Below are 56,379 nucleotides of genomic sequence, written 5' to 3'. Positions count from 1 at the left end.
CCCTCGCGCTTCGGCCCGCTCTACACCGAGCAGGATCGCCGCGTATTGCAGGGCGGCGGCCCACTCAGCGACCAGCTGGAGTTGCACCTGTACCCCGGCCGCCAGCCGGGCTGGTGCCTGACCCATAAGCTGGCGCTGCGCGACCCGCAGGGTACGATCATCGGCATGGCCGGCATCTCCTACGACCTGCAGGCCCCGCAAGCCAGCCACCCGGCCTACCAACAACTGGCCGCGGTGGACGCGCATATCCGCGAGCACTACGCCCAGCCCATCAGCCTCAAAGACCTCACCGCCATCGCCGGGCTGTCCGTCGCCCAGCTGGAACGCCATTGCAAGCGCATCTTCCAGCTCACCCCGCGGCAGATGATCCACAAGGCGCGCCTGGGCGCGGCCTCGCAGCTGCTGGCCGACCACCTGCCGATCACCGACATCGCCCTGCGCTGCGGCTACACCGATCACAGCGCCTTCAGCCGCCAGTTCAAGGCCCTCACCGGGCTGTCCCCCAGCCAGTATCGCCAGCGTCTGCGCGACGCTTAGCCCGCTGTTACCCCGATTCGTAGCCTAAACGCACATCCCTGGGGCGAGCTGCTCCCTTAGGTGACACCCCGCCCCAGCACGGGCTGTCTGCGAACGCGCCGGCGCCCGCATCCTGAAAAATTCGTGGCTACGCCCCCGCGCCCGCCCTCAGCGGCTCGCGCGGCCCGACAGCGCCGTTCGGCTCCCAGTAAATCTATTCCCCATCACCTCTTGGCACAGCCAGTGCATATTAAATATCGTATACGAAATCCTTGATACGAAAGACGCAGCACCCTTTAACGGCTCGACCCCACACCACCACGAGGCCCCTATGAAAAATCCAACAACTGCCGTAGCCCTCACCGTTGCTCTTAGCGCGTCCCTGATTGGCCAGGCCCAGGCCGACAAACTCGACGACATCATCGAATCGGGCAAACTGCGTTGCGCCGTGACCCTGGACTTCCCCCCCATGGGCTTTCGCGATGAAGGCAACCAGCCCGCCGGTTTCGACGTCGACTACTGCGCTGACCTGGCGAAAGTCCTTGGGGTAACCGCTGAGGTGGTCGAAACGCCGTTCCCGGATCGGATTCCCGCGCTGATCTCAGGCCGTGCCGACATCATCGTCGCCTCGACCTCCGACACCCTCGAACGCGCCAAAACCGTGGCGATGACCGTGCCCTACTTCGCCTTCCAGATGGTGGTGCTGACCCGCGAAGACAGTGGCATCGAAAAATACGCAGACCTCAAGGGTCGTCCGGTGGGTAACACCAGCGGCACCTTCGAGGCTATCGCCCTGGAAAAAGACGTGAAAAGCTGGGGCAATGCCGCCAGCTTCCGCGCTTACCAGAGCCAGAACGACACCATCCTCGCCGTTACCCAGGGTCACATCGACGCCTCTGTGGTGACCAACACAGTGGCGGCCTCGACCCTCAAGTCGGGCAAATACAAAGGCCTCAAAGTGGCCGGCAATGCGCCCTACACCATCGACTACGTGTCCCTGGCGGCCAAGCGCAACGAGTACGGCCTGATCAACTACCTCAACCTCTTCGTCAACCAGCAGGTTCGTTCGGGTCGCTATGCCGAGCTGTACCAGAAGTGGGTCGGCGGCACTCCGGTGGAGCTGACGGTTCCAGGCGTTTACTACTAAGCACGCGCGCCAACACTCCTATCCACTGGTTAACGCACGGTCGCCAACCCGGCCGTGCGGGAGTTAAACATGCCTGAATTCGCAGTAACGGCACGCAGGCTGGTTGCAGGCCATGCACAGGGCGAACTGCTCTATGCCGACGTCGGCCTGAGCTTCTGGGGCGGCGTCGATCCCTTTAGCGGCGAGGTGATCGATCGCCACCATCCCCTCAGCGGCCAGGTCATTGCCGGACGCGTGCTGGCCATCCCCAGTGGCCGCGGCTCCTGCACCGGCAGCAGCGTACTCCTGGAACTGATTCTCAACGGCCATGCCCCTGCCGCACTGGTCGTGGCACATCCCGAAGAAATTCTCAGCCTCGGCGTGCTGATCGCCCAGAGTTTGTTTGACTGCGGCTTGCCCGTCGTCTGCATCGGCCCTGAAGCCTTTTCCCGGCTGCATGACTGCGCCTTTGTCCGCGTTGACGATGATCGGGTTAGCGCCTTCAGCCAGATTCCCGCGGATAATTGGCAAGCGACCACGCCAGCTACCCGCGCCACACCGTGGGCCACGGATCCGATTGCCTTGAACGACACGGACCGCGACTTGCTCGCGGGCAAACACGGCAAGGCCGCCCAGGTCGCCATGCAGATCGTCCTGCAAATGGCCGAGCTCCAGGGCGCCGGCGAATTGATCGATATCAGCCAGGCGCACATCGATGGCTGCATCTATACCGGCCCGGCCAGCCTGCGCTTTGCCGAACAATTGCTTGCCTGGGGGGCGGCCGTCAGAGTGCCGACCACGCTCAACTCGATCTCGGTCGACCAGCGTCTCTGGCGCCAGCAAGGCATCGACCCGGCATTCGGCGAACCCGCCAGCCAGCTCGGCGAGGCGTATATGGCCATGGGGGCGCAACTGAGTTACACCTGCGCACCCTACCTGCTCGACAGCGCGCCGCAGGCCAATGAACAAGTGGTCTGGGCTGAATCCAACGCCGTGGTCTATGCCAACAGCGTACTCGGCGCCCGGACGCAGAAATACCCGGACTATCTGGATATCTGCATCGCCCTGACCGGGCGCGCGCCACTCACCGGCTGTCATCTGGATACCGGCCGCTTGGCCACTCTGCAGATTGACGTAGCGCCGCTCGGCCCGCTCGATGATGCGTTCTATCCACTGCTCGGCTATCACGTCGGCGCGTTGTCCGGCAGCCAGATCCCCGTGCTCAATGGTTTGCAGAACGCGGCGCCGACGCGGGACGATTTAAAGGCCTTTGGCGCCGCATTCGCGACCACCTCCGGCGCCCCGATGTTCCACATCGCCGGGGTGACCCCGGAAGCCGCCAGCCTAGAGCAGGCGCTGGGCGGCCGCCCAGCCCGGCAGATTGAAACAGTCAGCGCCGCCGGCTTGCTCGCTAGTTGGCACGAGCTCAACAGTGCGCCGTCTGCGCAGTTGGGCCTGGTAGCGCTAGGCAATCCGCACTTCTCTTTGAGCGAGTTCGCCGCCTTGGCCGCCTTGTGTGAGGGCCGCCGCAAACACCCCGACGTCGCCCTGGTGATCACCTGCGGACGGCACGTGCAGCAACAAGCCAGTGCGGCTGGCTACCTGGCGACGCTCGATGTATTTGGCGCACAGCTGGTGACCGATACCTGCTGGTGCATGCTCGGCGAGCCGGTGCTCCCGGTCGGCACCAGCAGCCTGATGACCAACTCAGGCAAGTACGCCCACTACGCCCCAGGCCTGGTCGGACGCACGGTGCATTTCGGCAGCCTGGCGGCCTGCGTCGAAGCGGCCTGCCGAGGATTGGTCAGCGGCGAGCTTCCCGCCTGGTTGAGCCAGGCCCATCAGCCAAGGGAACAATTGAGCGATGTTTGACTATAACTTTCACTGGCGCTCGGCTCTAAAGGCACTCCCGGACATGCTCGACGGTGCCTGGGTTACCTTTGAGACGGCCGCGCTATCGATGGTCTTTGGCGTGCTCATCGCGCTGCTGTTGACCGTCATGCGGCAGAGCCAGAACCCGCTGGCGCGGGGCGTTTCCGGGGCCTGGGTCTCGGTGGCGCGGAACACCCCATCGCTGTTTCAGATCTACCTGCTGTACTTCGGCCTCGGCTCGTTCGGCCTGCACATCAGCTCATGGGCCGCACTGCTGGCCGGAATCACGTTCAACAACGCCGGCTACCTGGCAGAGAACTTTCGTGGCGGGCTCAAGGCCGTGCCCGAGACCCAGATGCGCGCGGCCCGTTCACTGGGCATGAGCGCATTCAAGGCCTACCGCTTGATCATAGTCCCGCAGCTGCTGCGCATCGTGTTCTACCCCCTGACCAATCAGATGGTCTGGGCCGTGCTGATGACCTCGCTGGGGGTGATCGTCGGCCTCAACAACGACCTCACCGGGGTGACCCAGGACTACAACGTAAAGACCTTCCGCACCTTCGAGTATTTCGCGCTCGCGGCAGTGCTTTATTACCTGATCGCCAAAGCCATCGTCATGGTCGCCCGCCTACTCGGCTGGCGCCTGTTCCGCTACTAAGAGGGCAATGGCCATGTTGACTACCAGCCTCACCTCAACCGATCTGCTGTTCATGCTCCAGGGTGCCTGGACCACTATTCTGCTAACCCTCTGGTCGATGCTGCTCGGCACATTCGGCGGGGTTATCTGTGGCCTGCTGCGCGCCACCTTGCCGCGAGCCACCCTGCCGCTGGCCTGGGTGCTGGATATCTTCCGCAGTGTGCCGCTGCTGATCCAGTTCGTGCTGTTCAACTCGCTGAAAAGCATCGTCGGCCTCGACTGGAGCGCCTTCACCGTTGCCTGCGTAGTGCTCGGCGTATACGCCACGGCCTATTGCACGGAAGTGGTGCGCAGCGGTGTCCTCGCGGTCTCGCCCAATGTCCGCCGCGCCAGCCGCTCGCTGGGATTGAGCTACTGGCAAGACCTGCGCTACATCGTCATGCCGATGGCCACCCGCGTGGCATTTCCGGGCTGGCTGAACCTGACCCTGTCGGTGATGAAAGACACCGCCCTGGTCATGTGGATCGGCATCATCGAACTGCTGCGCTCCTCACAAACCATAGTCACACGCATCCAAGAACCGCTGCTGGTCCTGTGCATCGCAGGGCTTATCTACTACTTCATCAGCCTGGTTGTGGCCCGTTTGGGTCATCAACTGGAGAAAAGGTGGCAGGAAAATGATTGAGATCGAAAGCGTACACAAATCCTTCGGCGAGCTGGATGTGATCAAGGGCGTCAGCCTGACCGTGGAAAAAGGCGAAGTGGTGTCGATCATCGGCGGCTCGGGCTCGGGTAAGTCGACCCTGCTGATGTGCATCAATGGCCTTGAATCGATTCACCGGGGCAGCATTCGGGTCGACGGCGTCGAGGTGCATGACAAAGCCACCGACCTCAACCAGCTACGGCAGAAGATCGGCATCGTGTTCCAGCAGTGGAACGCCTTCCCGCACCTCACGGTGCTGGAAAACGTCATGCTGGCGCCGCGCAAGGTGCGGGGCCAAAGCCGCGCCGAGGCCGAGGAAATGGCCATCAAGCAACTCACCCACGTCGGCCTCGGCGATAAGTTCAATGTGTTCCCCGGCAAGCTTTCCGGCGGCCAGCAACAGCGCATGGCCATCGCCCGCGCCCTGGCCATGTCGCCGGATTACATGCTGTTCGACGAAGCCACCTCGGCGCTCGACCCGCAGCTGGTCGGCGAGGTGCTGGACACCATGCGCCTGCTCGCCGAAGAGGGCATGACCATGGTGCTGGTGACCCACGAGATCAGCTTCGCCCGCGAGGTGTCCGACCGCGTGGCGTTCTTCCGCGACGGCCTGGTTCATGAGATCGGTACACCCGAACAGGTGCTGGTCAACCCGCAGCGTGCGGAAACCGCCGATTTCCTCAAGTCCGTGCTCTAGGAGAACCCCATGCGCTCTTCCAAGATCATTCATGTGGTCAGCTGCCACGCCGAGGGCGAGGTCGGCGATGTGATAGTCGGCGGCGTGGCCCCGCCGCCCGGCGCCACGATCTGGGCGCAATCGCGCTGGATCGCCGAAGACCAGACCTTGCGCAACTTCATGCTCAACGAGCCGCGCGGCGGCGTGTTCCGCCACGTCAATCTGCTGGTGCCGGCCAAGGACCCACGGGCGCAGATGGCCTGGATCATCATGGAGCCAGCCGACACCCCGCCGATGTCGGGCTCCAACTCGCTGTGCGTGGCCACCGTGCTATTGGAAACCGGCATCCTGCCGATGAGCGAGCCAGAAACCCGCCTGCTGCTGGAAGCCCCCGGCGGCCTGATCGAAGCCGTCGCACAATGCCGCGATGGCAAGGTCGAGCGCGTCGAGGTGCGTAACCTGCCCTCCTTCGCCGACCGCCTGGACGCCTGGATCGAGGTGGAAGGCATCGGCTCGCTGCAGGTGGACACCGCCTATGGCGGCGACAGCTTCGTGATCGCCGACGCCCACGCCCTGGGCTTTGCCCTCAGCGCCGACGAAGCCGCCGACCTGGCCGCCACCGGGCTGAAGATCACCCGGGCGGCCAATCAGCAGCTGGGTTTCGTCCACCCGCTGAACCCGGACTGGGCGCATATCTCCTTCTGCCAGCTGGCGGCGCCGGTGAGCCGCGAGCACGGTATCGTCAGCGCCGCCAACGCGGTGGTGATCCGCCCCGGCAAGGTCGACCGTTCGCCCACCGGCACCGGCTGCTCGGCGCGCATGGCGGTGCTGCACGCCAAGGGCCAGTTGCAGGTCGGCGAGCGCTTTATCGGCCGTTCGATCATCGGTTCCGAGTTCCACTGCCATATCGACAGCCTCTGCGAGGTGGCCGGACGCCCGGCGATCATCCCCTGCCTGTCCGGCCGGGCCTGGATCACCGGCACTCACCAGCATTTGCTCGACCCGAGCGATCCCTGGCCGCAAGGCTATCGATTGTCCGATACCTGGCCGGTCGAGCACTTGGCGTAACCACCGGCGCCGACAACGTAACCCGGATGCAATCCGGGAGAGGTTGCCAGGCAGCGGATTTCCCCGGATTACATCCGGGCTACAGAAGATGCCGTTCACTGCGCTTGAGTGAGCGACATTGCGGAAAGCGACGAGGGCCTTGTGCCCCGCAGCGCAGGCGCCAAGGCAGCAATCTGCCCGACACGCAGCGTATACGAAATACAATCACCACTCAGAGGTATAACCATGAGCAAGCGCGTTAACTGGAGCGGGGTCTTCCCCGCCGTCACCACTCAATTCAACCCCGACTTCTCGGTAAACCTGGAGCAGACCCACAAGGTGATCTCCAACCTGGTGCGCGACGGCGTCTCCGGCCTGGTGGTGTGCGGCAGCGTCGGCGAGAACACCTCGCTGACCATCGAGGAGAAGATGGCCGTCACCGAAGTGGCCAAGGACGCTTCCGCTGGCCGCGTGCCGGTGATCTGCGGCATCGCCGAGTTCACCAGCGCCGGCGCCGCCAAGGTGGCCAAGGCGGTCGAGCGGGTCGGCGTCGACGGCATCATGGTGATGCCCGCGCTGGTCTACTCCTCCAAGCCACACGAGACCGCCGCGCACTTTCGCAGCGTCGCCACGGGCACCGACCTGCCGGTGATGGTCTACAACAACCCGCCGATCTACAAAAACGACGTCACCCCGGAGATCCTCATCTCCCTGGCCGACATCGAGAACGTGGTGTGCTTCAAGGACAGCTCCGGCGACACCCGGCGCTTCGTCGACGTGCGCAACCAGGTGGGCGACCGCTTCATCCTGTTCGCCGGCCTCGATGACGTGGTTCTGGAAAGCATCGCCGTCGGCGCCGAGGGCTGGATCTCCGGCATGTCCAACGTGTTCCCCCAGGAAGGCGAAACCATCTTCCGCCTGTGCAAGGCCGGACGCTTCGACGAAGCCATGCCGATCTACGAATGGCTGATGCCGATCCTCCACCTCGACGCCCGCCCGGATCTGGTGCAGTGCATCAAGCTGTGCGAGGAAATCGCCGGGCGCGGCAACGCCCTGACCCGCCCGCCACGCCTGGCCCTGCAAGGCGAGGATCGCGCCCACGTCGAGACGATCATGGCCAAGGCCATGGCCAACCGCCCCGCCCTGCCGGATGTCGGCCTGTAAGCCGCTGCCCCCAGCCAACAGCGCCACGCTCGGCGACGAGCGCGGCCTTCAACGGAGAACCCCGCATGGCGGAAATTCTCGGTCACAACTACATCGGCGGCGCTCGTAGCGCTGCCGGTCAAGACACCCAGACCAGCTTCAACGCCTGCACAGGCGAAGCGCTGCCCTATCGCTTCAGCCAGGCCACGGCGGCGGAAGTAGATGCCGCCGCACAAGCGGCTGCTGCGGCGTATGGACAGTTCCGCAGCCTGCCGGCCAGCCGCCGCGCCGAGTTTCTCGAGGCCATCGCCGACGAAATAGATGCCCTGGGCGAGGACTTCGTGGCCCTGGTCTGTAGCGAAACCGCCCTGCCGGCAGGACGCATCCAGGGCGAACGGGGCCGCACCAGCGGGCAGATGCGCCTGTTCGCCAAGGTCTTGCGCCGCGGCGACTTCTACGGCGCGCGCATCGATAGTGCCCTGCCCGAGCGCCAGCCGCTGCCGCGCCCGGATGTGCGGCAGTACCACATCGGCGTCGGCCCGGTCGCCGTGTTTGGCGCCAGCAACTTTCCGCTGGCCTTCTCCACCGCTGGCGGCGACACCGCCGCAGCCCTAGCCGCCGGTTGCCCGGTGGTATTCAAGGCGCACAGCGGACACATGGCCACCGCCGAATGCGTGGCCGATGCGCTTATTCGCGCCGCGGAAAAAACCGGTATGCCCGCCGGCGTGTTCAACATGCTCTATGGCAACGGTGTGGGTGCCGACCTGGTCAAGCACCCCCTGATTCAAGCCGTCGGCTTTACCGGCTCGCTCAAGGGCGGCCGGGCACTGTGCGACATGGCCGCCGCTCGCCCGCAGCCGATCCCGGTGTTCGCCGAGATGTCCAGCATCAACCCGGTGCTGCTGTTGCCGGCCGCCCTGCAACAGCGCGGCAGCAAAATCGCCAGCGAACTGAGCGCGTCCGTGGTGCTTGGCTGCGGCCAGTTCTGCACCAATCCGGGCCTGGTGATCGGCTTGCGCTCGGCGGAGTTCAGCGACTTCCTGCAAGACTTCGCCGCCCAGATGGCCGAGCAGCCGGCGCAGACCATGCTCAATGCCGGCACCCTCGATAGTTACCGGCGCGGTGTCGACCGCCTCCTTGCGCACCCTGGCATCGAACACCTGGCAGGCGCCCGGCAAACCGCGGGCAAAGCCCAGCCGCAGCTGTTCCAAGCGGATGTGAGCTTATTGCTGAATGGCGACGAACTGCTCCAGGAAGAAGTTTTCGGCCCGACCACCATTGTGGTCGAAGTGACGGACAAGACCGAACTGCTGGCCGCGCTGCAAGGTTTACACGGACAGCTGAGCGCCACCCTGATCGCCGAAGGTGAAGACCTCGCGCCCTTCGCCGATGTGCTGGCGCTGCTTGAGCAGAAGGTCGGCCGGGTGTTGTTCAACGGCTACCCAACGGGTGTGGAGGTGTGTGACGCGATGGTGCATGGCGGCCCTTACCCTGCCACCTCGGACTCACGCGGCAGCTCGGTGGGCAGCCTTGCCATCAACCGCTTCCTGCGGCCGCTGTGCTACCAGAACTGTCCCGATCAATTGCTCCCGCAAGCCCTGCAAAACGCCAACCCACTGGGCATTGCCCGCTTGGTCGACGGCCTGATGCAGCGCCCATCCATGCCCTGAAAGATGGCGGCTGGGAAGAACGTAGATCGATGCTTTGCCCCGGCTCAATGAGTCGGGGCTTTTTTATACTGCACCTAATCGACCATCAGCGCCTTGAGGTCGTCGTACAAGGCCTGCGGTATCTGCACGCCCTGCTCGGCGCTGCGCGCTCGGGCCTGGTAGCGGCGCTGCGACGGCAGGCGCGCACCCTGGCCCTGGATACTCTCGAACAGCGCCTCGGCCCGCGCCAGATGCTCATCGGCGGCCTCCCCGAGAAAGCGCCGTGGATCAAGCACCACGAGCAGCTCACCGTGATAGGGCGATGACTTGCTGCCCGCGTCATAAGCCAGTGATTCGGCACTGGTCAGATCGCCAATCAGCGGGCCGGCAATCAGCTCCACCATCGCCGCCAGTGCCGAGCCTTTGTGCCCGCCAAAGGTCAGCATGGCGCCGTTCATGACCGCCTCGGCATCCGTGCTCGGCTGACCATGCGGGTCAATCCCCCAGCCCAGCGGGATGGGCTTGCCCGCACGCCGATGCAGCTCGATCTCGCCACGGGCAATCGCACTGGTGGCGAAATCAAAAATAAACGGGTTGTGCCCGACACGTGGCCAACCGAAGGCAATCGGGTTGGTGCCGAACACCGGCTTGCTGCCGCCTGCCGGTGCCACCCAGGCATGGCTTGGGGTAAAGGCGAATGCCACCAGACCGGCCTCGGTCAGCGCCTCGATCTCCACCCACAATGCCGAGAAGTGCACACAGCGATTAATCGCCAGCGCGGCGATCCCGCAATGCCTGGCCTTTTCCACCAGTACCGGCAAGCCGGCCTGAAACGCCAGCTGGGAAAAGCCACCTTTGGCATCCACCCGAACCAGCGCCGGAGCCTGATCGATGATCTGCGGTGCGGCGTCCGCCACGACCTTGCCCGCCTTCAGCGAGCTGACGCAGCCGAGCAGCCGATACAGGCCATGGGAGGCGCAGCCATCGCGCTCGCCGGCCAACACCGTAGCGCTCACCGCCTGTACATGGGGCTCGCTGAAGCCGTTGCTGCGCAAGATGTCCTGCGCCAGTTCGCGCGCTTGTTCCAGGGTCAATCGAATCACGGCCAGCCTCCTCTAATAACCAGGGGTTAGAGTGGCGATTCAGGCTCGACCCGGCTTGACCCCTTTACCCGGACAGGATGACGAATTCGGCACAACTGTGCTCAGGCGAACTGCCCACGCCTCCAGGCCAGTTCGGCAAACAGGGCCTGATCGAGATCGCGCGGCACGCTCATGGCGTTACATGTCCTTGACCGCGTAGATCCCCGGCGCATTGCGCCAGTAGCCCTTGTAATCCATGCCATAGCCGAAGATATAGCGGTCGATACAGGGCAGACCGACGTAATCGGCCTTGAGATCCGGACGCGCCTTGCGCTGGTGATCCTTGTCGATCAGCACCGCGGTGTGCACCGCGCTGGCGCCGGCATGGCGGCAGAAATCGATGATCGCGCCCAGGGTGTGGCCCTCGTCGAGGATGTCGTCGATGATCAGCACGTCGCGGTCGATAAAGGAGATTTCCGGCTTGGCCTTCCAAAACAGCTCGCCGCCGCTGGTTTCGTTGCGGTAACGGGTGGCGTGCAGGTAGGACAACTCCAAGGGAAAGTTGAGCTTGGGCAGCAATTTACCGGAGAAGATCAGGCCGCCGTTCATCACGCAGAACACCACCGGGTTGCGCTCGGCCAACTCGCTATTGATCGCCGCGGCAACCTGGTCGATGGCCGCTTCCACTTCGGTTTCGGGGTACAGGCAATCGGCTTCCAGCATGACTTGGCGGATGTGCGCAAGATCGACGGGCATGGTCTTTCCTCTATGAGTGAACGAACATTGAACAAGCGCGGAACCTGATCGATGCGTCAAAATAAAAGTCGGCAAAGGTACCCATCTGCCTGAGGCGGAGCAAGCCCTTGTGGACAAACCGCCAGAAATACGCGCAATCGGCGACATTGCGCACTAAATTCCCGCACGCCGCGTGCGTCTGCGCGCCAGCGGCGCAACGCCAATGCTAATCTAGCGCAATTTTTTTGCCAGCCCGCCGGAGAACCCGCCATGCCCATCCTCGAGATCCGCCACCCGCTGATTCGCCACAAGCTCGGCCTGATGCGTCGCGCCGACATCAGCACGAAAAATTTCCGCGAACTGGCCCAGGAAGTCGGCGCCCTGCTGACCTATGAGGCGACCAAGGATCTGCCCCTGGAAAACTGCGAAATTCAGGGTTGGTGCGGCACCGTTCAGGTGGAAAAAATCTCCGGCAAGAAGATCACCGTGGTGCCGATTCTGCGCGCCGGTATCGGCATGCTCGACGGCGTGCTCAGCCTGATCCCGGGGGCCAAGGTCAGTGCCGTGGGCGTGGCGCGCAACGAAAAAACCCTGCAAGCACACACCTATCTGGAAAAACTGGTGCCGGAGATCGACGAACGCCTGGCGATGATCATCGACCCGATGCTCGCCACCGGCGGCTCCATGGTCGCCACCATCGACCTGCTGAAGAAGGCCGGCTGCAAGGAAATCCGCGCCATGGTGCTGGTTGCCGCCCCCGAAGGCATCCAGGCGGTGGCCGACGCCCACCCCGACGTGATGATCTTCACCGCCTCGATCGACGAACGCCTCAACGAACATGGCTACATCATTCCCGGCCTCGGCGATGCCGGCGACAAGATCTTCGGCACCAAGCAGAAGGACGCCTGAGCATGCCCGATCACACGCAGGACGCCACCTGGCGCCAGGTTCTGGCCGGTTCGCAGATGCTCTTCGTGGCCTTCGGCGCGCTGGTGCTGATGCCGTTGATCACCGGTATGGATCCCAACGTGGCGTTGTTCACCGCCGGCCTCGGCACCCTGATTTTCCAACTGGTGACCAAGAACCAGGTGCCGGTGTTTCTCGCCTCGAGCTTCGCCTTTATCGCGCCCATCCTCGCCGCCAAGGCCGACTTCGGCCTGCCGGCGACCCTCGGCGGCCTGGTCGCCGCCGGCTTCGCCTACATGCTCCTGGCCGGGGCGGTGAAGCTCAAGGGCACCGGATTTGTCGACCGCCTGCTGCCACCGGTGGTGATCGGCCCGGTGATCATGGCCATCGGCCTGGGCTTGGCGCCGGTGGCGGCGAACATGGCCATGGGCAAGGCCGGCGACGCCAGCGCGCAACTGGTGCCCTATGACATCGCCCTGATGATTTCCCTGCCGGCGCTGCTCACCACCCTGATCGTCGCCGTGGTCGGTCGCGGCATTTTCCGCCTGATCCCGATCCTCTGCGGCATCGCCGTGGGCTACACGCTGGCCTGGCTGTTCGGTGCGGTCGACTTCGCCCCGGTGGCCGCCGCACCCTGGCTGGCCGTACCGAACTTCATCGCCCCCGAACTGCATTGGGGGGCGATCCTGTTCATCCTGCCGGTGGCCATCGCCCCCGCCATCGAACACATCGGCGACGTGCTGGCGATCGGTACCGTGACCGGCAAGAACTACCTGAAAGAGCCCGGCCTGCACCGCACCCTGCTCGGCGACGGCCTGGCCACCTCGGCGGCCGGCCTGCTCGGCGGCCCGCCCAACACCACCTACTCGGAAGTCACCGGCGCGGTGATGCTGACCAAGAACTTCAACCCCAGGGTGATGGTCTGGGCGGCGCTGATCGCCATGCTCCTGGCCTTTATCGGCAAGTTCGGCGCGGTACTGCAGAGCATCCCGGTGCCGGTGATGGGCGGCATTCTCTGCCTGCTGTTCGGCTCCATCGCCGTGGTCGGCCTGAACACCCTGATCCGTCACCAGGTCGATCTGTCCGAGGCGCGCAACCTGGTGATAGTGGCGGTGACCCTGGTGTTCGGCATCGGCGGCATGGTCATCGGTGCCGGCGACATCAGCCTCAAGGGCATCTCGCTGTGCGGCATCATCGCCATTTTGCTCAACCTGCTGCTGCCCGGCGGCCAGGGCTGGCGCAGCAAGGCCCTGAGCGAGGAACAAGGCTAACTAACGCACAATGAAAAGCCCCGCCAAGCGCGGGGCTTTTCATGCCGGGGTTGCTCGGGTTCTTGTGCTTTACAGCATCAACGGCGCCCGCTCACTCAAGCGCTTGAGCGCTGTCACCCAACTGGGGTGATCATTGAGGCAGGGAATCAACTGCAGGGTTTCACCGCCGGCCTGCTGGAATTGCTCCAGGCCGCGATCGCCGATTTCCTCCAGGGTTTCGATGCAGTCGGCGACGAACGCCGGGCACATCACCAGCAGCTTTTTCACCCCCTGCCCGGCCAACGCCTCGAGGCGAGCCTCGGTGTAGGGTTCGATCCATTTGGCTCGCCCCAGACGCGACTGGAAGGCCACCGACCATTGCTCCGCGCGCAGCCCCATGCGCGCGGCAAAGGCTTCGGCGCTCCGCAGGCATTGCGCGCGGTAACAGGTGGCGAGCACTTCAGGCGGCGCCGCACGGCAGCAATCGGCGTCCTTCAGGCAATGCCCGCCGGGATCGAGCTTGTGCAGATGGCGCTCCGGCAACCCGTGAAAGCTCAGCAACAGGTGGTCAAAACCCTGATCGAGGTACGGTTTGGCGCTGTCGACCAGCGCATCGAGGTATTCCGGCTGATCGTAGAACGGCGGCAGGATGGAGAAACTCATATCCAGGCTGCGCGCCCGCACCACCCGCTTGACCTCCTCGATCACCGTGGTGGTGGTGCTATCGGCGAACTGCGGGTAAAGCGGCGCCAAGGTCACCCGCTGGACGCCTTGCGCGGCCAGACGCTGGAGCACCGTGTCGATCGACGGCTCGCCGTAACGCATCGCCAGTTCGACCGGGCCTTGCGTCCATTGCGCCCTCATCGCGTCCTGCAGACGCTTGCTCAACACCGTCAGGGGCGAACCTTGCTCCCACCAGATCGACGCATAGGCATGCGCCGAAGCCGCCGGCCGCTTGATCAGGATCAGCGAGACCAACAAACGCCGCAACGGCCAGGGCAGATCGACCACATAGGGATCCATCAAAAATTGATTGAGATAGCGCCGTACATCAGCCACTGCGGTCGACGCTGGGGAGCCCAGATTGACCAGCAGCAAGGCGTGATTACTCATGAAAAATCCTTATCAGTCAGTGTTGGCCCAGCACATCCGCCAGGGCAGTATCCAGATCGGTGAAACGAAAACGGAAACCAGCTTCGCTCAGACGCACCGGCAATGCACGCTGGCCGCCCAGCAGCAAACCGGACAATTCGCCCAGGCCGACGCGCAACACCAGGGCCGGCACCGGCAATAACGCCGGGCGGTGCACGGCACGACCCAGCGCACGGCTAAACTCGGCATTGCGAACCGGGTTAGGGGCGCAGGCATTATAAGGACCGCTGGCCTGTTCCTGCTGCAAGAGAAAATCCATCAGGGCAATTTGATCGGCCAAATGAACCCAGGGCATCCATTGCCGACCATCGCCCAGGCGCCCGCCCAAACCGAGTTTGAATGGCAGCAACAGGCGTTTGAGAAAGCCACCGTCCCTCGCCAGCACCAGACCGGTGCGCACCAGCACCACACGAATACCCATGGCTTCGGCGCGCTGCGCGGTTTCTTCCCAGGCGCCGCATAGTTGCGCGGCGAAATCCTCACAGACCGGCGGCGAATCCTCATGCAGCTCGCGCTCACCGCCGTCGCCATACCAGCCCAGCGCCGAACCGGACAGCAACACCCGCGGCTTTTCTGCGCGCTCCTGCAACCAGCTCAGCAGTTGCTCGGTGAGGGCGATGCGACTGGCCCAGAGCAGGCTCTTGCGCTTGCTGGTCCAGGGTCGGTCGGCAATGGGGGCGCCGGCCAGATTGACCACGGCGTCCACCTTCTCATCGCCCAGATCGGCGAGCCGGCCGATGCCGCGAACCTGCGCCCCGCACAGCGCTGCGACCCGCTGCGGGCGGCGGCTCCACACCGTCAACTGGTGCCCCTGCGGCGCCCAATGATGACAAAGAGCGCGACCGATCAACCCGGTACCCCCGGTCAACACTATGTGCATGGCATTCTCCTCGCGTGACCTTAGCCGCTCTAATAACCACCAGTCTGGTTTATGTCGGGGCAACGTGCCTTTAATCCGGCTCAGGATTGTCTTTAATGAAAGAGAGGCACGATTGCAGCCGATAAATTCTGTACATAACAACAACACTGTATAGCTTTTGTCTAAAGCGTAGCCTGATGCTCTAACGCAAGGGGTAGATCATGACCGCACCCATCGCCATCATCGGCACCGGCATCGCCGGACTGTCCGCCGCCCAGACCCTGCACGCCGCCGGACACGAGGTTCAATTGTTCGACAAGAGCCGCGGCAGCGGCGGCCGCATGGCCAGCAAGCGTAGCGATGTCGGCGCCCTGGATCTGGGCGCACAGTACTTCACGGCTCGCGATCGCCGCTTCGTCGATGTGGTTCAGCAATGGCAGGCCCGCGGCTGGGTCGCCGAATGGACGCCGAGCCTTTATCACTCGCGCAACGGCCAACTCAGCGCCTCGCCGGACGAGCAGGTGCGCTGGGTCGGCAGCCCGCGCATGAGCGCCATCACCCGCGCCATGCTCGGCGCTTTGCCGGTGCATTTCTCCTGCTGGATCACCGAAGTGTTTCGCGGCCCGCAGCACTGGCATCTGCAAGATGCCGAAGGCCATAGCCACGGCCCCTTCAGTCATGTGCTGATCGCCGCTCCGGCACCGCAAGCCAGCACCCTGCTGGCGGCCGCACCAAAACTCGCCGGCGCAGCGGCCAGCGTGGTCATGGAGCCGACCTGGGCGGTCGCCCTGGCCTTCGCCAGCCCGCTGAACACCAAGGTGGACGGCTGCTTCGTGCAAGACAGCCCGCTCGACTGGCTGACCCGTAACCACAGCAAACCCGGCCGCGACAGCAGCCCGGATACCTGGGTACTGCATGCCAGCAGCAGCTGGAGCAAACAGCACCTGGACATGGACAAGGAGACGGTGATCGAACACTTGCACGGCGCCCTTGCCGAGTTGATCGACTGCGCCATGCCCGCTCTCACCTTCGGCCTGGCGCACCGCTGGCTCTATGCCCGCCCGGCCAGCGCCCACCAGTGGGGCTCGCTGGCCGATGCCGACCTCGGCCTGTATGCCTGCGGCGACTGGTGCCTGTCCGGCCGGGTCGAGGGTGCCTGGCTGAGCGGCCAGGACGCGGCGCGCAAACTGCTCGCCCACCTGCAATGAACAAGAGCGCAACCGAGGCGGCCTACGGCGCACAGATGGCGGGAGCGCGCGGCCACATCTTCACGCAGCAATCGCCGTCCTGTGGCCTGGAGCGGGTCAAGGTTTACCAGGACAACGGCCGCCCCAGCGAAGCCAAGGGCCGCGGCATCTACTCCGCGGCATTCTGTGCCCGACGCCCGGATCTGCCGGTGGAGCAAGACGGCCGGCTCAACGCCCCCATTCTGCGCGAGAACTTCATCGCCCGCGCGTACGCCTACGCGCAATGGCAGCAACTGCTGCGCGACGGCCTGACCCGCAAGACCCTGCTGGACTTCCACTCGCGCTACAAATACCTGTTGATGGCCACCCATCCGCGGCAGTACCAGGCGCTCGGGCGCCTGCTCGGCAACCTGCACCAGCATGATCTGCAGCAGTTGGCGCCGCGTTACTTCAGCGAGCTGATGGCGGCGCTGAAGAAGTGCGCGACCCGACGCAGCCACAGCAACACGCTGCAGCACCTCAGCGGCTACCTCAAGCGAGCCCTGGACAGCGCAGAACGGCAGGAAATGCAGCGCCTGATCGAGCAATACCGCAACGGCGTCGTGCCGCTGGCGGTGCCCCTGACCCTGCTCAAGCACCACTTGCGCCGCCACCCGAACAGTTACCTGGCCACGCAGGTTTATCTGCAACCCATCCAGAAATCCTCAGCCTGCGTAATGCCCTCTGAACATGGATGACCTCACTCAGCAAGACTCGCCCGCCGCTGCCGGCGACGACTGCCCGCACGCACTGGCCAAGGATTGCCTGCCGATCCGCGCGGTGGCCCGGCTTACCGGCGTGAACGCCGTGACCCTGCGGGCCTGGGAGCGCCGTTACGGTCTGATCGTGCCGCACCGCACGCCCAAGGGGCACCGTCTCTACTCGGCCGAACATGTGGCGCAAATCCAGACCATCCTCACCTGGCTCAAGCGCGGCGTCTCGGTTGGCCAGATCAAAGGCCTGCTGCGCGCCAATCAGCCAGCGGTTGTCGAAACCCCCTCGCCGTGGGACGAGAAGTGCCAGCGCCTGCAAGCAGCCATCTACAGCCTGGCCGAACGGCGCCTGGACGAGTGCTTCAATAGCGAACTGGCTCTCTACTCGCCGCATACCCTGTGCCAACAGCTGCTGCTGCCGCTGCTCGATGCCCTGCAACTGCGCTGGCGCGGCCAGTTCGGCGCCCAGGCCGAGCAGGTATTTTTCTACTCCTGGCTGCGCAGCAAGCTCGCCGCGCGGGTCTACCACAACAACCGCCAGCAGGACGGCGCGCCCCTGCTGCTGGCCAATCTTTCCGACTTGCCGATGGAACCGGGGCTGTGGCTCACCGCCTGGCTGGCCAGCAACGCCGGCGCGGCGGTCAACGTCTTCGACTGGCCGCTGCCGCCAGCGGAACTGGCCATGGCCGTGGAGCACATCCAGCCGCGCGCACTGCTGCTGTATTCCAGCCAGGCGCTGAACAGCGCGCATTGGCCGCGCTTGCAGGCGGGATACGCCTGCCCGTGCCTGGTCATCGGCCCGGCGGCGCACATCCATCGTCAGGAGTTGCAGGCCCTGGCGCGGCAGAACAGCGCGCTGGGCATGGCACATGACCCGCTTAGCGCCCTGCAAATGCTCTTCGACCGCCACCTGCTGGACAGCCAATGACCACGCCACAACTGCTATGGCTGCGCACCGACCTGCGCGTACAGGACAACAGCGCACTGGCCGCGGCCATGGCGGCCGGGCCAACGGTCGCGCTGTTCCTGCTCAGCCCCGCGCAGTGGCAAGCCCATGACGATGCGCCGAGCAAGGTCGATTTCTGGCTGCGCAACCTGAGTGAGCTGACCCGCGAACTGGCCGCGCTTAACGTACCCCTGCTGGTGCGTCAGGCCGAGGACTGGAGCGCCGCACCGCGGGTAATCGCCGAGTTGTGCCAGCAGCTGCAGATTGGCAGCGTTCAGGTCAACGAGGAATACGGCGTCCACGAAAGCCGCCGCGACCAGGCCGTGGCCCGGGTTCTGGACGCGCAGGGCATCGGCTTCCACAGCCACCTCGATCAGCTATTGTTCAGGCCCGGCAGCGTGCTGACCCAGTCCGGCGGCTACTTCCAGGTCTACAGCCAGTTCCGCAAGGCCTGCTACCAGCGCCTGCACAGCGCCCTGCCCGCGCCGATCAAGCGCCCGACCGCGCAGGCGCCGCTGAATATCGCCAGCGACCCCGTTCCCGGCGCGGTGCCCGGCTTTAGCCAACCCGACGCCAGCCTGCGCCAGCTCTGGCCGGCCGGCGAACAAGAAGCCAACAGGCGCCTGCTCGACTTTGCCGACGAGCAGATCAACCACTACCAGCACGAACGCGACTTTCCGGGCAAACCCGGCACCAGCCGCTTGTCCGCCTACCTCGCCGCCGGCGTACTGTCGCCACGCCAGTGCCTGCACACCGCCCTGCACGCCAATCGGGGCGAGTTCGACAGCGGCCACAGCGGTGTCGTCAGCTGGATCAACGAACTGCTCTGGCGCGAGTTCTATAAACACATCCTGGTCGGCTACCCGCGCGTCGCCATGCACCGCGCCTTTCGCCCGCAAACCGACGCCGTGGCCTGGCGCCAGGCGCCGGACGAACTGGCCGCCTGGCAACAAGGCCGCACCGGTTTGCCGATCATCGATGCGGCGATGCGCCAACTGCTCGCCACCGGCTGGATGCACAACCGCCTGCGCATGGTGGTGGCGATGTTCCTGAGCAAGAACCTGCTGCTCGACTGGCGCGAAGGCGAGCGCTTCTTCATGCGCCACCTGATCGACGGCGACCTGGCCGCCAATAACGGCGGCTGGCAATGGAGCTCGTCGACCGGCACCGACTCCGCCCCCTATTTCCGCATCTTCAACCCGCTCAGCCAAGCGCAGCGCTTCGACCCGGACGGCAGCTTTATCCGCCACTGGCTGCCGGAGTTGGCCGGATTGAACGACCAGGACATCCACAACCCGGCGGCCATGGGCGGCCTGTTCGGCGTGGCGGATTATCCGCGGCCAATTGTCGACCTCGCCAGCAGCCGCACCCGCGCCCTGGCAGCCTTCAGGCGCCTGCCGCACCTGGCGCAGGAGCCACCGGTTTGAGCGACTTCCTGCGCCAGCTCGGCCAGGTCTTCGCGGCCCCGAACAAGGCCAACCTCAGCGAACTGCGCTTCGACTTCTGCGGCTTCGCTCAGGTGCGACCCGGCGCAGGCTACCTGTGCTATTGCGAGGGCGGCTTCATCGAGCGCACCATCGGCACCGCACAATTGCTGCCGGCCAAGCCGGCGACGCAACCGCAACCCCTGCCAGGAAAACTCGATGCCTAAACTGATCGCCAACGCCCTCCTCTTTCAGCTCGGCTGGCTCGCCTGCGTACTCGGCGGCGACAGCCCGTGGCTGCTGATAGTCGCGGCGGCATTGGCCGTGCACCTACGGTGGTTCAGCAGTTGGGCCGCCGAGGGCAAACTGCTGCTCAGCGTCTTTCTCGCCGGCAGCGCCCTGGACAGTTTTTTGCTCAACCTCGGGGTGTTCGACTTCGGCGAACCGCGCAGCCTGATCCCGCTGTGGCTAGCCCTGCTCTGGCTGCTGCTGGCCACCACGCTCAACCATTGCCTGGCCTGGACGGCCCGAGCCTGGTGGCGCGCCAGCCTGCTCGGCGCCTGCGCCGGCCCGTTGTCCTATTATGGCGGCGCCCAGCTTGCCGGCGTCGGCATGCCTTACGGCACCTGGCAAACCCTAGTGTTGCTCGCCGCGATCTGGGCGCTGGTGCTGCCCGTGCTGCATGCTTTCGCCAGGCTCTATCGCAGCCAGTACGAACAAGGCGTGCGCGCGCGCCAATCGACCTAGGGTGGAAAACCGCGGCGCGCTTTCCACCCGCCGCCGCCAGGCAAGACCCGCCTGGCGCATCGCCGCTACACCCAAGCGCCAGCCACCCTACGTCGACAGCCGGGCAACCGGGAGGCAGACATGGCGTACACTGCAGCCATGACCGAAAACCGCCAGATCCCCCTCACCCAATTGCCCAGCGAAGCTGCCGTCAGTTGCTCCAACTGCGCCGCCTGCTGCTGCCAGCTGGAAGTGATGTTGATCACCGACACCGGGGTACCGCCACGCTTCATCGCCACCGACGACTGGGGCGGCGAAGTCATGTTGCGTCTGGATGACGGCTGGTGCGCGGCGCTGGATCGCGACAGCATGCGCTGCACCATCTATGCGGTGCGCCCGCTGATCTGCCGCGAGTTCGAGACGGCCTCCAGCGAATGCCTGGACGAGCGCCGCGGCATGCCCAGTATCTATCGCTGAACCGGGCTTATTGCAGAAATAAAAAATCGGCCGACCGGCCGATTTTTTTTGTGCCGCGCTCTAGCAGGCCGTTGAAAAATGTAGGCGAGGCAGCCGAGGCTAGGCAAAAACAGGCGCAACGTAACGCAGCGCAGTAACAGCCGCAGGCTGGCCCCGAAGGGGGGAGCGTAGCGAATCAAAAGCGCAGTTTACGGGTTGTAAATGAGCATTTTGAGCCTGTTTTTAACGACGCATCGGCAACGCAGGTAGTTTTTCAACGGCCTGCTAGAAACTCAAACGGTAATGCAGGGTATAGGCCTCGACGCCGTTGTTCGGCTCCTTCAAGCCGGCATTGGAGTAGTGCAGCGCGCGCAGGCCGACTTCCTGGTCGGCGAAGCGCAGGCCAACGCCCAGGCGATCCTCGAACTGGAAGGACGAGCCCAAGTCGTTGTCTTCCAGCTCGGTGCTGCTGAAAAATGCCAGGCCGATGCCGGCTTCGACATAGGGTCTGACCGTCTCGCCGGCGAATTCGTAGACGAATACCGGGCTGAACGACAGGCTGTGATTGCTGGCCGTCTCGTCGCCTTCCCAGTAGGTATAACCGGCATCCCAGTAGCCGGTCAGGCGACCTACATCGCTCTGCACCCAGCTGCGGTTGAAGTCGAACTGGGTGCCCAGCCGGTAGACCATGGTCGAGTCGCCGGACTGGCCAATGGCAAAAGTCACGTCAGCCGCTTGCGCAGCGCCAACCGACCCGATAGTCAAAGCCGCAAGCGCAGCCGCAGTAAACAGCTTGTTCATTGGCATATCCTTTTTTACCCGGTGGAAGGAGCTCCACCCATCGCTGCTGGGAGTATAGAAATATTTGTTCCTAATGGAAGACTGACAATAGATAAACATGCAGTCGTGGCGCAATTACAGCGCCCGCACCGACGCCGCCTCCCCCCACAACCGGGGCAACACCGCCTGCATGCGCCGCGGTTCGGCGCTCGACCAAAAACGCGCCGCCTGTGCCGGCCCGCTGGCCAACAGCTGGCGCTCGCCGAGCCTGCGTTGCAGCTGCCGCGCCACCGCCGCGCCGGTGTCGATCAGGCGCACCGACTCTGGCAGCAACTGGTGCAACAGCGGCTTGATAAAGGGGTAATGGGTACAGCCGAGAATCAGCGTGTCGCAGCCTTCGGCCAGCAGTGGCTGCACCCAGCCCTGCAGCATTGCGCGAGTCTGCGCGCCATCCAGCTCGCCGGCCTCGATCCGCTCGACCAGGCCCGGGCACGGCTGGGTGATCACCCGCACATCGCTGGCGAAGCGGTCGAGCAAGGCGGCGAACTTGGCGCTCTGCAAGGTGCCGGTGGTGGCCAGCACGCCGACCACCCCGGAACGGGTGGCGGCGGCAGCCGGCTTGACCGCCGGCTCCATGCCGACGATCGGCAACTGCGGGTACAGCTCGCGCAATTCGGCGACCCCTGCCGCAGTCGCGGTGTTGCAGGCCAGCACCAACGCCTTGGCGCCTCGTGCGAGGAGAAACGCGGCGAGGTATCGACAGCGCTGGCGGATAAACTCCGGACTCTTCTCGCCATAGGGCACATGCCCGCTGTCGGCTACATAGAGCAGCGATTCGTCGGGCAGCAACGCACGAATCTCGCCCAGCACCGACAGCCCGCCGACGCCGGAATCGAATACGCCGATTGGCGCGTCATGCCTCACGGCCAACACCGCCACAGACGCTGCAGGCCGGGTCACGCTTGACCCGCAGCTCACGAAAACGCGAGCCCAGCGCATCGATCAGAAGCAAGCGACCGACCAGAGGCTCGCCGAACTGCGCCAGCAACTTCAAGGCCTCCAAGGCCTGCAAGCTGCCAACCAGGCCCACCAACGGGCCGACCACACCGGCCTCGCTGCAGGTCAGTTCGGCTTCGCTGCCGTGACCGTACAAGCAGTGATAACAGGGGCTGTCGCCACGCCGCGGATCGAACACCGAGAGCTGACCCTCCAGGCGAATCGCCGCGCCACTGACCAGCGGCTTGCCCGCCGCCACGCAGGCGGCGTTGACCGCCACGCGGGTGGCGAAGTTGTCCGAGCAGTCCAGCACCAGATCCACCGCGCCGACTGCCGCCGCCAGCGAATCGGCATCCAGGGCACGGCGATGGGTTTGCAGACGAATCTGCGGATTGATCGCCAGCAGGCGCTGCGAGGCCGAGTCGACCTTGCTCTGGCCGATGCTGTGGGTGTCATGGGCGATCTGCCGCTGCAGGTTGGTCAGATCCACCCTGTCGAAATCCGCCAGGTGCAATTCGCCAACCCCGGCCGCGGCCAGGTACAGCGCCACCGGCGAGCCCAATCCGCCCAGGCCGACGATCAGCGCGCGGCTGTGCTTGAGGCGCAACTGGCCGTCGACATCGATCTGTTGCACCAGGATCTGCCGGCTGTAGCGCAGCAGCTCCTCGTCACTCAACATGTCCTGCTGGTTCATGGGGTCACTCATGCGGCTGTTGCTGAAGAAAACGTCCGAGACTGATGCGCTCATGGCCGCCCAGGTCACGCCGGCTCTCCACCGCGCTAAATCCGCGCGCGGCGAGCAACCCGCGTACGGCGGCGGCCTGGTCGAAACCGTGTTCCAGTAACAGCCAGCCACCCGCCTCGAGATAGTCCGGCGCTTGTTCGATGATCAGGCGTATATCGTCCAACCCATCGACCCCGGCCACCAACGCGCTGCTCGGCTCGAAGCGCAGATCGCCCTCGCGCAGATGCTGGTCATCGGCGGCGATATACGGCGGATTGCTGACGATCAGCCGATAACGCCGGCCGGCCAACGCGCTGAACCAATGGCTCTCGACAAAGACGGCATTAACCAGTCCGAGCCGCGCCCGGTTGCGCTCGGCCAGGGCCACCGCCTGCGGTATCCGATCGACACCGCTCACCTGCCAGGCCGGTCGTTCGCTGGCCAGGGCCAGGGCAATCGCGCCGGTGCCGGTGCCCAGGTCGAGCACCGCCGCGGGCGTGGCCGGAATCAGCTGCAACCCGCTTTCCACCAGCAACTCGGTGTCCGGGCGGGGAATCAGGGTGTGCGCGGCAACATCCAGCTCCAAACTCCAGAACCCTTGGCGACCGAGAATATGCGCCACCGGCTCGCCGGCCTGACGCCGCGCCAGGGCGGCGGCAAAGCGCGCGCCCTGTGCGGCGTCGACTTCACGCTCGGGCCAGGTGTGCAGGTAGCTGCGCGACTTGCCCAGGGCGTGGCCGAGCAACAGCTCGAGATCCAGCCGCGGCGTCGGCGAGTCGGGCAATTCGGCGTGGTTGAGCAGGGCTTCGATTGTGACCATGGCTGCGTTTTCGTAGGAGCCAGCTTACTGGCGATCAAAGAGCGTCAAGCATCGCGAGCAAGCCCGCTCCGTAGCCCGGATAAGCGTCAGCGCAATCCGGGAGCCGCGCGTCCCGGATTGCGCCGCGTACCGCGGCCTATCCGGGCTACGCAATAGTATGTCTTCATCAATCGCCCAACGCGGCCAACTGGTCGGCCTGGTATTCGGCGAGCAGCGGTTCGATCACCGCATCGACGCCACCGGCCATCACTTCGCCCAGCGAATACAGGGTCAGATTGATGCGGTGATCGGTGACCCGGCCCTGGGGAAAATTGTAGGTGCGGATGCGCTCGGAGCGGTCACCGGAACCCACCAGCAGCTTGCGCGTGTCGGAAATTTCCTTGTGCGCGGCGGCTTCCTGCTGATCCTTCAACTTGGCCGACAACCAGGCCATGGCCCGCGCGCGGTTCTTGTGCTGGGAACGCTCTTCCTGGCATTCGACCACGGTGCCGCTGGGAATGTGGGTGATGCGGATCGCCGAGTCGGTGGTGTTGACGTGCTGGCCACCGGCACCGGAAGAACGGTAGGTGTCGATGCGCAAATCGGCCGGGTTGATGTCGATGGCGGCCTGTTCATCCGGCTCGGGCAACACCGCCACGGTGCACGCCGAGGTGTGGATGCGGCCCTGGGATTCGGTTTCCGGCACCCGCTGTACGCGGTGGGCGCCGGACTCGAACTTGAGCTTGCCGTAGACATTGTCGCCTTCGACCCGGGCAATCACTTCCTTATAACCGCCGTGCTCGCCTTCGCTGGCCGAGAGAATCTCGACCCGCCAGCCACGCCGTTCGGCATAGCGCGAATACATGCGGAACAGGTCGCCGGAGAAGATCGCCGCCTCGTCGCCGCCGGTTCCGGCGCGCACTTCGAGAAAGACGTTGCGGCCGTCGCTGGGGTCTTTCGGCAACAGCATGCGCTGCAGGTTGTCCTCCAGCTCGATCAGCTTTGCTTTAGCCGCGCTGGCTTCTTCCTCGGCCATTTCACGCATGTCCGGGTCGCTGTCTTTGAGCAGGGCCTGGGCACCCTCGAGATCGGCCTGCACCTTGCGAAACGCCTGAAACGCGCGATTAACCGGCTCGATCTCGGCATATTCCCGCGAATAAGCCCGGAACTGGTTCTGATTGCCGATCACCTCGGCATCGCCAAGCAGCGCGGTCAGCTCTTCGAAGCGGTCTTGCAGTATGTCGAGTTTGTTGATCAGTGACGCTTTCATTGCAAGCCTTTATTTATTGACCGAGCTGGACGGCGCGCCCTCATCGAGGGCAAAGAGTTCCTGGGCCACACCGAGCGCATCGACACGGCCATCGGCAGAGAGCTTTTTCAGCTGCACACTGGGCGCATGCAACAGCTTGTTGGTCAAACCGCGGGCCAGCTGTACCAACACATCCTCGGCCGAGCTGCCGTTACTGAGCAGGCGCAGGGCCTTGGCCAATTCTTCGTCACGCAAGCGCTCGCCCTGCTGACGATAGGCCTTGAGCACATCCACCGCGGCCAGCTCGCGCAGGCGCAGCATAAAGGTCTCGGTCCCGACGGCGACCAGCTCTTCGGCCGCCTGCGCCGCACCCTGGCGGCTTTTCAGGTTCTCCGCGATCACCTCGTGCAAATCGTCGACGGTATACAGGTAAACATCGTCGAGCTCGCCGACCTCGGCCTCGATATCGCGCGGCACGGCGATGTCGACCATGAAGATCGGCTTGTGTCGGCGCAGCTTCAGCGCACTTTCCACCGCACCCTTGCCGAGAATCGGCAACTGACTGGCCGTCGAACTGATGACGATGTCGCTGTGCACCAGCTCCTGGGGGATGTCCGAGAGCAGCACCGCATGCGCACCGAACTGCTCGGCCAGGCTACTGGCGCGCTCCAGGGTGCGATTGGCCACCACGATACGCTTGACGCCCTGCTCGTGCAGGTGCCGCGCCACCAGACTGATGGTCTCGCCGGCACCGATCAGCAGCGCCTGACTGCGATGCAGATCGCTGAAGATCTGCTTGGCCAGGCTCACCGCGGCAAACGCCACCGACACCGGATTCTCGCCGATCGCGGTATCGGTGCGCACGGTCTTGGCGGTGCTGAAGGTGGCCTGGAACAAGCGCCCGAGCAGCGGGCCGACGGTGCCGGCCTCACGGGCCACGGCGTAGGCGGACTTCATCTGGCCGAGAATCTGCGGCTCGCCCAGCACCATCGAGTCCAGCCCCGAGGCCACCCGCATCATATGGCGCACCGCGGCGTCGTCCTCGAGCACATAGGCACAGGCACGCAGCTCGTCGAGACTGAGCTGGTGGTAGTCGGCCAACCAGACCAACACCCCATCGATGCTCAGCACGTCCTGTTCGAGGTACAGCTCACTGCGGTTGCAGGTCGACAGAATCGCCGCCTCGCGGCTGGCCGTGCGCTGGCAAAGCTGCTGCAAAGCCTCGACCAACTGCTCCGGAGAAAAAGCCACACGTTCGCGTACAGCCACCGAAGCGGTTTTATGGTTGATACCGAGGGCAATAAAGGCCATGCAAAGTCGCTGACAGGGAGATAAGCGCGCAATTGTCCTACTTCGACAGAGTGAGAACAACCACCACCGAATATTGTCTTATAGACACCCACCAGCTATCGGGCCTTGCCCCATGGGCTTGCCCTACGGCTTGTGTCATGATGCCCCGACCGCAGGTAAGTCGCCGTTCTCTCTATGAATAGATCATTCGCGTTGCTGGCCGCCCTCGCTTTGCTCGGCGGCTGCCAGACATTTACCGCCTCCGCGCCAGACGGCACACCGCCAGTGGAAGAGGCCTCCCCAGTAGCAGAAGCGCCGCAGCCCCAGGTCTATGGCTCGTTCAGCCAGGAAACCCTGCTCGCCCTGCTCACCGCCGAACTGGCCGGGCAGCGCAACCGCTTCGATATCGCCATCGGCAACTACGTGCAACAGGCCAAGGCGACCCAGGACGCCGGCGTGGCCGAACGCGGCTTCCGGATTGCCGAATACCTCGGCGCCGAGCAAGCGGCGCTGGATACCGCCTTGATCTGGGCGAAAAACGCCCCGGACAGCCTCGACGCCCAACGTGCCGCCGCCATTCAGTTAGCGCGCGCCGGCCGCTACGACGAATCCATGCTGCATATGGAGCGGGTACTGCAAGGCAAAGGCGACACCCACTTCGACTTTCTCGCCCTGTCCGCCATGGAAACCGACCCGGATACCCGCGCCGGCCTACTGCAAAGCTTCGATCGCCTGCTGAGCAAATACCCGGACAACGGCCAGTTGCTATTCGGTAAAGCCCTGCTCCTGCAGCAGGACGACCGCCCGCAGGAAGCCCTCGAACTGCTCGAAGCACAATCGGCCAAACAGCGCGAGGTAACTCCGCTGCTGCTCCACGCGCGCCTGCTGCAAAGCCTCAAGCGCGGCGATGAAGCCCTACCGCTGCTGCAAAAAGGCATCCGCCTGCACCCCGACGACAAACGCCTGCGCCTGACCTATGCGCGGCTGCTGGTCGAGCAAGGCCGTCTGGACGACGCCAAAGGCGAGTTCGCCTCGCTGCTGCAACAGTTCCCCCAGGACGACGACCTGCGCTTCTCCCTCGCCCTGGTCTGCCTGGAAGCCGAAGCCTGGCGCGAGGCCATCGTCTACCTGGAAGAACTGGTGGAACGCGACAGCCATGCCGATGCTGCCCACTACAATTTGGCGCGCGCCTACGAAGCCCTCGATGACAAGCAAAGCGCCCTGATCGAATACGCCCTGGTCGGCCCCGGCAATGACTTCCTCCCGGCCCAGGCGCGCCAGGCGCAACTGCTGTTCGATAGCCAGCGCGCGGCAGAAGCCTCGCAACGCCTGAGCCAGGCCCGCGAAGCGCAGCCCGACTACGCCATCCAGCTCTACCTGATCGAATCGGAAGCCCTGGCCAGCCAGCAACAACACGAGCAAGCCTGGCAACTGGTGCAGCAAGCCCTGGAGCAATTCCCCGACGACCTCAACCTGCTCTACACCCGCGCCATGCTCGCCGAAAAACGCGACGACCTGGATCTGCTGGAGCAGGATCTGCGCTTCATTCTCGAGCGCGAGCCGGACAACAGCATGGCGCTCAACGCGCTGGGCTATACCCTGGCCGACCGCACCACGCGCTACGCCGAAGCCAAGGATCTGATCGAGCAAGCCCTCCAGCTCAACCCGCAAGACCCGGCGATTCTCGACAGCCTCGGCTGGGTCAACTATCGCCTGGGCAACCTGGCCGAAGCCGAACGCCTGCTGCGCCAGGCACTGCGGCGCTTTCCCGACCATGAAGTCGCCGCCCACCTCGGCGAGGTACTCTGGGCCCAGGGCAAGCAGCGCGAGGCTCGCAAGGTCTGGGCCAACGCCCTTAAACAACAACCCGACAGCACAGTATTGCGCAGCACCCTGCTGCGCCTGACCGGATCAGAGACGTTTTGATGCTTGCTCGCCCGCTCCTCATATTCAGTTTGCTTGCCCTGCTCGCCGGCTGCGCCGGCCTGACCTCGCGCGAAGCCCTCGAGGGCGAAGGCAGTCCGGCGCTCTGGCAAAGCCATAAACAACAGATCGGCAGCCTCGACGCCTGGCAGATCAGCGGCAAGGTCGGCATTCGCGCCCCGCAGGATTCCGGCAGCGGCACCCTGTTCTGGCTGCAGCGCCAGGACTACTACGACATCCGCCTGTCCGGTCCGCTCGGCCGCGGCGCCGCACGACTGACCGGGCGCCCCGGCGACCTCCAGCTGGAAGTCGCCAACCAGGGGCGCTACCGGGCCGCCTCTCCCGAACAACTGCTGCAGCAACAACTGGGCCTCAACCTGCCGGTCTCGCACCTGCTGTGGTGGATTCGCGGCCTGCCTGCGCCCGACAGCAGAAGCCGCTTGACCCTCGACCGCGACAGCCGCCTGGCGCACCTGGATCAGGACGGCTGGCAGGTCGAATACCTGCGTTATGCCGAGCAAGATGGCTACTGGCTGCCCGAGCGCCTCAAACTGAGCGGCCACGACCTGCAAGTCACCCTGGTGATCAAGGACTGGCAACCGCGCCAGCTCGGCCAATGAGCCCGCCAGCAATTCCCGCCGCCGCCGAACTGAGGCTGCCGGCACCGGCCAAACTCAATCTGATGCTGCATATCCTCGGCCGCCGCGCCGACGGCTATCACGAGCTGCAGACCCTGTTCCAGTTTCTCGACTTCGGCGACGAACTGGGCTTCGCCCTGCGTACCGACGGCGAGATCCGCCTGCACACCCCCATCGACGGCGTCCCCCACGACAGCAACCTGATCGTGCGCGCCGCCCGTCAACTGCAACAGCAGGCCGGCTGCGCCCTGGGCGCCGATATCTGGCTGGACAAGCGCCTGCCCATGGGCGGCGGCATCGGCGGCGGCAGTTCGGATGCGGCGACCACCCTGCTCGGCCTTAACCGCCTCTGGCAACTGCACTGGGACGAAGATCGCCTGGCCAGCCTGGGCCTGAGCCTGGGCGCCGACGTACCGGTTTTCGTGCGCGGCCGCGCGGCCTTCGCCGAAGGCGTGGGCGAAAAACTCACCCCGGTGACCCTCGGCGAGCCCTGGTTTCTCGTGGCAATTCCGCAAGTGCTTGTCAGCACTGTGGAAGTTTTCTCCGACCCTGAGTTGACACGGGATACGCCGCCCATTAAAGTTCGCAGCCTTCTTGAGGGGGGCGGTCGTAATGACTGCCAGCCAGTCGTCGAGAAGCGTTACCCAGAAGTACGTAACGCGCTGATCTTATTGAATAAATTTGTATCGGCAAAACTGACTGGGACTGGAGCTTGTGTGTTTGGGAGCTTCCCAAACAGGGACGATGCTGGTAAAGTCGCCCGCCAACTTCCAGCCACTCTGCCAAGTTTTGTGGCACAAGGCCGCAACATCTCGATGTTGCACCGCGAGCTTGAAGCATTGGCAAAGAAGTGAATGCGTAGCATCGGTTACAGGGGCGTCGCCAAGCGGTAAGGCAGCAGGTTTTGATCCTGCCATGCGTTGGTTCGAATCCAGCCGCCCCTGCCATTTCTGCCCCAGGGCAGCGATACACCGATAAGCAGCATTGCGTTACACCGGATACAGGGGCGTCGCCAAGCGGTAAGGCAGCAGGTTTTGATCCTGCCATGCGTTGGTTCGAATCCAGCCGCCCCTGCCATTTTCTATACTCATCCAGGTATACCCTCAGCCGGCAGGTACTGCGCGTGTCCAAGATGATGGTCTTTACGGGGAACGCTAACCCCGATCTGGCGCGACGTATCGTACGTCAGCTGCACATCCCCCTCGGCGATGCCTCTGTCGGAAAATTCTCCGACGGCGAAATCATGATTGAAATCAACGAGAACGTTCGCGGTAAAGACGTTTTCCTGATTCAGCCGACGTGCGCGCCAACCAACGACAACCTGATGGAACTGGTGGTGATGGCCGACGCCTTCCGCCGCTCCTCAGCCACCCGAATCACCGCTGTCATCCCCTACTTCGGCTATGCCCGCCAGGATCGCCGTCCGCGTTCCGCCCGCGTGGCAATCAGCGCCAAAGTCGTGGCCGACATGCTCACCGTAGTAGGTATCGACCGGGTTCTTACCGTCGACCTGCACGCGGATCAGATTCAGGGCTTCTTCGATATCCCGGTAGATAACATCTACGGTTCGCCGGTACTGGTGGACGATATCGAAGACCAACGCTTCGACAACATGATGATCGTCTCCCCGGATATCGGCGGCGTGGTGCGTGCTCGCGCAGTCGCCAAGTCCCTGGGCGTTGACCTGGCGATCATCGACAAGCGTCGCGAGAAAGCCAACCAGTCCGAGGTGATGCACATCATCGGCGACGTCGATGGCCGTACCTGCATCCTGGTCGACGACATGGTGGATACCGCCGGCACCCTGTGCCATGCGGCCAAAGCGCTGAAAGAACACGGCGCCGCCAAGGTCTTCGCCTATTGCACTCACCCGGTACTCTCGGGCCGCGCAATCGAAAACATCGAAAAATCCGTACTCGACGAGCTGGTGGTGACCAACACCATCCCGCTGTCCGCCGCCGCGCAATCCTGTTCGCGTATTCGCCAACTGGATATCGCCCCGGTAGTCGCCGAAGCGGTTCGCCGCATCAGCAATGAAGAATCGATCAGCGCGATGTTCCGCTAACCCGGAAGTCGCCCTGAACGCGAAACGCCCCGCCGTGTTGGCGGGGCTTATTACCTAACCGTCCGGTCGCTGGTCGCAAGCGTGAAGGGCGGTTTGGTTATTTTGGAGAAGTGAAATGACTGTTGAATTTGCCCTGAATGCCGAAGTGCGTTCCGACCTGGGGAAAGGTGCGAGCCGCCGCCTGCGTCGTAACGTTGCCATGGTTCCTGCCGTCATCTACGGCGGCGAAAAAGCCCCGCAGTCGATCAGCCTGCTGGCCAAAGAACTGGCCAAACTGCTGGAAAACGAAGCCTCGTTCAGCCACGTGCTGAGCCTGAACGTCGCCGGCAGCAACGAAAGCGTCCTGATCAAAGCCCTGCAGCGCCACCCGGCCAAAGGCTACGTGCTGCACGCCGACTTTATCCGTGTCGTTGCCGGCCAGAAACTGACCGCCCACGTACCCCTGCACTTCCTCAACCAGGAAACCTCGGTTGGCGTGAAGACCCAAGGCGGCGAAGTTTCCCACACCCTGGTTGAAGTCGAAGTTTCCTGCCTGCCGAAAGACCTGCCGGAATTCATCGAAGTCGACATGGCTGCCGTTGAAGTCGGCCAGATCGTCCACCTGTCCGACCTGAAACTGGCTAGCGGCATTGAGCTGGTTGCACTGGCGCACGGCAACGACCTGGCAGTGGCCAACATCCACGCCTCGCGCGTAGCCAAAGACACAGAAGAAGGCACTGCCGAGTAATACTCGCAGCGCCGGAAAACAGCCCGGACGCAACAGCGCCCGGGCTATTTCCACGAAAGGGCTCCTGACATGACTGCCGTACAACTGATCGTCGGCCTGGGTAACCCCGGCCCCGAATACGACCAGACCCGGCATAATGCAGGGGCCCTTTTCGTTGAGCGCCTGGCCAGCAGCCAGGGCGCCACGCTCAGCGCCGAGCGCAAATATTTCGGCCTGGTTGGCAAGTTCAACCATCAGGGTCGCGACGTTCGCCTGTTGATCCCCACCACCTTCATGAACCGCAGCGGCCAGTCCGTGGCGGCCTTGGCAAATTTCTTCCGCATCGCGCCGGAAGCCATTCTGGTGGCCCACGACGAACTCGACATGCCCCCTGGCGTCGCCAAACTCAAACTGGGCGGCGGGCACGGCGGACATAACGGACTGCGCGACATCATCGCCCAGCTCGGCAAGCAGAATAATTTTTATCGCCTGCGGCTTGGCATCGGCCACCCCGGGCACAGCAGCATGGTCTCCAACTTCGTCCTCAGCCGCGCCCCGCGCAGCGAGCAGGAACTGCTGGACACCAGCATCGACTTCGCCCTCGGCGTACTGCCGGAAATGCTCGCAGGCGACTGGAGCAAAGCGATGCACAAGCTGCACAGCCAGAAAGCCTCCTCCTAACTCTTTACCGCCATTCGCGCGAGGGACACACCATGGGATTCAACTGCGGCATCGTCGGCCTGCCCAACGTCGGCAAGTCCACCCTGTTCAACGCCCTCACCAAATCCGGGATCGCGGCAGAGAACTTTCCCTTCTGCACCATCGAGCCGAACAGCGGCATCGTGCCCATGCCCGACCCGCGCCTGGAGGCCCTGGCCGAAATCGTCAAACCCGAACGCGTATTGCCGACCACCATGGAGTTCGTCGACATCGCCGGCCTGGTCGAGGGCGCCTCCAAGGGTGAAGGCCTGGGCAACAAATTTCTCGCCAACATCCGCGAGACCGACGCCATCGCCCACGTGGTGCGCTGCTTCCAGGACGACAACGTGATCCACGTCGCCAACAGCATCGACCCCAAGCGCGACATCGAGATCATCGACCTCGAACTGATCTTCGCCGACCTCGACAGCTGCGAAAAGCAACTGCAGAAAGTCACCCGCAACGCCAAGGGCGGCGACAAGGACGCGGTGGCGCAGAAAGCCCTGCTGGAGAAGCTGATCGCGCACTTCAGCGAAGGCAAGCCGGCACGCACCCTGCTCAAGACCCTGGGCGACGACGAGAAGCAACTGGTGCGCGGCTTCCACCTGCTCACCAGCAAGCCGGTGATGTATATCGCCAACGTCGCCGAGGACGGCTTCGACGACAACCCGCTGCTCGACATCGTACAGGCCATCGCCGATGCCGAAGGCGCGCCCGTAGTACCGGTGTGCAACAAGATCGAAGCGGAAATCGCCGAACTGGACGACGGCGAAGAGAAGGACATGTTCCTCGAAGCCCTGGGCCTGGAAGAGCCCGGCCTGAACCGGGTGATCCGCGCCGGCTACGAACTGCTCAACCTGCAGACCTACTTCACCGCCGGGGTCAAGGAAGTCCGCGCCTGGACCGTCAAGGTCGGCGCCACCGCCCCGCAGGCCGCCGCCGTGATCCACACCGACTTCGAGAAGGGCTTCATCCGCGCCGAAGTCATCGCCTACAACGACTTCATCCAGTACAAGGGCGAAGCCGGCGCCAAGGAAGCCGGCAAATGGCGCCTGGAAGGCAAGGAATACATCGTCAAGGACGGCGACGTCATGCACTTCCGCTTCAACGTCTAAGCGCTTGATCGCGCGCGAAAAATTTCGTTCTTCAGGGTTGACAGGAAAGCCCTGAGCGCGAATAATGCGCGCCACTCGGCTACGTAGCTCAGCTGGTTAGAGCATAGCATTCATAATGCTGGGGTCCGGGGTTCAAGTCCCTGCGTAGCCACCAAACAAAACAAGGGTTTAGCGAAAGCTAAGCCCTTTTTTGTGTGCGCCAGTGACTACGGCGTGCCACCCCTTCTTAACCATGAGCCACTAACGGTTCAATCTCGTGCTCGATCTCTTCGCCATTGGCTGCAAAGGTAGTGGCCAGTGCGTACTCGCTCTGAAGGTTCATCCAGAACTGCGCTGACGTATCGAAGTAGCGCCCCAAACGAATGGCCATATCAGCAGTGATGCCACGGCGTTCACGTACGATATCGTTGACCGTTGGAGCAGACACATGCAGGGCACGAGCTAACGCAGCCGGCGTAATATCCAGCGGCTCCAGAAACTCTTCCCGCAGAATCTCGCCCGGGTGGATGGGGCGCATTCCGTTAATTGCCATGGTGCGACCTCCTCAGTGGTAATCGACGATTTCAACGTTTGCCGGCCCGGCATCTGCCCACTCAAAGCAGATACGAAACTGACTGTTTATCCTGATGCTGTACTGACCAGCCCGGTTACCGTGCAATGCCTCAAGCCTGTTAGCCGGCGGGGATCTCAAGTCTCGAAGCTCAACAGCAGCATGCAACATGGCTAGTTTTCTAGTTGCGACAGCCAGGAAGCTTCTCCATCGTCGCGAATCGCCTGTTTCAAACAGAGCCTGCGTTTCCGCACATCTGAAATTCAGGATCACGCTTTAATCCTTAACGTTAAGCGTTATAGAAATAATATACCAAACTCATGGGCAGTCAAACGGATGCATGGCCACACTGAGCCAGCAGGGACAGCCTCAAAGCAAACTCCAAATGACCCGGCGACATAGCGCATGATCATGGCGATAGACGAGTGCCTGAGGGTTCGCTGCAGGCTGAGAATGTCCCCGCCCGCCATCCTGTAGCGACTGGCGAAGGAGGGGCGCAGGATGCGGGTTAGCGCGTAGGGCGTACTCGCGAAGCAGTCCGCCGTCTCCCGCAAACGGCGGACTGTTCGCTCCGCTCCTGAGTCCGCCCTACCCCCCTTCCCGTTCCGCCGAGACGTGGCGGCTAAGCGCCGATATCTACTGCTGCCGCTAATTAGACATGGCCTTCCGCTTCCCCGTCCCCCTGCTACGCTTAAATTCCTCCCTGTGCGGTTCCCATGGCCGCCCGGGATCTTCTTCTCGCGTTAACAGCTAGGGAGATGGTCATGACAACCGCATTTTCGATTCACCCATCGGTCGACAACGGCATCCAGGCCGGCACCAAGGATTTCGCCGGCGGCACCCTCGTCTGCCGCTGCGCCGAGGATCCCGTGCGGGTGCAGATCGACGCGCAATCGGCCTACAACCACGCCTGCGGCTGCACCAAGTGCTGGAAACCCAAGGGCGCACTGTTCTCAATGGTGGCGGTGGTGCCGCGCGACAAGCTCAGGGTCACCGAACATGCCGAGAAACTGGCGCTGGTCGACCCCCAAGCCACCATCCAGCGGCACGCCTGCAGCCAGTGCGGCGTGCACCTGTACGGCCGCATCGAGAACAGCGCGCATCCCCTCTACGGGTTCGACTTCATCCACACCGAACTGTCGCCGGACAAGGGCTGGTCGGCGCCGCAGTTCGCCGCCTTCGTCTCCTCGATTATCGAATCGGGCGCCAACCCGGCAATCATGGGCGCGGTGCGCACCCGGCTGAAGGCGCTCGGCCTGGAGCCCTACGACTGCCTGTCGCCGGAGCTAATGGACATGATCGCCACGCACACCGCCAAGGCCGCCGGCGTGCTGAAATCTTGAGCTGATGCGGGGCAGAGCCACTTGCGAGCGTAAGTCGCGGTGACTTTATGCCCCCTTATCCCTGACTGCGCTGCGCGCGCCAATCAACTTCCCCAACCCGCTCACCTACAGCGCCACCCGAGCGCGGCAAAGACCGGCAAGGCCAGCACACCTAGCCACAACCTTAATCGCGCCAGCACCATGGCTCTGGGTGATAATGCCCGCCACCTTGTCACCCACTCAACAGAGGAATCCTGCGGGACTCATGTTCGAGATCAAGCCGTTGAATCCTGAGAAATACCGCCAACAAACGCGCCGCAGCACCCTGATCATTGTGCTGATCTTCCTGGTGCTGGGCATGCTGCTGTCCACCCTGGCCGTGTGGCTGTTCGGCAAACCCGGTGGCGATAATTTTCGCTGGAATCTGGGCGGCATCCTTGCCGGGCTAGCGCTGACCGTGGCACTGGTACGGTTCAAGTTCTGGCAGCAGCCCTGGATGGCCCCGGCCGTCTACGGCTGGCAGCTCAAGCGCAGGCTGATGAGCATCACCAACGCCATGCACCACGTCACTGCCGGCGTCGCGATGCAAGACCCAAGCGCGATGAACCTGCTGCGCTTCTATCACCTGGGCCTGACCCAGATGCACCAACTGGACGGCAACTCCAGCGCCCTCAGCCAGATGCTCGCGGAAATCGACCGGCACAAGCAGGCCATGGCGACCCTGGGCATGGATACCGGGCAGCATCGGCTGAACCCGGCCTGGCTCGAGACGATCAAGAAAGCCGCCGCGCGCTAACCGCAGCGATAGCGCGCGCAGGGAAAGCGGCGGCTGCGGCGGATGCGTGAAAAACATGTTCGGCGCCCCCAATGCCCGCCCGGTAAGCATCCTTACGAGCCGCCCAGCCCGACCGCTCAACCCAGCCACCTGGCCAACAGACGCCTGGGCGAAGCGCACGGCGCGGATCTGGTCATCGTCCATCAACCGGCAGATCCGCTCGGGGTGCCGATGCCCGATCAACAGGCCGAAATCGCGGGCGACAGCCAGGGCTGGCCATCGATCAACACCCCGCGCAACGGCCGGTTGTGGCGCATCAGGGTGAGTGGGACATAGGTTCTATCCATGGTCGTAGCCTCCTGCTTGTTCGAATGCGCGCCCTTGCGCTGTGGCTGAGGGGAATGGCGGAGTGCAAGGCGCTCGGCTGGTGTTTCCCTGAATGTTGAAGTCCAGTGCGGACTGCCCCATGCAAAGCCCCTATAATCCGGCGAATAGCTGCGCCTACGACGGCAATATATGTAATAGATACATAATCACGTATTACCCAAAAGGCCAGAAATGTACATAGAACGTTTATGGCATTTACTAATGAGCGAAGGAATTTCTGATAGAGGGCTTCAATTGCTTGAGCTGGCCAGCTTGAAAGAGCTAGCGGAGAGCGGGAGCACCGATTACGTGCGATGGCAGAACATCAAGCGCGGAAAAGCCAGGATCGGGGCAGACGAAATCGAGATACTTGGGCGAGTGTTCCCACAGTACAGATGGTGGCTGATGACCGGGGAAGTCATGCCGGAAAGCAATCAGACCAGCCCGGAGTACGACGAGGCCAAGCAAAGCACGACTAGGCCGTAGCCCGATGCAATCCGGGCTACGGGGTGGCGAGCACTGCTGACCCTGCCCACACCAGCATACGCAGCGGACAAAACCTGCCGCCTCCATGCAACACCTAACGGGTACAGAGCCATTCATAACCCAATGCGCAAACTCGCCAGAGTAGCCAGCCATTCAGGTGGCGATCTGGCCACCGACGCATCTATCGAAAACGCGGATCAATGCGGAGTAATCGCAAACCACCGCGTCAATATTGGCCTGAATCCACTCCAACTCGTCGACGGCCCACCAGCTAATCTCATAACCCGCGTTCACGATGGCATGTTCGAACAGAATGCGCTGGGCGCGGCCGTTGCCTTCTCGAAAGGGGTGGATGACATTGAGATCGCCAAAATACTCAGCGACAGCGGTCACCAAGGCGGCACGATCAAGCCCCTCAAGCCAGCCAGCCTGAGCTAAAGCACGGAAGAGCTTTTCGGCTTCCGGCTCTATCCGGCTGACGTTGCAGAAGTGGGTGTCATCTTTGGAGATGTCGACTGTGCGTAGCTGACCGGCCCAGTCGTAGAGGTCTTTGAAGAGATGCAGATGGATTCGCTTAAGGTAAGCGAGGTCATAAGGCGGGAGTTCAAAATCGATTTCGCTGGCAGCGATTGCCGAAAGGTCGTGTTCTGCCTGATTCAGTGCGGCATCGTCACGGAGCCCCAGGCGGTTGCGCAGAACGGCAGTGCCTGGGTAGCAGTAAGGATCCTGGCCGACGCCATATTTATCCAGAATCAGCCCTGCCGGTAGGTGTTCAGCACAGATTCGCGCGTGGGTAGCGGGCGCTTTGCATCGGCGGGCGTAGTGTCGTAGCCCTCAAGCCGAAGGCTGGCGGCATAGTTGGACTGACGGGTCTTGGCGCAGTAGGCCTTTTTGGCTTGCAGGCTTGGGGTCGTCACAGTCACCGCCTCGGTTGCTTTGCACTCGGTTATTGTAGCCGATCCGCCAATTCAACTCACCCCGCTGCAACGACCGCTGAAGCCGTTGATAGCCCGCACAGCAGGCGACTACATCAGGCTGATTGTCTGGAAAGCTCTGTTCTGCCGAGGTTGCGGCAGGCTGAAAGCCCCTTTCTATGGGCTTTCCTGGGTCAGTGTGGAGCCGCTCAGGCGATTCATAATGCCGGGTGATCGGGCGGCCAACACACCAAAAGGCGATCCACGGAAGCTGGCCCCTTTTCTTTACCTGGCTTCTTACCCCAGCACTATCAGCCGCGCCTGGTTCCCAGCTGCGTGCCCAGCAGCAGCCCGGCGAAGATCAGCCCGCCGCCCAGCCAGTGGAAGGCCTGCAGGCCTTCGCCCAGCAGCAGCCAGCCGAGCACGGCGGTGAACACTGGCATCAGGTAGTTGCTCAGCGTCGCCTTGGCCGCGCCGAGTACGCGTACGCCATGGTTCCAGGCCAGGTAGGCGACCAGCGAGGCGAACACGGCGGTGTAAGCAATGGCGCCGAGGTTGCTTGGGGTGACGGCAAAGCGCGCGCCCTGGCTCAGTTCATAGAGGTAGAACGGCAGGATCAGCGGCACGCCGAGCAGCATCAGCATGCCGAGCAGGGCCAGCGCCGGGATCGGCAGCAGGTACTTGGCCCAGCGCCGCAGCAGCAGGGAATACAAGGCCCAGTCGGCCACGGCCAGGAGCATGAGCAGGTCGCCGCGGTTGAACGACAGCGCCGTCAAAGTCGCCCAGCGGCCCTGGGTGATCAGCACCAGCAAGCCGATCGCCGCCAGGCCCATGCCCCACCAGGCGCGGCGTTGCGGCCATTCGCCGAGCAGCAGGCCGGCGCCGATGAAGGTCATCAGCGGCAGGCAGGTATTGACCAGGGTGATGTTGATCGCCACGGTGGTCTGTGCCGCGCTGTAGAGCATCGAGTTGTAGCCGGCGATGCCCAGGCCGCCGAGCGCCAGCAGGCGCCAGCCGGCCTGGCGCAGTTGCGGACGATGGCGCCACAGCGGCGCCAGGACGAAGGGCAGCAGCAGGCTCAGGGCCAGGCACCAGCGCCAGAACGCCAGGGCAAACGGCGGGATCTCGCCGGCGAAGGCACGCGCCACCAGGGCGTTGCCCGACCAGCAGAGCACGGCCAGCAGCAGACCGAGCGTCGCCAGGCTGCGCGAACTGTTTGCCACCTCAGCTCTGGCCGAGCGGGCGCAGGCGGTATTGCCGCGGCAGTTGTTCGATGCCGCTGACGGTGACGTTGAGGTTCTTCCAGCGGCCGTCCTTGATGCCGTAGATGCAGCCGTGCACCGACAGTTCCTGGCCACGGTGCCAGGCGTTCTGCACGATAGTGGTGTGGCTGACGTTGGCCACCTGCTGGATCACGTTGAGTTCGCAGAGGCGGTCGACCCGCTCCTCCTCGCTCGGCAGCTGCGCCAGGTGCTCGCGGTGCTCGTAGTATAGGTCGCGAATGGTGCGCAGCCAGCCGTCGATCAGGCCGTACTGGGCGTCCTGCATGGAGGCGCGCACACCGCCGCAACCGTAGTGGCCGGTGACCAGGATGTGTTTGACCTTGAGCACATCGACCGCGTACTGGATCACCGACAGGCAGTTGAGGTCGGTGTGCAGCACCACGTTGGCAACGTTGCGATGGACGAACAGATCGCCGGGCAACAGGCCGACGATTTCGTTGGCCGGCACCCGCGCGTCGGAGCAGCCGATCCACAGGTATTCCGGTGCCTGCTGGCGGGCCAGTTTGGCGAAGAACCCGGGGTCTTGCTGAGTGATGGACTCGGCCCACCGCGCGTTGTTGTCGAATAGCTCTTGCAGGTCGTTCATGCTTGTATCCTCTCGCCCAATGCCTCACCCCAGGTAAGGTGTCAGCGACTTTGACAACTCGCATGAGCCCTTGGGTCACAAAGACCCCAGCAGTCGGCCGAATGCACGCTAGACTCCCAGCTCGCCTCGCAGTGCCTGCAAGAGCAGAGACAGGTCGAAAGGCTTTAGAAAGAAATCCGCCACCTGCAGGCGCATGGCTTCGATGGCGTCTCCGACCCCAGCGTCAGCGGAGACCACTATCACCGGTATCTGCCCATATTCGGAATCGCGCACCTGGCGAATCAGCTCAAGCCCCTTACCGTCGCCACTGATGCGCAGATCGATGATCATCAAGCCGATGTCCATGTCTGTCCGCAGTGCATCCAGTGCCCTCTGCGGGCTGGCGGCGATGAGATAGCTGATGCGCTCCTTGCCAAGCAACTTTGCCAGTTGACCCAAGGTATTGGGGTCGTCCTCGACCAGCAGGACTTTGCTTGCGGTCTTACTCGGCATGCCCATGGCTTCAGCCAAGGCATTGAGTTCATCTAGGTCTAGAACGGCGGCGTCCGACATCCTTGCGTCCTCTGCGAAGCAGTTCACTTATCTTACTTAAGCTATGGTTCTACGCTTCAAACTAGTCGCTCTAAGTCGCCCCGGCAACTCCTGGCTGACTCGGCGCGGCCACCGGCTGGCGGCGCCTGGTCGACTTCGGACAGGCTCCAGTTGCCCCGACTATGACGCCGTACGCACCAGAGCAGCCGGTTGACCAGCCGCTGGGCCGGACGGCGCGCAAGATCGCCTCCTCGACGCTCTCCTCGCACAGCGTCTACAGCATGGCCTTAGCCGTCGCCAGCGGGTCGGCGAAGGTCAGTGGCTTGGCTTACTTAGAGGGTACAGATGAGCGGCAGCGCGCCTCTGGGGGCGACCAATGGCCCGACAGTATCCGACAGGCCAGCGGGAACACAGTGGCGGATTGGGCCACCGACACTCGCCAATCGGGTCAAGTGTGCGGCGCGCACTACCGGTACCGGTCGCGTTTCCGCCGCATTGTCCTGCGGGCAAACGACAAGCCAATCAGCCACGCCCTCGCCCCCAAGTGGCTAGCCCGGGGCGCCGCTCAGTCGATCAGGGTGCAGGCCATCACCAAGGCATCCTCGCGGCCACCCACGGCCGGATAGTAGTCGCGGCGCCGGCCGATTTCATTGAAACCGTAACGCTCGTACAGGCGATAGGCCGACTGGTTGCTGGTGCGCACTTCGAGAAAGCATTCGCCGGCCTTGAGTTCCATGGCGCGCTGCATCAAGCGTTCCAGCAACAGCAAACCAAAACCACGGCCCTGGCTCTCCGGCTTGATGGTGATGTTGAGCAGGTGCGCCTCGTCGATGATCACGTTGATCACGCCGTGGCCGACTTGCTGCTGGCCCTCGAACATCACCCAGCAGTCGTAGGATTTGAGGCTGTCGAGGAAAATGCCGCGCGTCCAGGGATGGCTGAACGCGGCGTACTCGATCTTCAGCACCGCCTCGATATCCGCCTCGCACATCGGGCGAAAAGAAATCGCATCACTCATTCAGGTTGACTCAGCAGGGAAACGTAGGCGCAGTGGCCGGAGCCAGGCAATCCAGGGAGTGTTCAAGAGCCGGCCTGCCAGCGTTGCCGCACCCGACGCATGGCCTGCCACAGCGCGGCCTTGCGCTCCGGTTCGTCCATCAGCAACTCCAGCCCCGGCAGTGCCCAGGCCGCCCCCAGGCCATCGATCTGCAACTCGCGGTTGTAGACCTCGGCATCGGCATCGCCGGCAAAACGGATGGCGGGCAAACCGACCAGCCACAGGCAGGCGCAGGGTTGCTGTTCTTCCAGGCGCGCCGCGATGAAGCTCTGCAGGTAATCCAGCGCGGCCTGCGGCCCCTGATCCATGCTGCCGCGCGCCAGCAAGGGCCAGCGTACCGGCTCGCCGACCAATTGCGGGCTGTCCGGCAGACCGGCGGCGCGCAGCAGATCCTTGAGCAGCAAATAGGCCGGATCGCGCCCCTGCAAGGGTTCGCCGGCGGGCAGTTCGACCAGCAAGGCGCAGTCGCCGGCGCGCAGCAGCTGCAGAGCGAAACGCGGCGGCGCAACCACCGGCTTGGGCGCTACGGGAGGCGTGGCCTTATCGGCGGCCTCCGCTTTGGCGTTACGGGGGACGACGCTGGGCCGCGGCACCTCGATCTTCGGCCGCTCGACGGCAGGCGTGGGCCGGCTCGGCGGCGCCTTCTCGCGCGCAAGCGGGCTGACCGGCTCGGCCGTCGCCGGCACCTCAGGTTCTGCCGGCTGCAGCAGTTGCGGGCGTGAGGGCGCGGCAAACGGCAACTCCACCCGCGGCAGCCAGCTGGCCACCTGCATGGCGCTCAGATAAGCGCGACGCCGCAGCTCTGCAATCAAACGTCAGCCACCTGCGGGTGGGCTTTCTGTCCGTCCTGCATCAGATTAAGCGCGTTGATGTAGGCCTTGGCCGACGCCACCAGGATGTCGGTATCGGCGCCGTTGCCGTTGACGATGCGCCCGTCCTTCTCCAGGCGCACCGTGACCTCGCCCTGGGAGTCGGTGCCCTGGGTGATGGCGTTGACCGAATACAGCTGCAGGTTGGCGGCGGAAACGGCAATCGCCTCGATCGCCTTGAAGGTCGCGTCGACCGGTCCGGAACCCTGGGCCTCAGCACCCTGCTCGGCGCCATCGACACTGAGCACCAGCTTGGCCTGCGGCACCTCGCCGGTCTTGCTCGCCACTTCCAGGTAGACCAGCTTGAAGCGCTCTGGGGCTTCTTCGGCCAGGGTCTCGGAAACCAGCGCCTGCAGGTCTTCGTCGAAAATCTCGTGCTTCTTGTCGGCCAGTTCCTTGAAGCGGGCGAAGGCGGCGTTCAACTCGGACTCGCCAGCCAGGGCGATGCCCAGCTCCTCCAGGCGCGAGCGAAAGGCGGCGCGCCCGGAGTGCTTGCCCAGCACCATCTTGTTGGTGTGCCAGCCGACCGACTGTGCCGACATGATTTCGTAGGTTTCGCGGTGCTTGAGCACGCCGTCCTGGTGGATCCCCGACTCGTGGGCGAAGGCGTTGGCGCCGACGATGGCCTTGTTCGGCTGCACCGGGAAACCGGTGATGCCGGAGACCATGCGCGAGGTGCTGAGGATGTGCGGAGTGTCGATACGGGTGTGCACGCCGAGCAGGTCTTCGCGAGTCTTGATCGCCATGACGATCTCTTCCAGCGCGGCATTGCCGGCTCGCTCGCCGAGGCCGTTGATGGTGCACTCGACTTGGCGGGCGCCGGCCACCACGGCGGCCAGGGAGTTGGCCACGGCCAGGCCCAGGTCGTTGTGACAATGCACCGAGAACACCGCCTGGTCGGCATTCGGCACGCGGTTGAGCAACTGCCGGATGGTCTCGGCGTACTGGTGCGGGATGGCGTAGCCGACCGTATCCGGGATATTGATGGTGCGTGCGCCGGCATCGATCGCCGCTTCGATGATCCGGCAGAGGAAGTCGAGCTCCGAGCGACCGGCATCCTCGCAGGAGAACTCGACGTCGGCACACAGGTTGCGCGCGCGCTTGACCGCATGCACCGCCTGCTCGACCACCTGATCGGGCTGCATGCGCAGCTTGTACTGCATGTGGATCGGGCTGGTCGCGATAAAGGTGTGGATACGCCCGGAGTTGGCCCCCTTGAGCGCCTCCGCGGCGCGGTCGATGTCACCGTCGAGAGCCCGCGACAGGCTGCACACGGTGCTGTCCTTGATGCTGTCGGCAATCGCCTTGACGGCGGCGAAGTCACCCGGGCTGGCGATGGCGAAGCCGGCTTCGATCACGTCGACGCGCAAGCGCTCCAGCGCCTTGGCGATGCGCAGCTTTTCTTCACCGGTCATGGACGCACCGGGGCTCTGCTCGCCGTCACGCAGGGTGGTGTCGAAGATGATGACGCGGTCGTTGCTGCTCATTGAAAATTCCTCACGGCTGTCGCGGGTGTGCGCCCGACTTGGGGGCGGCGGTCATTGCGCTGATTGTCGCGTGAAACGCCGCGGGCGGGAAGCGCGACGCACGCCTGAGCACCGTCGCGGCTAAAGCCCCTCCCACGGAGCCGAAAACAAAACGCCCGCCAAAGATGGCGGGCGCGGGCTGATCGAGCGAGCTAGAGCGAGACAAGGCAAAAACAGGCGGGAAAGCGGAGTTTACTGCTGTAAATGAGCATTTCCCGCCTGTTTTTAACGCCGTACCGCCGACGCGCAGCCGATCAGAGGGCTTGATCCCAGGGGCGGTCGCCGTTGGCGTCCTTGATCCGGGTCGGCAGGCCCATCTGATCGAGCAGTTTGAGGAACGGCTTGGCCGGCAATTGCTCGACATTGGCCATGCGCGCCACGTCCCACTCGCCACGGGCGACCAACAGCGCGGCGGCGACCGGCGGCACGCCGGCGGTGTAGGAGATGCCCTGGCTGTCGGTCTCGGCATAGGCATCGGCGTGATCGGCGACGTTGTAGATAAACAACTCAACCGGCTTGCCGTCCTTGCTGCCTTTGACCAGATCGCCGATGCAGGTCTTGCCGCTGTAGCCTGGGGCCAGAGAGGCCGGATCCGGCAGCACGGCCTTGACCACTTTCAGCGGCACCACTTCGAGGCCTTCGGCGGTCTTCACCGGCTGCTCGGAGAGCAGGCCGAGGTTATTCAGCACGGTGAACACATTGATGTAGTGCTCGCCGAAACTCATCCAGAAACGCACATTGGGCACGTTCAGGTGCTTGGACAGGGAATGCACTTCGTCATGCCCGGTCAGGTACAGATTCTGCTCGCCGACCACCGGCAGGTCGTCACTGCGTTTGACTTCGAACATCTTGTTGCTGGTCCACTGGCTGTTCTGCCAGCTCCAGACTTGGCCGGTGAATTCGCGGAAATTGATTTCCGGGTCGAAATTGGTGGCGAAGTACTTGCCGTGGGAACCGGCGTTGACGTCGAGGATGTCGATCGACTCGATGCTGTCGAAGTACTGCTGTTGCGCCAAGGCGGCATAGGCATTGACCACACCCGGATCGAAACCGACGCCGAGGATGGCGGTCACGCCGTTTTCCTGGCATTCGGCCAGGTGCTTCCACTCGTAGTTAGCGTACCAAGGCGGCGTTTCGCAGACCTTGCCCGGCTCTTCGTGGATGGCGGTGTCGAGGTAGGCGGCGCCAGTCTCCATGCAGGCACGCAGCACCGACATGTTGAGAAACGACGAGCCGACATTGATGACGATCTGCGATTCGCTCTCGCGGATCAGTGCCTTGGTTGCTTCTATATCCAGCGCGTTGAGGGCATAGGCCTGGATTTCGGCCGGCTGCTTGAGGCTGCCTTTGGCCTTTACGCTGTCGATGATGGCCTGGCATTTGGAGATGTTGCGCGACGCGATGGCAATACGACCGAGTTCGTCGTTGTGCTGCGCGCACTTGTGGGCCACCACCTTGGCGACACCTCCTGCACCAATGATCAGAACATTCTTCTTCAATTTCTTTATCTCTCCTTATCTGCCGCCTACGAGAGGCTGGACAGGTAATCGTCAAAGCCAAACTCACGAACCACCTCGACGCTGCCGTCGAGTTGTTTCACCACGATGGACGGCATTTTCAGGCCGTTGAACCAGTTCTTCTTGACCATGGTGTAACCCGCTGCGTCGATAAACGACAGACGATCGCCGATGGCCAACGGACGATCGAATTGGTACTCGCCGAAGATGTCGCCGGCCAGGCAGGATTTGCCGCACACCATGTAGCTGTGCTCGCCGTCGCAGGGCTCCATCTTGGCGTCGAGCCGGTAGATCAACAGATCGAGCATGTGCGCTTCGATGGAGCTGTCGACCACGGCCAGATGCTTGCCGTTGTACAGGGTGTCGAGCACCGTGACTTCCAGGGAGGAACTCAGGGTGATCGCCGCCTCGCCGGGCTCCAGATAGACCTGCACGCCGTATTTCTCGGAGAAGGCCTTGAGCCGTGCGCAGAACTGATCGAGCGGATAGTCGTCGCCGGTAAAGTGGATGCCGCCGCCGAGGCTGACCCACTCGACCTGCTCGAGCAGATGCCCAAAGCGCTCCTCGATGGTGCTGAGCATCTGCTCGAACAGCTCGAAGCTGGCGTTCTCGCAATTGTTGTGGAACATGAAGCCGGAGATCTTATCCATTACCGTGGCGATCTTTTCCGGATCCCACTCACCCAAGCGGCTGAACGGGCGCGCCGGGTCGGCCAGCAGGTAGTCGGAGCTGCTCACCTGCGGGTTGACCCGCAGGCCGCGCACCTTGCTCGCCGAAGCGTCGGCGAAGCGCTCGAGCTGGCCGATGGAGTTGAAGATGATCTTGTCGCAGTTGACCAGCATCTCGTCGATTTCGTCGTCGGCCCAGGCCACGCTGTAGGCGTGGGTTTCGCCGGCGAACTTCTGCCGACCGAGCTTGAGCTCGTACAGCGACGACGAGGTGGTGCCGTCCATGTACTGCTCCATCAAGTCGAACACCGACCAGGTGGCGAAGCACTTGAGCGCCAGCAGCGCCTTGGCCCCGGACTGCTCACGCACATAGGCGATCTTCTGCAGATTGCCCAGCAGCTTTTGCTTGTCGATGAGGTAGTACGGCGTCTTGATCATCTGTGTGCCTATAGTGCCTATACAAGGTCAACCGGCAGGAAATCAGCAGTGCCGACCCCCTCCCCAAAAAAGTGGAGGGGAATTGTGCCGATAACCGGCGCATATCGAAAGAGCAATGGGGATATTTCGTCTGCCAACCGACCGTTGACGGCGCTTTATTGCAAGCCTGGCCAGACTGACGTTCACATCGAGCGCCCATGGCGGTTGGCGGCGGGTGCCCGCCAGGATGAACGGCAGGGATGACAACCGCATGACATCAACGCGCCATGCAGACGGCTCGATTGCCGGCTATTGGGGGGCGATTCAGTCCTGGCGAAACAGCCCGAGCAGGTGCCTGGCAATCGCGTCCTTGATTGCATTGATGTTCGGCGGCGCGCAGTGCGTCAGTTGAGCCAGGTTGATGCGGTGCAGGTGCAACGACGGCATGCGCGCCTCGAATCCGCGCAAATCCTCCTTGATCAACACCGGCAGGAAACACTCGCCCTTGGCCCGATAGCGTTGGATCACCAGTCGCAGCCCCTCCTGAAACGGCAGCTCCTTGGACGCCACCAGGCGGTTCTCGCTGGGAATTTTCAAGTAGAGGCCCGCATGGCCGATGGCTTCGCCCGGCAGAAGATGGATACCGGTGGGCTCTACCGCACGGATCGGGATGTCATGGAAGGTCTCGCTCCAGCTCCGTTCGACCGGGAGGATGGTGATATCGCCATGATCACTCTGCGGCACCACGAAGCTGTAGTGGCTGTAGAGCTTCTGCGCATAGCCCGAGTAGACACACAGGCGGTTCTCGAAACATTGCAAGAAGGCCATCGCCTCACGCCTATCGGTGATGGCGTCGAGATCCCGGACCAGGTCGCGCTGATCCTGCAACTCGCGCCAACAGGCATCGGCATAGGCGGTGACAACGAAAGACATAGGCTCGATTCCTGCGACGGTTTAATTCTCTATCGCAGAAAACATGCCAGCGAATTCAGTCACTTGGACAGGGCTTCCGGCGCCGGCCAGCGCTCCGACGCCGGCCGCAGCGGGCGCAAACTGCCGCATTGCGTCACCTGCGCGAACAAAGCGCCTCCGATCGCTTCAGGCTCAATCGACTGCCAGTCGATGCAGTACAATCGGCGCTTTTCCCAGATTGAGCGACTGGCCTTGCGATGATCGATCCCAAGCGCGTATTGCGCGCCCTTGCCGAACACTGGACGTTGCTCGAACCGCTCTGCGAGCGCTTCGATAGCGGCACCCTGAGCCTGATCGAGCTGCGCAAACAGCTGACGCTGCAGTTGCCGGAGAGTACGCCGGTGGACATTACCGCCCTGCTCGACCAGTGGATCCGCCTGGATATCCTGGTGCCGGTGGCCAAGAGTCCCAACCGCTTCGAGCTGAATGCGCAGATCCACGATTTTCTCGCCTACCTGCGCCGCGAACATCGCCTGGGCTTGTGTCTGGAGATCGAGGCCTACCTGCGCCACCTCGAACGCCTGGCCGGCTATATCAAGGACGCCTTCGAGGTGCGCGACGCCGCCGACCTGGCGCGCCAACTGCGTCTGCTCGACATGCGCGTGCGCGACGTGCTGAAGAAACTGGCCAACGACGAACAGGCGCTGGTGGCGGTCGCCGAGCGGGCCAAGACCAGCGACCGGCAGATCCCCCTGCGCCAGCGCTACGCCGAGGTGCTGGCGACCTGGGACGAATACGTCGAGCCGATGATCCAACTGGTGGCCGCCGACGGCGCCTTCGAGCAGGGCGTCTATCGCGTCGAGCATGTGCTGCTGCGCCTGCTCGGCGAACAGCAGCGCCTCGGCCAACTGGTCGACGACGACCTGTTGCTGCGCACCCACGCGCGCATCCTGGAGATGCAGACCACCGCCCAGCTGACCCTGCGCCGTGCCCGCGAACTGCTGCTGCCGCTGCGCGAGGAGGCGCGCCGGCACAACGCGGTGACCCGTGGCGCGGCCCTGGCCCTGGCCGCCATTCGCCGTAAGGGCCTGGACGCGGTGCCGCAGGCGGCGCTGCCGCTGTTCAGTCGGCCGCAGAGCACCTTTCTCGGCAGCGCCTCCCAGGTCGAGGCCTATGTCTACGCCCTGGCCCGCTTCGAACCCAAGCCGGCGCAGTTCCCCAAGGCCAATACTGCGCGCAAGGGCCAAACACCCCGCGCGCCACGCACCGCCCGCGAGATGATCGAACGCTGCGAGCAGGCCCTGCCGCTGCCGGATCTGATGACCTGGCTGCTGCAGCAGGAACCCGAGGGGGCCACCGACGAATTGCTGTATTGGTTCTCGCGCCTGTCGCGCGATGGCCGCTTCCAGCGCGAACGCCTGGAGCGTCGCGATTACTTGACCGCCGAGCATCAGCTCAGCCTGAGCTCCTTTGCCTTGATCAAGCCGGCCGGAACTACCGCCCTATGAATATCGACCTGAAAGAACTGACCCAACTGGCACCGATCTTCCGCGAGCTGTTCAAGGGCTATCACGTCAGCCGCCGCGACCCGGAGCTGTACAGCCAGCTGTCCAATCTGCAGGATCAGTACCGTGCGCTGTTCAAGGCGCTCGGTTATGAGCTGGTGTGCGACAGCCGTGGCTTCTACTATTTCGTCCCCGAGCAGATGGGCACCCAGGTCAACAAGACCGCCCAGCGCCTGGCGCTGTTCACCTTCATCCTGGTGGAACACCTCGCCGACCAGGGCCGCGACCCGTTGGCCGTGCTCGACGGCGGCAGCCTCGGCCGCGACGAGCTGCCGGCGCTGCTCGACAAGTACCGCGACCTGTTCCTGCAGGCCGAGGTCACCAGCGTTGAGGAGCTGGAAGAAAAAGTCATGCGCCGCTTGAACCAACTGGGTTTTGCCGGTGAAGAAAACGGCATCTACCGCTTCCTCGCCCCGATGCACCGCTTCCTCGATGTCTGCCTGAGCGTACAGCAGGATCGCGACCTGGCCGCCACCTTGCACAGCGCCCTGCCGTTACCGGCCCCGCTGCTGCTGGACGATGAGCCAGAGGACGCCATCATCAGCCTCGCCGAGGACGAGTCGGAAGAAGCTGCCCTGGCCCGTGCCATGGCCGCCGAACGCGCCGTACAGGAGATAGACGCATGAGCCAGGAACGCTACGGCATCCGCCGCTTCGCCCTGTTGAACACCGCCGGCTACAGCCTCGGCCTGTTTCCGCTGGAGAACCCGCTGTCGGTGTACGGCGCCAACAACCTGGGCAAGTCCGCCTCGATCAACGCCCTGCAGTTCCCGATTCTGGCACGCATGTCGGACATGAGCTTCGGCAAGTACAGCCTGGAGCAGTCGCGCAAGTTCTACTTCGCCAGCGACACCAGCTACATCCTGGTGGAAGTCGCCCTGCCCCACGGCTCCCACGTGATCGGCGTGGCCGGGCGCGGCCCGGGCGGCGGTTTCGGTCACCAGTTCTTCGCCTACCAGGGCGAGCTGAACCTGGCCCACTACCAGAAGGACGGTACCTGCCTGCGTCAGCGCGAGTTGTTCAACGCCCTGGAGCGCGAAGGCATCAAGGCCTACGAGCTCAAACCCGAAGAACTGCGCCGCCTGCTGGTCGGCGGGCACACCTCGGTGCCGCTGGATCTGACCCTGATTCCGCTGCGCTCCACCAGCGAGCAGAGCCTGAAAACCTTCCGCGCACTGTTTATCAACCTGCTGCATATGCGCGAAATCACCGCGGCCAAGCTCAAGCAGCTGTTCCTCGACGCCTTCGAACACAGCCTGCGCTCGGGCAGCGTCGACTATATCGCCGCCACCGAAGAAGCCTTTCGCGACGTGCGCCGCATGGAGCAGGACTACCAGGCGCTGGTCAGCGCCGGCCCCTTGATCGAAGCCCTGGCCGCCGGCGTGGCCCAGCGCGAACAGCTGCGCGGCAAGCTGCATCGCCTCTCGCCGCTGCTCGATACCCTGCTCGGCACCTGGCAGGACTATGCCAGCGCGCGCAAAGAAGAGTTGCTGATCCAGGTCGAGCACTATCGCAATGAGCAGGACGGCCTGCAGCACGAACAGCGCGGCGGCACCCAGGAGCTGATGCGTATGGAGCGTGAAATCAGCGAACTCCAACGCTGGCTCGGTGAGCTCTCGGTACTGAAAAACCGCTTCGCCCTGGTCAGCGACGTGCAGGTACTGGAAGCCCAACTACTCGCCGCCAAGGACGCCCACGACGAGCTGGCCGGCGCCCTGGCGCAATCCCGCCAGTTCTCCAGCGAGGATCTCGACGAGCGCCTGCGCGATCTGGAAAAGCGCCTCAAATCGGTCAAGCAACAGCTCGAGCATGCCGACAACAACAGTTACGCCAGGCTGCGCGAGGAATTTTCCCAACAAGACGTCGACCGCCTGATGCGCCTGTTCAACGGCCAGCTGTTCAGCCTGCCGCTGGGCGAAAAAGGCATTCAACTGGACAACGACGACGCCTGGGTAAAAACCCTGGAAGCCGTGCTGGATAGCTTTAAGGGCGAGCGTTTCGAAGTCCCCGGTCTGTCCATCGACCTCAGTCATATCGAGCCGCCGGCTCTGCAAGCCCTGGCCGACCGCGCCGCCCTGCGCGACCAGAAAGACCGCCTCGACCGCGAATACAAACAGCTCAAGACGCAACAGGCGGTGGCCGTCGACCGCGCGGCGAGCAAAGCCCAGGCCGAGCAGCTGTACCAGGCCGTACTGGATGCGCAGAAAGCCCTGGAAGATTTCCGCCGCCGCCAGACCCTGGCGGTGGAAGAAGACAGCAAACTGGAACAACTGGCGCAACTGGAAGCCGCCCAGGATGAACTCAAGCGCAGCAGCGACGCCTTTACCGAGCGGGTGCAGCAACTGTCCGCCAAGCTGCAACTAATCGGCCGCCAACTGGCCGACCTGGAGGCCAAGCAGCGTACCCTGGAAGACGCCCTGCGCCGTCGCCAACTGCTGCCGAGCAATCTACCCTTCGGCGCGCCCTTTACCGACCCGCTGGACGACTCGCTGGACAACCTGCTGCCGCTGCTGGGCGACTACCAGGACGCCTGGCAGGGTCTGCAGCGGATCGACGGGCAGATCGAGGCGCTCTACGCCCAGGTGCGCCTGAAAGGCGTGGCCAAGTTCGACAGCGAGGACGACGTCGAACGCCGCCTGCAACTGCTGGTCAACGCCTACGCCCATCGCCAGGACGAAGCCCTGACCCTGACCAAGGCCCGTCGCGCCGCGGTCACCGATATCGCCCGCACCCTGCGCAATATCCGCAGCGACTACGACAATCTGGAACACCAGTTGGCGCTGTTCAACCGCGAGATCAACAAGCGTCAGGTCTCCAACCTGGAAAGCTTCCGCATCGTTCTGGCGCCGAACAAGGAGGCGCTCAAGCATATCGACCAGATCATCCACAGCGCCGGCCAGTACGAGCAAGGCGAGACCCTGTCGGTGTTCGACCTGCAGCAGAGCAGCGATCAGGACAGCAGGAACGAGGAGGCCAAGGAATACCTGGCGCGCCTGGTGGCGGCCAACCACAACCAGCTGGGCTTGAAGGATCTGTTCGAGCTGGCTTTCGAGATCACCAAGGTGCACGGCCAGCCGGTGATCCACACCGACATCGATGGCGCAGCAAGCAACGGCACCACCATGACCATCAAGGCGCTGACCAACATGTACCTGTTGCTGCACCTGATGGATCGCGATCAGGCCGGGCGCATCCGCCTGCCCTACTACCTGGACGAGGCCGCGGATATCGACGAGAAAAACCAGCAGGCGCTGATCGAAACCAGCCTGCAACTGGGTTTCGTGCCGATTCTGGCCTCGGTCAAGCCGCAGGTCTCCGCCCATGTGGCCATCGACCTGGAAGGCGGCAGCGGGCCGAGCGGTATCTATATCGATGAGGCCGACTGGAAGTTCATCAAGCCTCGCGAGACGGCCAAGGCCCAGGTGCAGGATGAGGCGGCAAGCGCCGAACTGGCCTGATTCCGGTGGGGATAAGGGCCGCACTTGCGGCCCTGGAACTGGTTAGTGCGGCAAGGCGATCTTCGGCGCCCAGCGCAACCACTCGTCCTGCGGCTCGTCGAACAAGGCGAAGGTCTGCCCCGGCTTGGCCTGCATGCCCATGTCCGCCAACTCCGGAGTAGCGAAGGCGACGCCGCCCGCGATGATGGTTTCCAGGGATTCTGTACGCACCTTCACCCCCTTGAACAGACCGGCCTCGACGCCGACGCCGGAGCTGTTCCAGAAGCGGCTGCCGGTGTGCACCAGGCCGGCATAGCGCGGCTCGATCAGCACATGGATCAGCACCCGATCCGCACTCGGCCCGAGCTCGTAACCGGTCACCTTGCCCACTTGCACCTCGCGATAGCCCACCGGCGCGCCGGCTTTCAGCGAGTTGCGCCGCGCCGCGCTAAGCACCAGGCGCAGCCCGGGCTCGCTTGCCGCCAGATTCGGCGGCTCGGCCAACGCGGTGAAAACAGTCTGCCGCCCCCCCGGCTTGCTCGCCGGCAGCACTTCCAGGAACTGGCCGCTGACCAAGGTTTCCAGGTTGGCCGCCCGGGTCAGGCTCAACTCCGGTTTGACCACCCAGAACTGCGTACCGGCACGGACGATCTGCTCCGCGGCCTGGGTGATCCGCGCATGCACGATGACGCTCTGCAGATCCTCGCTCAGCCCGATACTTTCGATCTTGCCGACATCCAGATCCCTGTAGCGGATCGCCGTCCCCGGACTCAGGCCATCGCCCCGTGGCAACTGGATGCTGATCGCCTGTCCGATTTGCAGGGCGTTTTCGCGGTTCTCATGGAGATTGAAGCGTTGCACCCGCCTGGCCGTGACTGGCGCCTCCAGGTCGCTGGTTTCGAAGGCGATACCGCCGGCCAACAGGGTTTGCAGCGACTCGCTCTTCACCTCGACCCCGGACAAGCTGCCACGCAAGGTGATGCCACTGGCATTCCAGAAGCGTGTGCTGCTGTTCACCAAATGGGCGTACTCCAGCTCGATGTGCGCGCCGAACACCACCTGCTGGTTGTCGCGCGACAGCTGGACACTTTGTACCGAACCGACTTTCAGCTGTCGGTAGAGAATCGGACTGCCGACCTCCAACGAACCGCGGTTGTCGCTGAACAGCACCAGATGCAGGCCTGGCGCTCCCAGATTCAGGGGCGGCGCCTTGGGCCGCGCCGTGAACTCACGCTTGGCCGCACCGCCTCTTTCACCAGGGCGAACGGCGATGTAATTGCCTTTGACCAGGGCCTCCAGACCGGTGATGCCGGCCAGCGAGATCGAGGGCTTGACCACCCAGAACTCGGTGCCCTCGACCAGATAGTCCTCCGTGCGTGGATCCATGTTCAGCTCGGCGCTGGCTCCGCTGAGATCCTCGTTGACCTTCAGCGTTTTCAAGGTGCCGGTCTGGATGCCGTTGTACAGCACCGGAGTACGGCCCGGCTGCAACCCCTCGAAATCGCTCAATTTGACCAGCAGTTTGATACCGGCCTGAGCCGCATCGAAATCTTCATACAGGCGAAAGGCAATGCTCGGATCGGTTGGCGGACTGTCTGCACGATGCTCCGGGGTAGCGAAGGCGATGCCGCCTGCGACTATGCTGGCCAACGACTCGCTACGCAGCTTGACGCCCGACAGATTGGCATCGACGCTGATGCCGCTGGCATTCCAGAAACGCGTGTGTTTGCGCACCAAATTGGCATAGGCCGGCTCAATGAACACCTTCACTTCGACCGTGCTCTGGTTCTCCGCCAGTGCATAGCTTTTCACCCGGCCCACCTGGATCTGCTTGTAGAACACCGGACTGTCGCGCTCCAGTGAGCCTAGGCGCTCGGCTTTCAGGGTCAGATGCAGGCCTGGTTGATCATCCGACAACGGCGGCGGTTCGGACAGCGCCTTGAACAGCAGGGTCGGCTCGCCAGCGCCGGGGCTGACTGCGATGTAGTTGCCCGACACCAAGGTCTCCAAGCCGGTGATCCCGCCTAGGCTCACGCGCGGCTTGACCAGCCAAAAGCGTGCCTGGTCGCGCAGATGCGGTTTCACCTCTTGCCGCATTTCGATAGTGGCGATTACACCGCGCTTCTCGCCGCTGTCATCCAGGGCCAGCGCAATCACCTTGCCGATGGGCATCCCCTTGTAGATCACCTCGGTTTTACCCGCCTGAATGCCTGCGCCACTGTCGAAGATCACCTGGATCTCGATGCCGGCCTGGCTGTAGGCACGCCAACCCAGCCAGCCACCGATCAACAAGGCGAGGATGGGCAAGACCCAGATAGCCGACCAGTTGGAGGCCGGGCGAATTTTAGCCAGTGGCAGATCACTCATGGTCGTCATCCAACTTCGTGTTATCCCAGATCAAACGAGGGTCAAAGGTTAAAGCAGCGAGCATGGTCAGAATCACCACACTGGCGAATGCCGCGGCGCCCATGCCCGGCTCGATACTCGCCAGGCTGCCGAAATTGACGACCGCCACCAATATGGCGATGACGAAGATATCCAGCATCGACCAGCGTCCGATCCATTCGATAAAGCGAAACATAATGAGGCGCTGGCGCGCCGACATGGATTGATGCCGCTGTACCGAATAGAGCAGCAGCGTGATGCCGACCAGCTTGAAAGTCGGCACCAAGATGCTGGCGACGAACACCACCGCGGCGATTGGCAGCATGCCGTAGTTCACCAACTCCACCACGCCGGACATGATGGTGTCCGACTGTCCCTTGCCCAATGAATTGACAGTCATGATCGGCAGCAAATTGGCCGGGATGTAGAGGATAGCCGCCGTCAGCAGCAGCGCCCAGGTACGCGTCAGGCTGTTAGGCCGGCGCGCGTGCAACAGGCCGCCGCAGCGCGAGCAGAACTGTTTGCCGGCGGAGGCGTCCTGCCGGCTCAGTTGGTGGCACTCATGACAGACCAGCAGCCCCGCATCAATCGCCCGCATGCACGTCCTCCCCCGCCAAGGCTTCCCAGATCTGATGGGGCGACATAGTCACCTCGAGCCAGACCTGAACCAGCAGCAGTGCAATAAAACAGAATAGTCCCAGGCCGAGGCTGATATCCGCCAGATCGACCAGCTTGACGATGGCCACCAAGATGCCCATCAGGTAGACCTCGAGCATGCCCCACTCACGCAAGTGGTGATAAATCCGGTAGAGCAGCAGGCCATAGCTGCGGCCGAAATCCAGACGGATACTCAGCAACACGGCGAGCTGGCAGAGTAACTTGAGCAATGGAATGGCCATACTGCAGAGAAACACCACCGCAGCGACCCCCTGCATGCCACTGTCATACAGACCGAGTACGCTGCTCCACAGCGTATCCTCGCTGGTCTGCCCCAACAAATTAAGCTGCATGATCGGCAAAAAGTTGGCCGGCACGTAGAGCAGCAGCGCGGCCAGCACCAAGGCCAGGCTGCGGCGCGTCACTTGATGCCGGTGGGTGTACAGCTCATAACCACAACGTGGGCATTCGACACGCTCGCCATTTTCGATCTGCGGTTTGCGCATCAGCAAATCGCACTCGTGACAGGCAATTAATCGCTCAACAGGAAGCTCAGACAAGAACCGAGACTCGACCGAATCAGGCATAAACGGACTCTCTGAAAGATGAGTCTATTCTAGACGAGCAGCACACCGAAGCACGGAAACATGTGCGGCGTGCTGCTTCTGCCGTCCATTTCTAACGCGTGGTTTTAGAGCCTTTTAAAACGCGCAAAGACAAACCCCCCAT

General features: G+C 63.4%; 56 protein-coding genes, 3 tRNA genes and 1 pseudogene (1 of these 60 only partly in view). 34 read left to right on the top strand and 26 right to left on the bottom strand.

The genetic code is table 11. The features are described from left to right. From P8H27_RS15910 to P8H27_RS15870, 9 genes are all read left to right on the top strand, one after another. Positions 1-537 carry the 3' portion of an AraC family transcriptional regulator gene (locus tag P8H27_RS15910; RefSeq protein ID WP_289638584.1) on the top strand. It extends 213 nt beyond the left edge of the window, so the window shows 537 of its 750 coding nt (coding positions 214-750); its start codon lies off the left edge, out of view; the stop codon is at positions 535-537. Between the two features lie 310 nt (positions 538-847). Continuing rightward, positions 848-1,663, top strand: coding sequence for a transporter substrate-binding domain-containing protein (locus P8H27_RS15905; protein WP_289638583.1), 816 nt, complete (start codon positions 848-850; stop codon positions 1,661-1,663). Between the two features lie 69 nt (positions 1,664-1,732). After that, the gene (locus P8H27_RS15900; RefSeq protein WP_289638582.1) at positions 1,733-3,514 is read left to right on the top strand and encodes an aconitase family protein; all 1,782 of its coding nucleotides are present in this window, start codon (positions 1,733-1,735) and stop codon (positions 3,512-3,514) included. Beyond that, complete coding sequence (locus tag P8H27_RS15895; RefSeq protein WP_289638581.1) at positions 3,507-4,172, top strand: amino acid ABC transporter permease; 666 nt, start codon at positions 3,507-3,509, stop codon at positions 4,170-4,172. The genes P8H27_RS15900 and P8H27_RS15895 overlap by 8 nt, the downstream gene beginning before the upstream one ends. A 13-nt stretch (positions 4,173-4,185) precedes the next feature. Beyond that, a complete protein-coding gene (locus tag P8H27_RS15890) occupies positions 4,186-4,836 on the top strand; it encodes an amino acid ABC transporter permease (RefSeq protein WP_289638580.1) in 651 nt (216 codons plus the stop codon). Continuing rightward, positions 4,829-5,551 carry an amino acid ABC transporter ATP-binding protein gene (locus P8H27_RS15885; protein ID WP_289638579.1) on the top strand — a complete coding sequence of 241 codons (723 nt, stop codon included), beginning with the start codon at positions 4,829-4,831 and terminating at the stop codon, positions 5,549-5,551. Before P8H27_RS15890 ends, P8H27_RS15885 begins: the two co-directional genes overlap by 8 nt. 9 nt (positions 5,552-5,560) lie before the next feature. Then, positions 5,561-6,598, top strand: a complete 1,038-nt coding sequence (locus P8H27_RS15880) for a proline racemase family protein (RefSeq protein WP_289638578.1) — start codon at positions 5,561-5,563, stop codon at positions 6,596-6,598. Positions 6,599-6,823: 225 nt separating this feature from the next. Beyond that, a complete protein-coding gene (locus P8H27_RS15875; RefSeq protein WP_289638577.1) occupies positions 6,824-7,741 on the top strand; it encodes a dihydrodipicolinate synthase family protein in 918 nt (305 codons plus the stop codon). Positions 7,742-7,806: 65 nt separating this feature from the next. After that, the gene (locus tag P8H27_RS15870; protein ID WP_289638576.1) at positions 7,807-9,390 is read left to right on the top strand and encodes an aldehyde dehydrogenase (NADP(+)); all 1,584 of its coding nucleotides are present in this window, start codon (positions 7,807-7,809) and stop codon (positions 9,388-9,390) included. 74 nt (positions 9,391-9,464) lie between these two features. On the opposite strand, the gene P8H27_RS15865 is transcribed toward P8H27_RS15870, so the two are convergent. Then, entirely contained in the window at positions 9,465-10,472 is a 1,008-nt protein-coding gene (locus P8H27_RS15865; RefSeq protein ID WP_289638575.1) for an Ldh family oxidoreductase, read from the bottom strand. A 177-nt stretch (positions 10,473-10,649) separates the two neighbouring features. Beyond that, positions 10,650-11,207, bottom strand: a complete 558-nt coding sequence (locus P8H27_RS15860; RefSeq protein ID WP_289638574.1) for a hypoxanthine-guanine phosphoribosyltransferase — start codon at positions 11,205-11,207, stop codon at positions 10,650-10,652. Between the two features lie 249 nt (positions 11,208-11,456). Between P8H27_RS15860 and upp the strand changes: the two genes are divergently transcribed. Beyond that, the gene (gene upp / locus P8H27_RS15855) at positions 11,457-12,095 is read left to right on the top strand and encodes a uracil phosphoribosyltransferase (protein WP_289638573.1); all 639 of its coding nucleotides are present in this window, start codon (positions 11,457-11,459) and stop codon (positions 12,093-12,095) included. Between the two features lie 2 nt (positions 12,096-12,097). Continuing rightward, a complete protein-coding gene (locus P8H27_RS15850; RefSeq protein WP_289638572.1) occupies positions 12,098-13,363 on the top strand; it encodes a uracil-xanthine permease family protein in 1,266 nt (421 codons plus the stop codon). Positions 13,364-13,432: 69 nt separating this feature from the next. Here the strand turns inward: P8H27_RS15850 and hemH are convergent, their stop codons facing one another. Next, positions 13,433-14,455: a ferrochelatase gene (hemH, locus tag P8H27_RS15845; protein ID WP_289638571.1), complete on the bottom strand. Its 1,023-nt coding sequence runs from the start codon at positions 14,453-14,455 to the stop codon at positions 13,433-13,435. Between the two features lie 16 nt (positions 14,456-14,471). Next, positions 14,472-15,374, bottom strand: a complete 903-nt coding sequence (locus tag P8H27_RS15840; protein WP_289638569.1) for a TIGR01777 family oxidoreductase — start codon at positions 15,372-15,374, stop codon at positions 14,472-14,474. Between the two features lie 200 nt (positions 15,375-15,574). Here P8H27_RS15840 and P8H27_RS15835 point away from each other — a divergent pair, with 200 nt between their 5' ends. The 7 genes and pseudogenes from P8H27_RS15835 (at position 15,575) to P8H27_RS15805 (ending at position 20,865) form a co-directional block, all read left to right on the top strand. Continuing rightward, a complete protein-coding gene (locus tag P8H27_RS15835; protein WP_289638568.1) occupies positions 15,575-16,561 on the top strand; it encodes an NAD(P)/FAD-dependent oxidoreductase in 987 nt (328 codons plus the stop codon). Positions 16,562-16,578: 17 nt separating this feature from the next. Continuing rightward, positions 16,579-17,267: pseudogene (locus tag P8H27_RS15830) on the top strand (YbgA family protein); the annotation flags it as partial. 2 nt (positions 17,268-17,269) lie between these two features. Then, entirely contained in the window at positions 17,270-18,220 is a 951-nt protein-coding gene (locus tag P8H27_RS15825) for a MerR family transcriptional regulator (RefSeq protein ID WP_289638567.1), read from the top strand. After that, the gene (gene phrB, locus P8H27_RS15820; RefSeq protein WP_289638566.1) at positions 18,217-19,665 is read left to right on the top strand and encodes a deoxyribodipyrimidine photo-lyase; all 1,449 of its coding nucleotides are present in this window, start codon (positions 18,217-18,219) and stop codon (positions 19,663-19,665) included. Before P8H27_RS15825 ends, phrB begins: the two co-directional genes overlap by 4 nt. After that, the gene (locus P8H27_RS15815) at positions 19,662-19,889 is read left to right on the top strand and encodes a hypothetical protein (protein WP_289638642.1); all 228 of its coding nucleotides are present in this window, start codon (positions 19,662-19,664) and stop codon (positions 19,887-19,889) included. The genes phrB and P8H27_RS15815 overlap by 4 nt, the downstream gene beginning before the upstream one ends. Next, a complete protein-coding gene (locus P8H27_RS15810; protein WP_289638565.1) occupies positions 19,882-20,409 on the top strand; it encodes a DUF2878 domain-containing protein in 528 nt (175 codons plus the stop codon). Before P8H27_RS15815 ends, P8H27_RS15810 begins: the two co-directional genes overlap by 8 nt. A gap of 138 nt (positions 20,410-20,547) precedes the next feature. After that, positions 20,548-20,865 carry a YkgJ family cysteine cluster protein gene (locus P8H27_RS15805; RefSeq protein WP_289638638.1) on the top strand — a complete coding sequence of 106 codons (318 nt, stop codon included), beginning with the start codon at positions 20,548-20,550 and terminating at the stop codon, positions 20,863-20,865. Positions 20,866-21,129: 264 nt separating this feature from the next. On the opposite strand, the gene P8H27_RS15800 is transcribed toward P8H27_RS15805, so the two are convergent. The 6 genes from P8H27_RS15800 to hemA all read right to left on the bottom strand — a co-directional run bounded on the left by P8H27_RS15800 (position 21,130) and on the right by hemA (position 26,703). Next, positions 21,130-21,645, bottom strand: a complete 516-nt coding sequence (locus tag P8H27_RS15800) for an acyloxyacyl hydrolase (RefSeq protein WP_289638564.1) — start codon at positions 21,643-21,645, stop codon at positions 21,130-21,132. A 114-nt stretch (positions 21,646-21,759) separates the two neighbouring features. After that, entirely contained in the window at positions 21,760-22,554 is a 795-nt protein-coding gene (murI, locus tag P8H27_RS15795) for a glutamate racemase (protein ID WP_374761361.1), read from the bottom strand. Next, positions 22,538-23,299, bottom strand: a complete 762-nt coding sequence (locus P8H27_RS15790) for a molybdopterin-synthase adenylyltransferase MoeB (RefSeq protein WP_289638637.1) — start codon at positions 23,297-23,299, stop codon at positions 22,538-22,540. Before P8H27_RS15790 ends, murI begins: the two co-directional genes overlap by 17 nt. A 19-nt stretch (positions 23,300-23,318) precedes the next feature. After that, a complete protein-coding gene (gene prmC / locus P8H27_RS15785) occupies positions 23,319-24,164 on the bottom strand; it encodes a peptide chain release factor N(5)-glutamine methyltransferase (RefSeq protein WP_289638562.1) in 846 nt (281 codons plus the stop codon). Between the two features lie 166 nt (positions 24,165-24,330). Continuing rightward, positions 24,331-25,413 carry a peptide chain release factor 1 gene (gene prfA / locus P8H27_RS15780; protein WP_289638561.1) on the bottom strand — a complete coding sequence of 361 codons (1,083 nt, stop codon included), beginning with the start codon at positions 25,411-25,413 and terminating at the stop codon, positions 24,331-24,333. Between the two features lie 9 nt (positions 25,414-25,422). Next, positions 25,423-26,703, bottom strand: coding sequence for a glutamyl-tRNA reductase (hemA, locus tag P8H27_RS15775; RefSeq protein WP_289638560.1), 1,281 nt, complete (start codon positions 26,701-26,703; stop codon positions 25,423-25,425). A gap of 174 nt (positions 26,704-26,877) precedes the next feature. Here hemA and P8H27_RS15770 point away from each other — a divergent pair, with 174 nt between their 5' ends. From P8H27_RS15770 to P8H27_RS15725, 10 genes are all read left to right on the top strand, one after another. Beyond that, positions 26,878-28,608 carry a tetratricopeptide repeat protein gene (locus P8H27_RS15770; RefSeq protein ID WP_289638559.1) on the top strand — a complete coding sequence of 577 codons (1,731 nt, stop codon included), beginning with the start codon at positions 26,878-26,880 and terminating at the stop codon, positions 28,606-28,608. Further along, on the top strand, positions 28,608-29,225 hold the full coding sequence (gene lolB, locus P8H27_RS15765) for a lipoprotein insertase outer membrane protein LolB (protein WP_289638558.1): 618 nt from the start codon (positions 28,608-28,610) through the stop codon (positions 29,223-29,225). The genes P8H27_RS15770 and lolB overlap by 1 nt, the downstream gene beginning before the upstream one ends. Beyond that, on the top strand, positions 29,222-30,097 hold the full coding sequence (gene ispE, locus P8H27_RS15760; RefSeq protein WP_289638557.1) for a 4-(cytidine 5'-diphospho)-2-C-methyl-D-erythritol kinase: 876 nt from the start codon (positions 29,222-29,224) through the stop codon (positions 30,095-30,097). Before lolB ends, ispE begins: the two co-directional genes overlap by 4 nt. A gap of 18 nt (positions 30,098-30,115) precedes the next feature. Further along, positions 30,116-30,190, top strand: a tRNA-Gln gene (locus P8H27_RS15755). A gap of 55 nt (positions 30,191-30,245) precedes the next feature. After that, positions 30,246-30,320: transfer RNA gene (locus P8H27_RS15750), tRNA-Gln, on the top strand. 46 nt (positions 30,321-30,366) lie between these two features. Beyond that, positions 30,367-31,308, top strand: coding sequence for a ribose-phosphate pyrophosphokinase (locus tag P8H27_RS15745; RefSeq protein ID WP_289638556.1), 942 nt, complete (start codon positions 30,367-30,369; stop codon positions 31,306-31,308). Between the two features lie 115 nt (positions 31,309-31,423). Beyond that, positions 31,424-32,035: a 50S ribosomal protein L25/general stress protein Ctc gene (locus P8H27_RS15740; RefSeq protein WP_289638555.1), complete on the top strand. Its 612-nt coding sequence runs from the start codon at positions 31,424-31,426 to the stop codon at positions 32,033-32,035. 69 nt (positions 32,036-32,104) lie between these two features. After that, entirely contained in the window at positions 32,105-32,695 is a 591-nt protein-coding gene (pth, locus tag P8H27_RS15735; RefSeq protein WP_289638553.1) for an aminoacyl-tRNA hydrolase, read from the top strand. A 32-nt stretch (positions 32,696-32,727) separates the two neighbouring features. Beyond that, a complete protein-coding gene (gene ychF / locus P8H27_RS15730) occupies positions 32,728-33,828 on the top strand; it encodes a redox-regulated ATPase YchF (protein ID WP_289638552.1) in 1,101 nt (366 codons plus the stop codon). A gap of 77 nt (positions 33,829-33,905) precedes the next feature. Then, a tRNA-Met gene (locus P8H27_RS15725) sits at positions 33,906-33,982 on the top strand. Positions 33,983-34,054: 72 nt separating this feature from the next. Here the strand turns inward: P8H27_RS15725 and P8H27_RS15720 are convergent. Further along, entirely contained in the window at positions 34,055-34,360 is a 306-nt protein-coding gene (locus P8H27_RS15720) for a HigA family addiction module antitoxin (RefSeq protein WP_289638551.1), read from the bottom strand. Positions 34,361-34,372: 12 nt separating this feature from the next. Next, on the bottom strand, positions 34,373-34,651 hold the full coding sequence (locus tag P8H27_RS15715) for a type II toxin-antitoxin system RelE/ParE family toxin (protein ID WP_289638550.1): 279 nt from the start codon (positions 34,649-34,651) through the stop codon (positions 34,373-34,375). A 491-nt stretch (positions 34,652-35,142) separates the two neighbouring features. On the opposite strand from P8H27_RS15715, the gene gfa reads away from it, so the two are divergent. The 3 genes from gfa (at position 35,143) to P8H27_RS15695 (ending at position 37,327) form a co-directional block, all read left to right on the top strand. Next, on the top strand, positions 35,143-35,721 hold the full coding sequence (gfa, locus tag P8H27_RS15705; protein WP_289638549.1) for an S-(hydroxymethyl)glutathione synthase: 579 nt from the start codon (positions 35,143-35,145) through the stop codon (positions 35,719-35,721). A gap of 244 nt (positions 35,722-35,965) precedes the next feature. Next, complete coding sequence (locus tag P8H27_RS15700) at positions 35,966-36,496, top strand: DUF3087 domain-containing protein (RefSeq protein ID WP_289638548.1); 531 nt, start codon at positions 35,966-35,968, stop codon at positions 36,494-36,496. Between the two features lie 567 nt (positions 36,497-37,063). Continuing rightward, complete coding sequence (locus P8H27_RS15695) at positions 37,064-37,327, top strand: DNA-binding protein (protein ID WP_289638547.1); 264 nt, start codon at positions 37,064-37,066, stop codon at positions 37,325-37,327. A 153-nt stretch (positions 37,328-37,480) separates the two neighbouring features. On the opposite strand, the gene P8H27_RS15690 is transcribed toward P8H27_RS15695, so the two are convergent. The 11 genes from P8H27_RS15690 to P8H27_RS15640 form a co-directional block, all read right to left on the bottom strand. Next, a complete protein-coding gene (locus tag P8H27_RS15690; protein ID WP_289638636.1) occupies positions 37,481-38,080 on the bottom strand; it encodes a putative adenosine monophosphate-protein transferase Fic in 600 nt (199 codons plus the stop codon). Further along, on the bottom strand, positions 38,080-38,244 hold the full coding sequence (locus P8H27_RS15685; RefSeq protein WP_289638546.1) for a YhfG family protein: 165 nt from the start codon (positions 38,242-38,244) through the stop codon (positions 38,080-38,082). The genes P8H27_RS15690 and P8H27_RS15685 overlap by 1 nt, the downstream gene beginning before the upstream one ends. 308 nt (positions 38,245-38,552) lie before the next feature. Further along, positions 38,553-39,464, bottom strand: coding sequence for a DMT family transporter (locus tag P8H27_RS15680; RefSeq protein ID WP_289638545.1), 912 nt, complete (start codon positions 39,462-39,464; stop codon positions 38,553-38,555). 1 nt (position 39,465) lies between these two features. Continuing rightward, a complete protein-coding gene (gene can, locus P8H27_RS15675) occupies positions 39,466-40,110 on the bottom strand; it encodes a carbonate dehydratase (RefSeq protein ID WP_289638544.1) in 645 nt (214 codons plus the stop codon). 108 nt (positions 40,111-40,218) lie between these two features. Next, complete coding sequence (locus P8H27_RS15670) at positions 40,219-40,662, bottom strand: response regulator (RefSeq protein ID WP_289638543.1); 444 nt, start codon at positions 40,660-40,662, stop codon at positions 40,219-40,221. Between the two features lie 544 nt (positions 40,663-41,206). After that, positions 41,207-41,659, bottom strand: a complete 453-nt coding sequence (gene rimI / locus P8H27_RS15665; protein ID WP_289638542.1) for a ribosomal protein S18-alanine N-acetyltransferase — start codon at positions 41,657-41,659, stop codon at positions 41,207-41,209. 62 nt (positions 41,660-41,721) lie between these two features. Beyond that, positions 41,722-42,510 (bottom strand): energy transducer TonB, encoded by a 789-nt coding sequence (locus P8H27_RS15660; protein ID WP_289638541.1) that lies wholly within the window; start codon positions 42,508-42,510, stop codon positions 41,722-41,724. Next, a complete protein-coding gene (locus P8H27_RS15655) occupies positions 42,507-44,054 on the bottom strand; it encodes a 2-isopropylmalate synthase (RefSeq protein WP_289638540.1) in 1,548 nt (515 codons plus the stop codon). Before P8H27_RS15655 ends, P8H27_RS15660 begins: the two co-directional genes overlap by 4 nt. A gap of 293 nt (positions 44,055-44,347) precedes the next feature. Then, positions 44,348-45,592 carry a saccharopine dehydrogenase family protein gene (locus tag P8H27_RS15650; RefSeq protein WP_289638539.1) on the bottom strand — a complete coding sequence of 415 codons (1,245 nt, stop codon included), beginning with the start codon at positions 45,590-45,592 and terminating at the stop codon, positions 44,348-44,350. Positions 45,593-45,618: 26 nt separating this feature from the next. Beyond that, positions 45,619-46,716 (bottom strand): carboxynorspermidine decarboxylase, encoded by a 1,098-nt coding sequence (locus tag P8H27_RS15645; RefSeq protein WP_289638538.1) that lies wholly within the window; start codon positions 46,714-46,716, stop codon positions 45,619-45,621. Positions 46,717-47,019: 303 nt separating this feature from the next. After that, the gene (locus P8H27_RS15640; protein ID WP_289638537.1) at positions 47,020-47,628 is read right to left on the bottom strand and encodes a hypothetical protein; all 609 of its coding nucleotides are present in this window, start codon (positions 47,626-47,628) and stop codon (positions 47,020-47,022) included. A gap of 236 nt (positions 47,629-47,864) precedes the next feature. Between P8H27_RS15640 and mksB the strand changes: the two genes are divergently transcribed. Genes mksB through mksF form a run of 3 tightly spaced genes read left to right on the top strand, consistent with a single transcriptional unit; the run spans position 47,865 to position 52,629 of the window. Continuing rightward, on the top strand, positions 47,865-49,115 hold the full coding sequence (gene mksB / locus P8H27_RS15635; protein ID WP_289638536.1) for an Mks condensin complex protein MksB: 1,251 nt from the start codon (positions 47,865-47,867) through the stop codon (positions 49,113-49,115). Further along, on the top strand, positions 49,112-49,798 hold the full coding sequence (gene mksE / locus P8H27_RS15630) for an Mks condensin complex protein MksE (protein ID WP_289638535.1): 687 nt from the start codon (positions 49,112-49,114) through the stop codon (positions 49,796-49,798). The genes mksB and mksE overlap by 4 nt, the downstream gene beginning before the upstream one ends. After that, positions 49,795-52,629, top strand: a complete 2,835-nt coding sequence (mksF, locus tag P8H27_RS15625; protein WP_289638534.1) for an Mks condensin complex protein MksF — start codon at positions 49,795-49,797, stop codon at positions 52,627-52,629. Before mksE ends, mksF begins: the two co-directional genes overlap by 4 nt. Before the next feature lie 42 nt (positions 52,630-52,671). Here the strand turns inward: mksF and P8H27_RS15620 are convergent, their stop codons facing one another. Genes P8H27_RS15620 through P8H27_RS15610 form a run of 3 tightly spaced genes read right to left on the bottom strand, consistent with a single transcriptional unit; the run spans position 52,672 to position 56,237 of the window. Beyond that, the gene (locus P8H27_RS15620; RefSeq protein ID WP_289638533.1) at positions 52,672-54,975 is read right to left on the bottom strand and encodes a PqiB family protein; all 2,304 of its coding nucleotides are present in this window, start codon (positions 54,973-54,975) and stop codon (positions 52,672-52,674) included. Continuing rightward, the gene (locus P8H27_RS15615) at positions 54,968-55,591 is read right to left on the bottom strand and encodes a paraquat-inducible protein A (protein WP_289638532.1); all 624 of its coding nucleotides are present in this window, start codon (positions 55,589-55,591) and stop codon (positions 54,968-54,970) included. Before P8H27_RS15615 ends, P8H27_RS15620 begins: the two co-directional genes overlap by 8 nt. After that, positions 55,578-56,237 carry a paraquat-inducible protein A gene (locus tag P8H27_RS15610; protein ID WP_289638530.1) on the bottom strand — a complete coding sequence of 220 codons (660 nt, stop codon included), beginning with the start codon at positions 56,235-56,237 and terminating at the stop codon, positions 55,578-55,580. The genes P8H27_RS15615 and P8H27_RS15610 overlap by 14 nt, the downstream gene beginning before the upstream one ends. Positions 56,238-56,379: the final 142 nt, after the last annotated feature.

The organism is Pseudomonas sp. sp1636, assembly GCF_030376615.1.
Taxonomy (GTDB): Bacteria; Pseudomonadota; Gammaproteobacteria; order Pseudomonadales; family Pseudomonadaceae; genus Aquipseudomonas.
This window is presented reverse-complemented; position numbering and strand designations above follow the sequence as displayed.

What these genes read in the sequence shown, in the direction of transcription:
- ychF (WP_289638552.1), top strand. Translation starts at nt 32,728, where the DNA reads ATGGGATTCAACTGCGGCATCGTCGGCCTGCCCAACGTCGGCAAGTCC.
- P8H27_RS15895 (WP_289638581.1), top strand. Translation starts at nt 3,507, where the DNA reads ATGTTTGACTATAACTTTCACTGGCGCTCGGCTCTAAAGGCACTCCCG.
- P8H27_RS15870 (WP_289638576.1), top strand. Translation starts at nt 7,807, where the DNA reads ATGGCGGAAATTCTCGGTCACAACTACATCGGCGGCGCTCGTAGCGCT.
- P8H27_RS15655 (WP_289638540.1), bottom strand. Translation starts at nt 44,054, where the DNA reads ATGAGCAGCAACGACCGCGTCATCATCTTCGACACCACCCTGCGTGAC.
- P8H27_RS15850 (WP_289638572.1), top strand. Translation starts at nt 12,098, where the DNA reads ATGCCCGATCACACGCAGGACGCCACCTGGCGCCAGGTTCTGGCCGGT.
- lolB (WP_289638558.1), top strand. Translation starts at nt 28,608, where the DNA reads ATGCTTGCTCGCCCGCTCCTCATATTCAGTTTGCTTGCCCTGCTCGCC.
- hemA (WP_289638560.1), bottom strand. Translation starts at nt 26,703, where the DNA reads ATGGCCTTTATTGCCCTCGGTATCAACCATAAAACCGCTTCGGTGGCT.
- P8H27_RS15840 (WP_289638569.1), bottom strand. Translation starts at nt 15,374, where the DNA reads ATGCACATAGTGTTGACCGGGGGTACCGGGTTGATCGGTCGCGCTCTT.
- upp (WP_289638573.1), top strand. Translation starts at nt 11,457, where the DNA reads ATGCCCATCCTCGAGATCCGCCACCCGCTGATTCGCCACAAGCTCGGC.
- P8H27_RS15645 (WP_289638538.1), bottom strand. Translation starts at nt 46,716, where the DNA reads ATGATCAAGACGCCGTACTACCTCATCGACAAGCAAAAGCTGCTGGGC.
- P8H27_RS15720 (WP_289638551.1), bottom strand. Translation starts at nt 34,360, where the DNA reads ATGGCAATTAACGGAATGCGCCCCATCCACCCGGGCGAGATTCTGCGG.
- P8H27_RS15875 (WP_289638577.1), top strand. Translation starts at nt 6,824, where the DNA reads ATGAGCAAGCGCGTTAACTGGAGCGGGGTCTTCCCCGCCGTCACCACT.
- P8H27_RS15700 (WP_289638548.1), top strand. Translation starts at nt 35,966, where the DNA reads ATGTTCGAGATCAAGCCGTTGAATCCTGAGAAATACCGCCAACAAACG.
- pth (WP_289638553.1), top strand. Translation starts at nt 32,105, where the DNA reads ATGACTGCCGTACAACTGATCGTCGGCCTGGGTAACCCCGGCCCCGAA.
- P8H27_RS15740 (WP_289638555.1), top strand. Translation starts at nt 31,424, where the DNA reads ATGACTGTTGAATTTGCCCTGAATGCCGAAGTGCGTTCCGACCTGGGG.
- P8H27_RS15805 (WP_289638638.1), top strand. Translation starts at nt 20,548, where the DNA reads ATGACCGAAAACCGCCAGATCCCCCTCACCCAATTGCCCAGCGAAGCT.
- mksB (WP_289638536.1), top strand. Translation starts at nt 47,865, where the DNA reads ATGATCGATCCCAAGCGCGTATTGCGCGCCCTTGCCGAACACTGGACG.
- prmC (WP_289638562.1), bottom strand. Translation starts at nt 24,164, where the DNA reads ATGGTCACAATCGAAGCCCTGCTCAACCACGCCGAATTGCCCGACTCG.
- P8H27_RS15905 (WP_289638583.1), top strand. Translation starts at nt 848, where the DNA reads ATGAAAAATCCAACAACTGCCGTAGCCCTCACCGTTGCTCTTAGCGCG.
- rimI (WP_289638542.1), bottom strand. Translation starts at nt 41,659, where the DNA reads ATGAGTGATGCGATTTCTTTTCGCCCGATGTGCGAGGCGGATATCGAG.
- P8H27_RS15695 (WP_289638547.1), top strand. Translation starts at nt 37,064, where the DNA reads ATGAGCGAAGGAATTTCTGATAGAGGGCTTCAATTGCTTGAGCTGGCC.
- P8H27_RS15640 (WP_289638537.1), bottom strand. Translation starts at nt 47,628, where the DNA reads ATGTCTTTCGTTGTCACCGCCTATGCCGATGCCTGTTGGCGCGAGTTG.
- P8H27_RS15770 (WP_289638559.1), top strand. Translation starts at nt 26,878, where the DNA reads ATGAATAGATCATTCGCGTTGCTGGCCGCCCTCGCTTTGCTCGGCGGC.
- P8H27_RS15670 (WP_289638543.1), bottom strand. Translation starts at nt 40,662, where the DNA reads ATGTCGGACGCCGCCGTTCTAGACCTAGATGAACTCAATGCCTTGGCT.
- gfa (WP_289638549.1), top strand. Translation starts at nt 35,143, where the DNA reads ATGACAACCGCATTTTCGATTCACCCATCGGTCGACAACGGCATCCAG.
- P8H27_RS15610 (WP_289638530.1), bottom strand. Translation starts at nt 56,237, where the DNA reads ATGCCTGATTCGGTCGAGTCTCGGTTCTTGTCTGAGCTTCCTGTTGAG.
- ispE (WP_289638557.1), top strand. Translation starts at nt 29,222, where the DNA reads ATGAGCCCGCCAGCAATTCCCGCCGCCGCCGAACTGAGGCTGCCGGCA.
- P8H27_RS15615 (WP_289638532.1), bottom strand. Translation starts at nt 55,591, where the DNA reads ATGCGGGCGATTGATGCGGGGCTGCTGGTCTGTCATGAGTGCCACCAA.
- P8H27_RS15880 (WP_289638578.1), top strand. Translation starts at nt 5,561, where the DNA reads ATGCGCTCTTCCAAGATCATTCATGTGGTCAGCTGCCACGCCGAGGGC.
- mksF (WP_289638534.1), top strand. Translation starts at nt 49,795, where the DNA reads ATGAGCCAGGAACGCTACGGCATCCGCCGCTTCGCCCTGTTGAACACC.
- P8H27_RS15790 (WP_289638637.1), bottom strand. Translation starts at nt 23,299, where the DNA reads ATGTTGAGTGACGAGGAGCTGCTGCGCTACAGCCGGCAGATCCTGGTG.
- P8H27_RS15810 (WP_289638565.1), top strand. Translation starts at nt 19,882, where the DNA reads ATGCCTAAACTGATCGCCAACGCCCTCCTCTTTCAGCTCGGCTGGCTC.
- P8H27_RS15800 (WP_289638564.1), bottom strand. Translation starts at nt 21,645, where the DNA reads ATGAACAAGCTGTTTACTGCGGCTGCGCTTGCGGCTTTGACTATCGGG.
- P8H27_RS15890 (WP_289638580.1), top strand. Translation starts at nt 4,186, where the DNA reads ATGTTGACTACCAGCCTCACCTCAACCGATCTGCTGTTCATGCTCCAG.
- P8H27_RS15900 (WP_289638582.1), top strand. Translation starts at nt 1,733, where the DNA reads ATGCCTGAATTCGCAGTAACGGCACGCAGGCTGGTTGCAGGCCATGCA.
- phrB (WP_289638566.1), top strand. Translation starts at nt 18,217, where the DNA reads ATGACCACGCCACAACTGCTATGGCTGCGCACCGACCTGCGCGTACAG.
- prfA (WP_289638561.1), bottom strand. Translation starts at nt 25,413, where the DNA reads ATGAAAGCGTCACTGATCAACAAACTCGACATACTGCAAGACCGCTTC.
- P8H27_RS15825 (WP_289638567.1), top strand. Translation starts at nt 17,270, where the DNA reads ATGGATGACCTCACTCAGCAAGACTCGCCCGCCGCTGCCGGCGACGAC.
- P8H27_RS15860 (WP_289638574.1), bottom strand. Translation starts at nt 11,207, where the DNA reads ATGCCCGTCGATCTTGCGCACATCCGCCAAGTCATGCTGGAAGCCGAT.
- P8H27_RS15620 (WP_289638533.1), bottom strand. Translation starts at nt 54,975, where the DNA reads ATGAGTGATCTGCCACTGGCTAAAATTCGCCCGGCCTCCAACTGGTCG.
- mksE (WP_289638535.1), top strand. Translation starts at nt 49,112, where the DNA reads ATGAATATCGACCTGAAAGAACTGACCCAACTGGCACCGATCTTCCGC.
- P8H27_RS15885 (WP_289638579.1), top strand. Translation starts at nt 4,829, where the DNA reads ATGATTGAGATCGAAAGCGTACACAAATCCTTCGGCGAGCTGGATGTG.
- can (WP_289638544.1), bottom strand. Translation starts at nt 40,110, where the DNA reads ATGAACGACCTGCAAGAGCTATTCGACAACAACGCGCGGTGGGCCGAG.
- hemH (WP_289638571.1), bottom strand. Translation starts at nt 14,455, where the DNA reads ATGAGTAATCACGCCTTGCTGCTGGTCAATCTGGGCTCCCCAGCGTCG.
- P8H27_RS15835 (WP_289638568.1), top strand. Translation starts at nt 15,575, where the DNA reads ATGACCGCACCCATCGCCATCATCGGCACCGGCATCGCCGGACTGTCC.